Source organism: Streptomyces sp. TRM64462 (genome assembly GCF_013362995.1).
Taxonomy (GTDB): domain Bacteria; phylum Actinomycetota; class Actinomycetes; order Streptomycetales; family Streptomycetaceae; genus Streptomyces.
This window is the reverse complement of record NZ_JABWDV010000347.1, coordinates 1-53,482: the sequence shown is the minus strand read 5'-3', so window position 1 is coordinate 53,482 and position 53,482 is coordinate 1. Positions and strand designations below refer to the sequence as shown.

The following is a 53,482-nucleotide window of genomic DNA, read 5'->3' as shown; positions in this document are numbered from 1 at the left end:
CCGGCGAGCGCCGGGTCCTCGTAGCCGAGGCGGTCGAGCAGCCCGGGCAGCCCGTCGCCCTCCTGGGCGGCCTCCAGGGACGTCGCGTGGTACGAGCGGCCCGCCTCGATGCAGGACAGCACCTCGTCCTCGGAGATCTTCAGCCGCTCGGCGATCTCGGCGGTGGTGGGCGAGCGGCCGTGAAGGGTCGTCAGGTCCTCGGTCGCGCCGTTCACCTGGACCCACAGCTCGTGCAGCCGGCGCGGCACGTGGACCGTACGGACGTTGTCGCGGAAGTACCGCTTGATCTCGCCGACGACGGTCGGCATCGCGAAGGTCGGGAACTGTACGCCGCGGTCCGGGTCGAACCGGTCGATGGCGTTGATCAGCCCGATGGTGCCGACCTGGACGACGTCCTCCATCGGCTCGTTACGGGACCGGAAGCGGGCCGCCGCGTACCGCACGAGGGGCAGGTTCGCCTCGATGAGCGCGGCGCGGACGCGGGTGTGCTCGGGGGTGCCGCGCTCCAGCTTCTTCAGCTCGCCGAACAGCACCTGGGTGAGCGCCCGGGTGTCGGCGGCCCTGCGGGTGCGGGACTCGCGGGCCTCGGGGGTGCGGGACTCAGGGGCGCGGGAGTCAGGGGTGCTGGACTCGGGGGCGCGGGCCTCGGGAGTGCGGGGTTCCGACTCGTTGGACTCGTTCTGGGGCGGTACCTGTTGAGGCGTGGTACTGGCCGGCACGTTCACGCCACCCCTTCACGGTCAACTTCGGTCAACTCATCCGTCAAAAGCGGTCATAGCATCACAAGACATGTCCACTGTGTGCAAGCACCTGATAACGCCGTGTTGGGGTATGCGGAAGGGCCCCGCACCACGTGGTGCAGGGCCCTTGCGTCGGTCCCGTGGCGGCCGGGCCTCAGAACTCGTAGTCGGCGATCACCCAGGTGGCGAACTCGCGCCACTGCGCTGCGGCCGCCTGGTGCGCCGGGTGCTCGATGTACCGCTTGAGCGCGTCCAGGTCTTCGACGGCCGAGTTGATGGCGAAGTCGTACGCGATCGGACGGTCCGTGATGTTCCAGGCGCACTCCCAGTGCGTCAGCTCCGGGATGACCCCGCCGAGCTCCTGGAACGCCTTCACGCCGGCCTCGACGCGCGGCTCGTCCCGGCGTACACCCTCGTTGAGCTTGAAGAGGACCAGGTGGCGAATCACGCGGGGCTCCTAGTTGACGAGCGCGGTCATGAACTGGCCGACCGCTTGAGCGGCACTCGAAATGCCTTCGAACCCTACCCCGACCAGTTCGGCGGCGCGGTTCGGGGAGGCGATGATCGTGTACAGCACGAAGACGGTGAGGACGTACAGCGTGATCTTCTTCGCGTGCGCCATCGGCCCTTGCTCCCCTGTCTCTCCCCTGCGACCCCCGGGCGGTCGGGTGAGTCTAACCGAGCTGTCCGAGGTCAAGGGCCTGTGAATGTGGGGGCTTTATGGCGAAGGGCCCCGGTGCGTTTCCGCGCCGGGGCCCTTCGTGAGAGCGGTAGCGGAGGGATTTGAACCCTCGGTGACTTGCGCCACACTCGCTTTCGAGGCGAGCTCCTTCGGCCGCTCGGACACGCTACCGAGAGAGAGCTTAGCCCAAAGGTGCCGCTTCGCCGAAATCCATATCGCCGTGCTGCTCAGCGGTCGCGGAAGAAGCGGGTGAGCTGCGCCGAGCACTCGTCCGCCAGCACGCCGTGGATGACCTCGGGCCGGTGGTTGAGCCGCCGGTCCCGTACGAGGTCCCACAGCGAGCCCGCCGCGCCCGCCTTCTCGTCCAGCGCCCCGAAGACCAGGCGGTCCACGCGAGACTGCACGAGCGCGCCCGCGCACATCACGCACGGCTCCAGCGTGACGACGAGCGTGCAGCCCGTGAGCCGCCACGCGCCGAGCCGCGCGGCCGCACGGCGCAGCGCCAGCACCTCGGCGTGCGCCGTGGGATCGCCCGTGGCCTCGCGCTCGTTGAACCCGGTCGCGAGGAGTTCGCCGTCCGGGGCGAGCACGACCGCGCCGACCGGCACGTCGCCGGCCCGCGCGGCCCGCCCGGCCTCGGCCAGCGCCCGCCGCATCGGCTCCCGCCAGGGGTCCCGTACGGGATCACGTACGGGATCGGGCACCGGGTCGGGCACCGGGTCGCGTACGGGATCGGTATCGGGACCAGGGTCGGGCTCGGGGACGGGGTTCGGCGCATGATCCCGTACGTGATCCCGGGCGGGATCCGGGGCGGGACCCGGGGCGGATTCCGGCACGGGGCGGGCTTCGGGGTGGTGCACTAGCGGACGGTCTCCAGTACTTCGGAGGCGCCCAGGGCGTCGGCGATCTCGGCCAGCGCGTCGGTGTCGAGCGCCAGCAGCTCCTTCTCCGACAGGCCCAGGTCGCTCAGGATCAGCCGGTCGCCGAGCGGGGCGGCGGGCACCGCCTCGGCAGCCGTCTCCGTCTCCGTATCCGCGTCCTCCTCCGTGTCGTCCGGCTCCCCGTCCTCGGTGCCGTCGAGGTCGAGCGCGTCCAGGTCGGCGTCGTCGTCGGCCAGGTCGTCGCCCAGCAGTTCCCTGGTGAGGATCTCCCCGTACGAGGAGCGGGCGGCGGCGGCTCCGTCCGACACGTAGATGCGAGGGTCGTCCTCGCCCTCCACGCGGACGATGCCGAACCATGCGTCTTCCTGCTCGATGAAGACGAGCACCGTGTCGTCGTCCGGCGAGGCTTCGCGGGCCAGGTCGGTCAGATCCGCCAGGGTCTCCACATCGTCGAGCTCTGTGTCGCTCGCTACCCACCCGTCTTCGGTGAGCGTGAGCAGTGCGGCGAAGTACACCGTGACTCTCCCACTGATCAGAGGTGTGACGATCGGGCGGCCGCTCCTGAATGCCCCGCCCACTCGGCATCGTGGCAGATCCGGGGCCTGAAGGAGAGGTGTTCCGCTCTTGCGTCGTGCACCAGTCTGAGCCCGGGCCCCGGTCGGCGTCACGCCCCCGCCGCCGTACGGCCCTCGGCTCCGGGCCCGACCGGGCACTGGAACCGGCACGGGTACGGCCCGCGTGGTGGCGGCGCTACCAGCGGAACGAACGCATCCGCATGGCCTGGCGCATCCGGGCCGCTCTGGCGCGGCGCGGCTGGACGCGTTCGCGCAGGGCCTTGGCCTCGTTCAGCTCCCGGAGGAACTGGGCGCGGCGGCGCCGGCGCTCGGCGTCGTCCTGCGGGGACGGGCTGTCCCGGGCGTCGGGTGCGTCGGGTGCGGCGGGTGTGCCCCGTACGTCGGGGGCATCGGAGCCGTCGGGGGCGTCGGGGGCGTCAGGGGCGTCCTTGCCGGTCGGTGCGCCCTTCGGGGCGTCCCTGCCGTCCGGGCCGGCGCGGCGGGCGGCCGCTTCCCTCTGCCGTACGGGTACGGGTTCTTCCTGGTCCGGCATCGCCACACCACCACCCCGGGGCCGTGTTCTTCCGACTCCACCTTCCCTCGGCTGCGTGGGTTGATGCCACCGCGGCTACTGTTGTGGGCATGCGGATCCATGTCGTCGACCACCCGCTGGTGGCGCACAAACTCACCACGCTGCGCGACAAGCGCACCGACTCCCCGACCTTCCGGCGGCTCGCCGACGAGCTGGTCACCCTGCTCGCGTACGAGGCCACGCGGGACGTGCGCACCGAGCGGGCCGACATCGAGACCCCCGTGACGCGGACGGCCGGTGTGAAGCTGTCGCACCCGCGCCCCCTGGTGGTGCCGATCCTCCGGGCCGGGCTCGGGATGCTGGACGGCATGGTGCGGCTGCTGCCGACCGCCGAGGTGGGCTTCCTCGGCATGATCCGCAACGAGGAGACCCTGGAGGCGTCGACGTACGCCACGCGGATGCCCGAGGACCTGTCGGGGCGCCAGGTGTACGTGCTCGACCCGATGCTCGCCACGGGCGGGACGCTGGTCGCGGCCATCCAGGAGCTGATCAAGCGCGGTGCCGACGACGTGACCGCCGTGGTGCTGCTGGCGGCGCCTGAGGGTGTCGCGGTCATGGAGCGCGAGCTGGCGGGGACGCCGGTCACGGTCGTCACGGCCGCGGTGGACGAGCGGCTCAACGAGAACGGGTACATCGTGCCGGGCCTCGGCGACGCGGGTGACCGCATGTACGGCGCGGCGGAGTAGCCGCAGCAGTAGCCGCAGCGGCAGGCGCACCAGTACAGGGGCACCAGTAGACGCACCCACCCGGACGACCGGTGGCGACCGGCGGCCCGTACCGTTCTCACGGTACGGGCCGCCGGCCGTCAGCTCTTGGCGTCGGGGGCGCAGCCCGTGGGCTTGGGCTTGGGCTTCGGGTTGATGAGGGCGGTCATCGCCGCCGTCGCGTCCTGCGGTGCGGCCAGGGTTGTGAAGGCCGTACCGATGATCAGGTCCACGTCGGCCGTCGTCCGCGTGTCCGTCTTGGTCGCCGCGCCCTTCACCTGCGTGCCGAGGACGGGGAAGACGCCCTGCGTGGCGGCCGGGGCGCCGAGCAGTATCGCTGAGCCGGGGACCTTCTTGTCGTACGCCACCGGGGCGTTGCCGATCTTGCCGATGGCGAAGCCGCGCTTCTTGAGCTCGTCGGCGGTGGACTTGGCGAGGCCACTGCGCGGGGTCGCGTTGTAGACGTTCACCGTGATGTCGCCGGGCTTCGGGAAGGCGACGGGGGTGGGGCGGGCGGACGGGGCCGCGGCGGTCGACGCGTTCTTGCAGGCGGAGCCCGCTGTGGTGCGCTTCGCGGCGTCCGTACTGCTGCTGCCGCCGCCGAACACGTCGATGAGCTGGAGCGTTCCCCAGCCGGCCCCGCCCAGGGCGGCTGCGGCGACGACGGTCGCCAGCACGATCCGGCCGCGGCGGCGGGGGCGGCGCATACGGGGGTACGCGGTGCCCGTGACGCGGTACTTACCGCCCATACCGGGGGGAGTGAGCATGCTCATGGGCGCAGCGTAATGCGACCCGGTGACTATGCCTACTAAACGATCAGCGGCAGAGGGCCGGACGGGTGGGAAACCTGCCGGAAAGGCGCAGTCGCGCCGTGGGAACCGGGCCCGTCAGTCGAGCTCGAGCACGCGGGCGTGCAGCACCTGCCGCTGCTGGAGGGCCGCGCGTACGGCGCGGTGCAGTCCGTCCTCGAGGTAGAGATCGCCCTGCCACTTCACGACGTGCGCGAAGAGGTCGCCGTAGAACGTCGAGTCCTCGGCGAGGAGCGTCTCCAGATCCAGCTGGCCCTTGGTGGTCACGAGCTGATCGAGGCGGACCGGGCGCGGCGCGACATCCGCCCACTGCCGGGTGCTTTCCCGGCCGTGGTCGGGATACGGCCGCCCGTTACCGATGCGCTTGAAGATCACACGGAAAGCCTACCGGGCGACCGCCTCCCGGCGCAGCCGCGCGGCACCGGCGCACTGCCGGGCGTCACCTCGCAAATCGGCATAAGCGTCTTCATAACGTACGTGCCGCCGGACGGGAAATCCGTCCGGCGGCACGCCCTCCCCAAGAGTTCGGCTCGCGAGCCTTGCTCCTTACTGTCCCTTACTCGGTTCCTTACTGGGTTCCTTACTCGGTGACCTCGTGGTCGTGGTCGTCGTGGAGGCCGCCGCCGCTGCCCGCGTCGCCGTCCGTCGGGACGAACTCGACCGGCTCGCGCAGCGAGCTCAGGTCGTGCGCGTACGTGCCGACCGCGTTGGCTATGACATCGATGTTGGCGTCGAACGCCGTCATGTTGATGTTGTTGATGTCGTCGCACTCGGCGTGGTAGCAGGGGTCGTACGCCTCGCCCGCCGTACCGCCGAACAGCTTCGCCTGCGCCTCGGTCTTGATGCCCTCGGCGCCGGTGAAGGTGCCGCCGGACGGGATGCCGACCTCGATGAACGGGCCGTAGTCGGAGCGGCCGGTGAAGTCGGTGCCCGCGTGCGGCAGGCCCTTCTTGTCCATGAACGCGATGATGTCGCGCTCCAGCTGGGCGGAGCCCTCCGGCCCGGCCGGCGCGCCGACACCGTCGGAGTCGTTGCCGTCGTACACGAACAGGCCGTAGTTCGGCGACGCGATCATGTCGAAGTTGAGGTAGAGCTTGATCTCCTTGCGGCCCAGGTCGTCGAGCGCGCCGACGTAGTGCTCGGAGCCGAGCAGGCCGTTCTCCTCGGCGCCCCACCAGGCGAACCGCACCTTGTTGGTGGTCTTGTGCTTGTGCTTGGCGAACTTGAGGGCCACGTCGAGCAGGCCGGCCGAGCCGGAGCCGTTGTCGTTGATGCCGGGGCCGGCGATCACCGAGTCGAGGTGGGAACCGAGCATCACCGTGTTGGCGGCGTTGCCGCGCTGGGTCTCGGCGATGACGTTGCGCGTGGTGCGCATCTCCTGGATCTGGCGGATCTCCAGGTTCACCTCGACCGGGCCGTTGGCCAGCTCGGCGGCGAGCGCCTCGCCTTCGGCCTTGGTGATGCCACCGGTGGGGATCTTGCCGGCCTCGGGTGAGCCGAGGGTGCCGGCGAGACTGCCCTCCAGGTGGTTGTAGATGATGGCGCCGACGGCGCCCGCGGCGGCGGCGTTGGCCTGCTTCGCCGCGAACGTGCAGCCGCCGCGCTTGATGAGCGCGATCTTGCCGCTGAACGTGTCGGTCGCGAAGTCGGTCGGCTCGCAGCCGTTCGACCCGTCGTCGTCCACCGGGGCGGCGGCCAGGGCGGCCGTGGTGCCGCCGACCGGGGTCGACTTGGTGTAGGTCATCGCGGCGATGTCGATGTCGCGGGGCGACGGCGAGACGACGGACAGCTTCTGCGCCTGGGTCTCCGTGTACATGAACTCGAATTCCTGGTACGAGACGTCGTACCCGGCCTTCTTGAGCTGCTGGTACACGTATGCCGCCGACGCGTCGTAGCCCAGCGTGCCTGCGGCGCGGTTGCCGCCGGCCGTGTCGGCTATCTGCTGGAACTTCTGCAGGTGCTTGTACGCGCTGTCGGCGGACGCCGCGTGGACCAGCCGTGAGGCCAGTTTCCGGGCGTCCTTCGCCGGGTCGTGCTTTCCGGCGGAGGCGGGGGAGGCAGAGGCCAGCAGGAGCGGGGTGGCAAGTGCGGCTGCGGCCAGGGTGGCCACGGCTCTGCGATGGGATGCGTTCACAGAGGTCCTTCCCGTACGGACGAGGTTGAAGGGAAGCTAGCGATCTCCCAGGCTCCTGTGAACAGATGTGCCACAACTCACGTCATTCTTCGTATGATTCGCGGTGCCTGTGGATGATTGCGAGCAGAACTGCGGTCTGTCGGGCGAGTCTTGGCGGCATGAAACCCCAACGATTCGCTCGACTTGTCCCCCAGATCCCCCAGGTCCCTCTAATCCCCCTGGTCCCCCTGGTCCCCCTGATCCCCTTTGTCGGCCTTATCTGCCTCGCCTGCCTTCGGTCAGCTCCCCGTGCTTCCCTTCGCTTCCTTCGCGGCCTTCGCCGCTCGCTTCGCCTCCTGCTTGTACGCGCGGACCTTCGCGAGCGACTCCGGACCCGTGATGTCCGCGGCCGACCGGTACGAACCGGCCTCCCCGTACGGGCCGGCGGCCTCCCGCCACCCCTCGGGCCGCACGCCGTACTGCTTGCCGAGCAGCGCCAGGAAGATCTGGGCCTTCTGCTTGCCGAACCCGGGCAGCGCCTGGAGCCGTGCGAGGAGCTCCTTGCCGGTCGTCGCGTCCGACCAGACGGCGGCGGCGTCCCCGCCGTATTCGTCCACCAGGAACTGGCACAGCTGCTGGATGCGCTGCGCCATCGAGCCGGGATAGCGGTGCACGGCCGGCTTCGCGGAGAGCAGCGCCGCGAACGCCTCCGGGTCGTGTGCGGCGATGGCCTGCGCGTCCAGGTCGTCGGTGCCCATGCGCTGGGCGATCGTGTACGGGCCGGAGAACGCCCACTCCATGGGGACCTGCTGGTCTAGGAGCATGCCGGTGAGCGCGGCCAGCGGGCTGCGTGCGAGGAGGGCGTCCGCTTCCGGCTGCTGGGCCAGACGGATGGTGGGGCTGGGGGTGCTCATGGGTTGATGATCGTGCCCGGGCGCGCCGGGTGCACGGTGGCTTGCGCCTGTGGGGTCACGAGCGGGTCATCCGGTGGAGAACCGGTCGAGTGCCGCCCGCACATGAGTGCGTGTCGCCTCCGTGCCGAAAGGCCGGAGTCGTTCACGACGATCCGGGAGACCGGGACCGCGTGGGCCTCGGCGTACGCGAGGAGGAGTGTCGGGGCTCAGCGTGGGGCGCTGCGGCCCACGATCGTGCCCGCGCGGTCGATGCACACCACGTCCACCACGACCGGTGCGCCCCGCAGCACGTCCAGCGCCTGGTCCCGCGCCACCTCTGCCACGCGGTCGCCCAGGGGGACGCCCTGGGCGGCGCACAGGTGGAGGGCGGCCAGGCCGGTGTTGGCGGTGGCCACCTCGGCGGCGAGGTCCTCACCGGCGCCCGCGGCCCGGGCCAGCTCCGCCAGGAAGGCCTTGTCCACCTGGGAGCGCGCCGAGTGCAGGTCCAGGTGGCCGGCCGCCAGCTTGGACAGCTTCGCGAAGCCGCCGCAGATCGTGAGCCGGTCCACCGGGTGGCGTCGCACGTACTTGAGGACGGCGCCGGCGAAGTCGCCCATGTCGAGGAGGGCGTCCTCGGGCAGGCCGTACAGCGACACGACGGTCTTCTCGGACGTGGAGCCCGTGCACCCGGCGACATGGGTGCGGCCCGCCGCGCGGGCCACGTCGACACCGCGCCGGATGGAGTCGATCCACGCCGAGCACGAGTACGGGACGACGATGCCCGTCGTGCCGAGGATGGACAGCCCGCCGAGGATGCCCAGACGGGGGTTCCACGTGGACCGGGCGATCTCCTCGCCGTGGTCGACCGACACGGTCACCTCGACGTCGCCGGTGCCGCCGTGGGCCGCGGCGACCCGGGCCACATGGTCGCGGATGAGCTGCCGGGGCACCGGGTTGATGGCGGGCTCGCCGACGTCGAGGGGCAGTCCGGGCCGTGTGACGGTGCCGACGCCGGGACCGGCGCGGAAGACGACGCCGGAGCCGGGCGGAAGGAGGCGGACGGTCGAACGGACCAGCGCGCCGTGGGTCACGTCCGGGTCGTCGCCGGCGTCCTTGACGATCCCCGCCATGGCGTACCCGTCGGCCCGCTCCTCCGCGGCCAGGGCGAACGCCGGGGTCTGGCCCCGGGGCAGGGTGATCGTCACCGGGTCGGGGAAGTCGCCGGTCAGCAGCGCCGTGTACGCGGCGGTGGTCGCCGCGGTCGCGCAGGCGCCGGTCGTCCAGCCGGGCCGGAGGCCGGTGTGCTTGAGTTGGGCGCTGCGCCCTCCGCTCGCACTCATGGACGGTTCCCGATGCACTCACGGCACGTACTCATCCTCGGCGGCACCACCGAGGGGCGCCGGCTCGCGGAGGCGCTGCACGCGGTCGGTGTACGGGTCACCAGCTCGCTCGCGGGCCGGGTGGCCAGCCCGAGGCTGCCGCCGGGCGAGGTGCGGACGGGCGGGTTCGGCGGGGCCGAGGGCCTGGCCCGCTGGGTGCGCGAGCACCAGGTGGACGCGGTCATCGACGCCACTCACCCTTTCGCCGGGACGATCAGTTTCAACGCGGCGCGGGCCGCCGCCACGTCCCATGTTCCCCTGCTCGCGCTGCGGCGCCCCGGGTGGTCCCCCGTGGAGGGCGACGAGTGGCACGAGGTGGCGTCCCTGGAGGCGGCGGCGGACGCGGTGCGGGGACTGGGGCGGCGCGTCTTCCTCACCACGGGACGGATGGGGCTCGCCGCGTTCGCTGACGTCCGTGACGTGTGGTTCCTGGTGCGGTCCGTGGACCCTCCGGAGGCGCCGCACCCGGACCGGATGGAGGTGCTGCTCGACCGGGGGCCGTTCACGCTGGACGGGGAGCGGGAGATCCTCCGTGCGTACGGGATCGATGTGCTGGTCACCAAGGACAGCGGAGGCGCGGCCACCGCCCCGAAGCTGACGGCGGCGCGCGAGGCCGGCGTCCCGGTGGTGATCGTCCGCCGCCCACCGGTCCCGGACGGCGTGCCGGTGGCGGCGACGGTGGAGGAGGCGACGGCCTGGGTTCGCGGTGCTCTCCGGTCCGCCGGCCCGTCCGTCAGGAGCTCAGTTCCGTGACCGAGTGGCGGGTGGCGGGGAAGAGGGCGCTGCCCAGCAGGTCGCCCAGCACGGGCGTGGTCGACGACGAGGGACTGAAGCTCTCATGGGTGCACGATCGGGTAGCGGGCACCAATCCGCTGTCGGCGCGGTCGGCTTGGGGCGTAGCTTCGGAGGCATGGCTACCGAGCATCTGGGCGACAGCGTCGCGAAGTTGCGACGTCTCGCCGACCTCACGCAGGAGGGTCTTGCCGAACGGTCCGCCGTGTCCGTGGACGTGATCCGGAAACTCGAGCAGCGCCGGAAGCACAGTGCGCGGCTGCCGACACTGCACGCGCTCGCCAAGGGGCTGGGCGTGGAGCTGACCGCGCTCCTGGGTGATCCGCCGGGGGTGGCGTCCAGTGGTGACGCCGATCCGCCGCAGCTCGTCGCCGTACGGCGGGCGATCATGCCTCCGTTGTTCGCGCCCCCTGCGGAGCCCGCAGGCGTGGAGCGGCTGTCCCTGCCCCTGCTGCGGGCCGAGTTGGCGGAAGGCTGGACGCTGTACCACGCGGCGGACTTCGGCCGGCTCATGGAGGTACTGCCGGGCATCATCGCCGACGCGCGCCTCCTGGCCGCCGTGGGGACAGCGGACCAGCGGGCGGCGGGGCAGGCCGCCCTGGGCAAGGCGCTCCAGTTGGGCGGGCACCTGGCCATCCGGCTCGGCAAGACCGACCTTGCCCTTTCGGCCCTGGAACGCGCGCACGCCACCGCCGGGCAGTCGTCTGACCCGCTGCTCACCGCGATGGTCTCGAACTCGGTCGCGTGGGCGTACCAGCGGCAGGCCCGTCTGGACGACGCGCGCGCCCTGGCGGTCCACGCGGCGGACGGCGTGGAGCGGGAACACACCGGGACGGCGGAGGGCGTGCGGGTGTGGGGCGGCCTGCTCATGTCCGCCGCCACGTCGTACGCCCGGAGCGACGACTACGAGACGGCCAACGACATGATGGTGGCGGCCGAGCGGGCCGCTGGGCGCCTGGCCAAGCTGCCGCCTCCCGCTGACAGCAGGCTGGTGTCGGTGTTCAGCCGGTCGTCGGTACGGATCGAACGGGTGCGCCTCGCCGTCCAGCACCAGCGTCCGGAGGAGGCCTTGGCGCTGGCCAAGGGCATGAGACTGAGCCGGGACACCCCACCCTCGTGGCGTACCTGGCTCCTACTGGACGTGGCCCGCGCCCACACCGACATGGGCGACGCGACTGGAGCCGTACGAGCCCTCCAGAGCCTCCGCCGCGCGGCCCCAGGCTGGATGCGCCACCACACGCTGGCGGTGGCGATCGTGACCGACCTGTGGAACAGCTCCCCCCGGCCGCCCGGGCTCCGCCAGCTCGCCGAGTTTCTGGGCGTGGCCGACTAGAGCGCCAGAGTGGGACGTTCCGTCCCTGGGGCCTCACGTGCGCCGACAGCACGATCGGTGCATGACCGAACCCACGCGATACAGCACCGCGCCCGTTGAGCTCCCGCTGCCCCACGAGCTGGAACCGAGCCCCGTCGAGGGGTGTGCGGCGTGCTCATGGCTCGTCGATGTGCGGACCCTGGCGCGGGCCCAAGGGGACATGAGCAAGGTGTCCGACTACAACGTGCTCCTGCGGCGGCACCCGTACGGGCACTGACCGAAATGTGTCCCTCTCGTGCGAGGGGGCGGCACAATGCCGCGCAACAGGTGGTGGTCGAACTGGTTGTCGAATGCTCAACTTCCTTGACAAGACCAGGAGTTCGTCCACCTACCCCCCAACCGCGCACGAAAGGCACCAACCCAGCATGATGATGAACCGTGTCGGGCGGCAGCGTGTCGCCCGCGTGGCGGTCCTGGCCGCGACCGCCTGCGGCGTACTGGCTGTCTCCGCCTCCCCCGCTGCCGCCGCCGACGGGCCGACCCGTAAGGAGCTGACGGCCGACTGCGCGTCCGGGCTCGGCAAGTGCACGTTCAACGAGCCGGTGCTCGGCCAGGCGTTCCTGGGCAAGTTCCGGCAGGTGTCGGACTCGCTCTACAACTGCAGCTCCTCCGACGCCACTCAGACCATGAGTTGGTCGGACGCGGTGGGTTCGACCGACTCCGTGGGGGTTTCCGTCACGGCGGGCGGCAACATCGCGGGGATCGTGGACCTGAGTGTGACGGCGTCCTACGGGCACACCTGGTCCAGCACGCACACCGAGAGCAGCTCGCTCAACATGACCGTCAAGCCGGGTGAGGTGGGGTGGATTTCGCGGGCCCAGGTCATGCAGACCGTCTCCGGGACATGGCAGACCCACTACGACAGCCCCAAGTGGGGCCACTACTACTGGTTCTGGAAGGACACCATCACCGGGCCCGCCAAGAACGGGACTGACGGCAAGAACAACGTGGTGGTCGTCAAGTCCCGCAAGATGACCGCCGAGGAGCGACGTTCCTGTGGGGCCGAGGACCACCAGGGGCGGGCCTTCGTCGAGTCCCGCTGACCGGTGCTCAGCAGGCGGTGACCAGGCGTCGGCGGCCGTCGTACGGGCGTGAGGTCCGTACGACGGCCGGGCCGACGGCTTCCGGAGCCGGGGCCGGGGCGCTCAGCCGCCGGGCTGTGGCGCCGCCTCCGGCTCCGGGTACCGGCGGGGCGTCCACGCCACCGTCGTGCCGTCGCCGCGGCGTACCGCCCGGGTCTGGGACGAGCCGATGAGCAGGAGCGTCCGCATGTCGACCTCGGAGGGGTCCAGATCCTTCAGGGACAGCACCCGTACCGACTCCTCCGGGCCGCCCACGTCGCGGGCCACCACCACCGGTGTGTCCGGGGCGCGGAGTTCCAGGAGCAGTTCGCGGGCCTGCGCGACCTGCCAGGTACGGCTGCGGGAGCCCGGGTTGTACAGGGCCAGCACCAGGTCGGCGCTCGCCGCCGCGCGAAGGCGCTCCGCGATGACGTCCCACGGCTTGAGGCGGTCCGAAAGCGAGATCGTCGCGTAGTCGTGGCCCAGCGGGGCGCCCGCCTTCGCCGCCGCCGCGTTCGCCGCCGTCACGCCCGGCAGGACCCGCACCGGGATGTCGGTGTACGGAGCCTCCGACGCCACCTCCAGGACCGCCGTCGCCATGGCGAACACGCCCGGGTCACCGCCCGACACCACCGCCACGCGCCGCCCGCGCCGCGCGAGGTCCAGGGCGAACTCGGCGCGCTCCGCCTCCACCTTGTTGTCGGAGCCGTGCCGCCGCTGACCCGGCCGCTCCGGCACCCGGTCCAGGTACGTCGTGTAGCCCACCAGGTCCGTCGCCGACGCCAGCGCGCCGCGCGTCTCGGGCGTGAGCCACGGCGCGCCCGCCGGGCCCGTGCCGACCACCACGACCTCACCGCACGAGGGCGCTGCCGGGCCCGTGTCCACGCGGGACGGCAGCACCGCCACCGAGAAGTACGGCACAGAGTCCGGGTCCACGTCCGCGAGGGGCGCCGTCCGACGGCCCTCCATCGTGGCCCGCTCCACGTAGTGGGCGTCCGCCAGCCGGTCCGTACGCTCCAGGGCGCGGCGCACCGCCGGGAACGTACGCCCCAGCTTCATCACGACCGCCGAGTCCGCGGCCGCCAGCCGGGCCGTCAGCTCGTCCTCCGGGAGCGTGCCCGGGATGATCGTCAGCGTCTCCTCGGCCTCCACGAGCGGTTTGCCGATCGTGGCCGCCGCCGCGCTGACGGACGTGATGCCGGGGATGACCTCCGTGTCGTAACGGTCGGCCAGCCGCTTGTGCATGTGCTGGTACGAGCCGTAGAACAGCGGGTCGCCCTCCGCGAGCACCGCGACCGTCCGGCCGGCGTCCAGGTGCGCGGCCAGGCGCGCCGACGCCTCCTCGTAGAAGTCGTTCAGCGCGCCCCGGTAGCCGCCCGGGTGGTCCGTGGTCTCCACGGTCAGCGGGTACATCAGGCGCTCTTCGACGTGATCGGAGCGGATGTGCTTCGCCGCGATGGAACGTGCGATCGAACGGCCGTGGCGGGCGCAGTGGTACGCCACGACGTCCGCCTCCGCGATGACCTCCACCGCGCGGAGCGTCATCAGGGACGGGTCGCCGGGGCCGAGCCCGACCCCGTACAGCTTCCCGGCCCTGGAGACCTGGGCCTCGCCGGGCGCCGTTGTTTCACGTGAAACGTGCGCGCTCATTCCGCCTCGCTCGCGATCGCGTTGATCGCCGCGGCCGCCATGGCGCTGCCGCCGCGCCGGCCCCGTACGACGATGTGGTCCAGGCCCAGCTCCGAATCGGCCAGCGCGTCCTTGGACTCGGCCGCGCCGATGAAGCCCACCGGGATGCCGAGGACGGCCGCCGGGCGGGGCGCGCCCTTGGCGATCATCTCCAGGAGGTGGAAGAGCGCGGTCGGCGCGTTGCCGATGGCCACGACCGAGCCCTCCAGACGGTCGCGCCACAGCTCCAGCGCGGCCGCGCTGCGGGTCGTGCCCAGCTCGGCGGCCAGGTCCGGCACGGACGGGTCGGACAGCGTGCAGATCACGTCGTTGTCGGCGGGCAGCCGCTTGCGTGTGACGCCGCTCGCCACCATCTGCGCGTCGCACAGGATCGGCGCACCGGAGCGCAGGGCCGCGCGGGCGCGCGACACCACCTGCGGCGTGTACGCGAGGTCGCGGACCAGGTCGACCATGCCGCAGGCGTGGATCATCCGCACGGCGACCTGGCTGACGTCGGCGGGCAGACCCGCGAGATCCGCCTCGGCGCGGATCGTGGCAAAGGAGCGGCGGTAGATCTCCGCGCCGTCCTTCTCGTAGTCGAACACTGTGCTCCCGCTCATCTCTTCTGTACGTCGTCTCGGACGGTGATGTCGTAGGTGGCGTCGCCCGTCGCCAGGACGTCCACCCACGCGCCCCGTGGGTGGCCGCAGCGGCGCTCGCAGCCCGACCAGTGGACGGGCAGCCCGCCGTGGTCCAGCGGCCGTGCGTCCGTCCGTACGTCGGCCAGGGATTTGGCGCAGCCCGGGCGGCCTGTGCAGGCGGTGACGCCGAGCCAGGGCGTATCGGGGCGGGTCAGGTAGCCGGCCTCTTCCAGTGCCGCCAGCCGCGCCTCGGCCGCCCCGTGGTCCGCGAGGCCGGTCACGACAAAGCCGCGCCACGGTGTGACGCGCACCTCCGCGCGGGGCACCGCCGCGGCGCGCACCTCCGCGGCGGGCGCCAGCGCGCGGAACTGGCCGCTCGTGACCCGCCCGAGGGGCGCGACCACGGACACGGCCCGGCCGTCCCCGACGACGCCCGGCTCCGGCGGCCCGGCCACGGGGTACGCCTCCGGGGCGGCGGGCTCCGCCGCGACCCCCGCACGCGCCAGGTGCCCCGCCACGTCCACCCTCCGCCCCTCCGGGAGCTCGGCCACCCGCCACGCACCCGTGCCCGCCTCCCGCGCGGCCGCCAGGAACGCCTCGGCCGCCGCCAGCGCGGCACGCGGGGCGTCGGCCGCCGCGACGCGCAGCGCGCGGCCCCCGATCCGTACCAGAGCGTGCCCGCCCGGCTCTGCGAGCAACGTCACATCGCCGCCCAGGCCCGCCACGTCACCGCGCCCGTCGTCCACGGCGAACAGGAAGCGCCCCGACAGGGCCGCCGTCCACGCCTCGGCGCACAGCAGCCCGTCCAGCTCGCGCGCCCACAACTGGACGTCCGCGCAGCCCTGTCCGTCCAGTCCGGCCAGCGGCGACACCACCATGTTCCGTACGCGCTCATGCGCCGCCGACGGCAGCAGTCCGGCGTCGGACAGCACCTCCGCCAGCTCCGCGCCGCAGCCGTCCCCGAGCCCCCGCAGGTCGATGTTGCCGCGTGAGGTGACGCCGACGCGGCCGTCGCCCAGCCGGTCGGCGGCGTCGGCCAGGACAAAGAGCTGCCGGGGTGTCAGAACGCCTGTGGGCAGCCGCAGCCGGGCCAGCCCGCCGTCGTCGGCGCGATGCAGCCGCAGGGCACCGGGGCAGGCGTCATCACGGTCCCGGACAGGGCGGGCGGGGCCGTCGGGACGGCCCCGAACAGGGGCGTCCCGTATATGACTTTCGCCCCCGTTCCGGGGCTTTGATGAGCTGGGCGGCATGGCGGCGAGCATACGCGCAGCCTCTACTATGCAGACGGCACAGGGTCCCAGGACCCTAGGGAGGAAGCCCGGTGAGAATCCGGCGCGGTCCCGCCACTGTGAACCGGCCCCGCACGGGGCAGGTGAGTCAGGAACTCCCGCCACCCCACGACCACCCGGGGCGAGGACACCCCGAGGAAGGCCCGGCACCGCTGTGATCCTGCTGCTGTCGCACTCCGACACCGACCTGCTGAGCGCCCGCGCGGCCGCCGGCCCGGTGGAGTACCGGTTCGCCAACCCCTCACGCCTCCCGCTCGACGACCTGCCCGGGCTGCTCGACGGCGCCGACCTCGTCGTCGTACGGCTCCTCGGCGGGCTGCGCGCCTGGGAGGACGGCATCGCCCTGCTCCGCGCCCAGGACCGGCCCGTCGTCTTCCTCACCGGCGAACAGGCCCCCGACGCCCAGCTCATGGAGGCGTCCACCGTCCCCGTCGGCGTCGCCACCGAGGCGCACGCCTACCTCGCGCACGGCGGCCCGGACAACCTGGAACAGCTCGCCCGGTTCCTCTCCGACACGGTCCTGCTCACCGGCCACGGCTTCGATCCTCCGGCGCCCGCCCCCACCTGGGGCCCCCTGGAGCGCACCCCGCGCCGCACCGACGGCCCGACCGTCGCCGTGCTCTACTACCGCGCCCACCACATGAGCGGCAACACCGCCTTCGTCGGCGCCCTCTGCGACGCCGTCGAGGACGCCGGAGGGCAGGCCCTCCCGCTGTACGTGGCGTCGCTCCGCGCCCCCGAACCCGAGCTGCTCGACCGGCTGCGCGGCGCCGACGCCGTCGTCACCACCGTCCTCGCCGCCGGCGGCACCAAGCCCGCCGACGCCCAGGCAGCAGACATGGGGGTGGCGCAGGGCGCCTCGTTTGAGGGCGGTGGTGGGAGACGGGCGGGCGACGAGGACGCGTGGGACGCGGGCGCGCTCGCCCAGCTCGACGTGCCCGTCCTCCAGGCCTTGTGCCTGACCGGGCCGCGCAGCGCCTGGGAGGAGAACGACGAGGGGCTCTCCCCGCTCGACGCCGCCAGCCAGGTCGCCGTCCCCGAGTTCGACGGGCGGCTCATCACCGTCCCGTTCTCCTTCAAGGAGATCGACGAGGACGGGCTCCCCGCGTACGTCGCCGACGCCGAGCGTGCCGCGCGCGTCGCCGGGATCGCCGTACGGCACGCCCGCCTCCGCCACATCCCGAACAGCGAGAAGCGGCTGGCGCTGGTCCTCTCCGCGTACCCGACCAAGCACTCCCGCATCGGCAACGCCGTCGGCCTCGACACCCCGGCCTCCGCCGTCGCGCTGCTGCGCCGGCTGCGCGCCGAGGGCTACGACTTCGGGCCCGAGGAGGACATCCCGGGCCTGGTGTCCGGCGACGGCGACGAACTGATCTACGCCCTCATCGAGGCGGGCGGCCACGACCAGGACTGGCTCACCGAGGAGCAGCTCGCCCGCAACCCGGTCCGCATCCCCGCCGCCGACTACAAGCGCTGGTACGCCACGCTGCCGCAGGAGCTGCGGGAGCAGGTGGAGGAGCACTGGGGCCCGGCGCCGGGCGAGATGTTCCTCGACCGGTCCCGCAATCCCGAGGGTGACATCGTGCTGGCCGCGCTGCGCCGCGGGAACCTGCTGGTCGTGATCCAGCCGCCGCGTGGTTTCGGCGAGAACCCCATCGCGATCTACCACGACCCGGACCTGCCGCCGTCCCACCACTACCTGGCCGCCTACCGCTGGATCGCCTCCTCGCGCGCGGACGGCGGCTTCGGCGCGGACGCCATGGTCCACCTCGGCAAGCACGGCAACCTGGAGTGGCTGCCCGGCAAGAACGCGGGCCTGTCCGCCGCGTGCGGCCCCGACGCGGCACTCGGCGACCTGCCGCTCGTCTACCCGTTCCTGGTCAACGACCCCGGCGAGGGCACGCAGGCCAAGCGGCGCGTCCACGCCACGCTCGTCGACCACCTCGTGCCGCCGATGGCGCGCGCCGACTCGTACGGCGACATCGCCCGCCTGGAGCAGCTGCTCGACGAGTACGCGCAGATCTCCTCGATGGACCCGTCGAAGCTGCCGGCGATCCGCGCCCAGATCTGGACCCTCATCCAGGCCGCCAAGCTCGACCACGACCTCGGCCTGGAGGACCGCCCCGACGACGACGGCTTCGACGACTTCCTCCTCCACGTCGACGGCTGGCTGTGCGAGGTGAAGGACGCCCAGATCCGCGACGGCCTCCACGTGCTCGGTACGGCTCCGAAGGGCCCCGAGCGCGTCAACCTGGTCCTGTCGATCCTGCGCGCCCGCCAGATCTGGGGCGGCACGCAGTCCCTGCCCGGGCTGCGCGAGGCGCTCGGCCTGGACGAGTCCGCCGCGACCCGTACGACCGCCGACGAGGCGGAGGCGAAGGCGCGGGCCCTGGTCGAGGCCATGGAGGCGGCCGGCTGGGACCCGGCGGCCGTGGCGTCCGTCGCGGAGGGGTACGGCGAACCGGTCGCGGCGGTGCTGGACTTCGCGGCCCGGCAGGTCGTCCCGCGCCTGGACGCGACGACGGCCGAACTGGACCACGCGGTCCACGCGCTGAACGGCGGCTTCGTGCCGGCCGGTCCTTCGGGCTCACCGCTGCGCGGCCTGGTGAACGTGCTGCCGACGGGCCGCAACTTCTACTCGGTCGACCCCAAGGCCGTACCGTCCAAGCTGGCCTGGGAGACGGGCCAGGCGCTGGCCGACTCGCTCCTTGAGCGGTACCGCGCCGACAACGGCGCGTGGCCTACGTCCGTAGGCCTGTCCCTGTGGGGGACGAGCGCGATGCGCACCAGCGGCGACGACGTGGCCGAGGCGCTCGCCCTGCTGGGCGTCCGCCCGGTCTGGGACGACGCGTCGCGCCGCGTGACCGGCCTGGAGCCGATCCCCCTGGAGGAGCTGGGCCGGCCGCGCGTGGACGTGACCCTCCGCATCTCCGGCTTCTTCCGGGACGCGTTCCCGCACACGGTGGCGCTGCTGGACGACGCGGTACGCCTCGCGGCCGGCCTCGACGAACCGGCCGGGGAGAACTACGTCCGCGCCCACACCCAGGCGGACCTGGCGGCGCACGGCGACGAACGCCGCGCCACCACCCGCATCTTCGGCTCCCGCCCCGGCACGTACGGCGCCGGGCTGCTCCAGCTCATCGACTCGCGTGACTGGCGCACGGACGCCGACCTGGCCGAGGTGTACACGGTGTGGGGCGGCTACGCGTACGGGCGCGGGCTCGACGGCCGCCCGGCGCGGGACGAGATGGAGACGGCGTACAAGCGCATCGCGGTCGCCGCGAAGAACACGGACACGCGCGAGCACGACATCGCGGACTCCGACGACTACTTCCAGTACCACGGCGGCATGGTCGCGACGGTGCGGGCGCTGCGGGGCACGGCCCCCGAGGCGTACATCGGCGACTCGACGCGCCCCGAGACGGTCCGGACGCGCACGCTCGTCGAGGAGACGTCCCGCGTCTTCCGCGCCCGCGTCGTCAACCCGCGCTGGATCGAGGCGATGCGGCGGCACGGCTACAAGGGCGCGTTCGAGCTGGCCGCGACGGTGGACTATCTGTTCGGCTACGACGCGACGACGGGCGTGGTGGCGGACTGGATGTACGACAAGCTGACGGAGGCGTACGTCCTGGACCCGGAGAACCGGGCGTTCCTCCAGGAGGCCAACCCGTGGGCGCTGCACGGCATCGCGGAGCGGCTACTGGAAGCCGAGTCGCGGGGCATGTGGGCCAAGCCGGACCCGGCGGTGCTGGAGGAGCTGCGGCGGGTGTTCCTGGAGACGGAGGGCGACCTCGAAGGGGAGGGCGACGAGGCGTGAGGCTGACGACGGGCGGCGAAGCGTGAAGCTGACGACGGGCGGCGAGGACAAGGAGCTGGAGTCCGTACTCGACGCCGGACTGACCGACTTCAACCGGCGGGCGACCGGCGCCGGCGACGAGGCCGGGCTGTCCGTGCGCGCCACGGACGACGAAGGCGCGGTCGCCGGCGGCCTCACCGGCTGGACCTGGGGCGGCTGCTGCGGCGTCAGCATGCTGTGGGTCCGCGAGGACCAGCGCGGTACGGGGCTCGGTACGCGGCTGATGCGGGCCGCCGAGGAGGAGGCGCGGCGGCGCGGGTGCCGCGACATGGTCGTGTCGTCCTTCTCGTTCCAGGCGCCCGGCTTCTACCGCAAGCTGGGGTACGTCGAGACGGGCCGCACCGAGGGCATCCCGGGCGGCAACGTCGACGTCCACTTCCACAAGCGGCTCGACGCGGACGGCGCCGGGGCGCCGCCGCGCTTCCAGGTCGCCGCCGTCCTGGACCTCCCGCCGGACGACGTACCGGGCGCGCGGGCGCACGAGGACCGGCTCCTCGCGCTCCTGCCCCGCCACGGCGGCCGCCTGGAACGACGCCTGCGCACGGACGACGGGCACGCGGAGGTCCACCTCCTCAGCTTCCCGTCGGAGCCCGCCTACCGCGCGTTCCTGGCCGACCCGTCCCGCCCGGCCACCCGTACGAGGGCCTCACGGCCCGGATCCTGCAGGTGACAGAGGCGTACACCTGACACCCGACCGCCACGCGGCGGGAGCCGGTGGTGCCACTGTTGGCCCGGTGCGGGTGCCCCGGAGCCGGGCGTGGCCGAGACTGCGGGCATGGGTGGAGCCACAGGAGTCATCGCCGTCACCGGAGCTAGCGGGCACATCGGGCGGCGGGTCGCGGACCGGCTGGCCATGGCCGGGGTGCCGGTCCGGCTCGTCGGGCGGGACCCGGCGCGGCTGCCCGAGCTGCCGGGCGCCGTGCACGCGCCGCCCGCGAGCTACGGGGACGGCGAGGCCATGCGCCGGGCCCTGGACGGGGCCGACACGCTGTTCCTGGTGTCCGCCCACGAGAACCCGGGGCGCGTCACGGAGCATCGCACCGCCGTCGACGCCGCCGTGTCGGCCGGCGTCGGCCGGATCGTCTATCTGTCGTTCCAGGGCGCCGCCCCCGACGCCACCTTCACCTTCGCCCGGGACCACTGGCACACCGAGCAGTACATCCGCGCCCATGACGGCCTGGCGTACACGTTCCTCCGCGACAGCTGGTACCTCGCCGGCATCCCCGCCATGACCGGGCGCGACGGCGTCATCCGCGGCCCCGCCGGGAACGGGCGGGTCGCCGCCGTCGCCCACGCGGACATCGCCGACGTCGCGGCCGTCGCGCTGCTCAGGCCCGCCGCGCACGACGGCGCCACCTACGACGTGACCGGCCCCGAGGCGTTCACCCTCGCGGAGGCCGCCGAGGAGATGTCCCGGGCCACCGGCCGTACCATCCGCTACCTCCCCGAGACCCGCGACGAGGCGTACGCCTCACGCTCCGGCTACGGCGCGCCCGAATGGCAGGTCACCGGCTGGGTCACCTCGTACGAGGCCATCGCACGCGGCGAGATGGGCGCGGTCTCCGACACCGTTCACCGGTTGACGGGACACGCGCCCATGACCCTGCGGGACTTCCTCGCCCGGCATCCGAGGAGTTACGCCCACCTGACGGCGTAGACGCTCGGTCCGCGCTCGGTCCGCGTTCAGTCCTCCCCTCGGACGATGTTCCATTCCAGTGCCGCCGGATCCTCCGGCTCCCGGTCCGTCCGCGCGGGCCGGCAGGTGCGGACGCGGCCCTGGATCTCCCGGGCCAGCGAGATCGGCTGCGTGGCGGCGGCGGTCGACTTCGCGTCGCCGCCGGGACTGCTGGTCGCTGTCTGTGTACTCATGGCCATCGAGTACCCACACAGAGCGAGCCAAACAAGACAGATGGAGCAAAAAATCAGATGCTGATCCCCATGACGTTCCGTACGGTCCCGGTACGTGGAACCTCTCTCCGACAAACAGATCCGCGCGTCCTTCATCAACTGCTCGAAGGGCGACGCGGCCCGCCTCAAGCTTCCCGCCGACTTCGCCGAAACCCCCTGGGACGACCTCGACTTCCTCGGCTGGCGTGATCCCGGCGCACCCCTCCGCGCCTACGTCGTCCTGCCGCCCGACGAGGACCACGGACCCGTGGGCATCGCCCTGCGCGTGCCCGAGCGGGGGCGGACCAGCGCCGTGAAGTCCAGCCTGTGCCGGATCTGCCTCACCGGGCACGCCTCGTCGGGCGTCTCGCTGCTCGTCGCGCCGCGCGCCGGTGCCTCCGGGCGGGACGGCAACACCGTGGGCGTCTACGTCTGCGCCGACCTCGCCTGCCCGCTGTACGTACGCGGCAAGCGGGAGCCGTCGCTGCGCACGGCCCGGTACGAGGAGTCGCTCACGGTCGAGGAGCGGGTCGACCGGATGCGGGCCAACCTGCTCGCGTTCGTCGCGAACGTCCGGCTACCGTCGGGCACATGACGGCCTCGGGGGTGGTCCTGGCGGCGCGCGGCGCGCACGCCGTACGGCGCCGTCTCCGCGCGGCCTCCGCCTTCGCCGCCCGCCCCTACCGCGACCCCTCCGACCCGCGCCGCGTCGTACGCCGCTGGCCCGACCTCACCGCGCTCTGCACCGCCACCGTCTTCTTCTGGCTGTCCCTCACCCCGTCCCTGGTCCCGCGCCCCTGGATCCTCCAGGGCGTCATCGGCGGCATCACCGCCGCCATCGGGTACGCACTCGGGGCCACGGCCTCCGGTCTCGCCCGGGCCCTCGTGCCCTGGCAGCCCCGCGCGGCGTTACGGCGGGCCGTACGGGTGCGGGGCTGGCAGGCGTACTGGGTGCTGGCCCCCGCCCTCGCCGGGCTCCTCATATCCGAGGGCGCCGACATGCAGCGCAGGCTGCGCCGACTGCAGGGCCTGCCGCCCGCGCTCACCTGGCACAGCGTGATGATCGGCCTCATCGCGGTCGCCCTGTGCGCGCTGCTCGTCGTCACCGCCCGGCTCGTACGGCTCGGCGCGCGCCGCCTCATCCGCGCCCTGGACGGCTGGCTGCCCCGCCCCGTCGCCGTCGGCACCGGGCTGCTGCTCACCGCGCTGGCCGTGACCGTCGGCGTCCGGGACGTCGTCTTCGACCGCGGCGTCATCGACGTCGCCGACCGTATCGCCGCGGCCACCGACCGCGGCACCAAGGACGGCATCACGCGCCCCGTGTCGCCGTACGTGTCCGGCGGCCCCGGCTCCCTGACGCGCTGGCAGGACCTGGGCTACCAGGGCCGCAACTTCACCGGCACCGTGCCGTCCCGCGCCGACCTCAGCGCCTTCACCGGACGCCCCGCCAAGGACCCCGTACGGGTCTACATCAGCTCCGGGATCCCCCGCGCGTTCCACCGCGCCGACGACGCCGACGCCCCGTTCCGCGCCCAGGCCGGGCTCGCCGTGCGGGAGCTGGAGCGCACGGGCGCGTTCAGCCGCAGGGTGCTGGCCGTCGCGGGCACCACCGGCAGCGGCTGGATCGACCCGAACGTCGCCCTGGCCCTGGAGTACCTGCACGGCGGCGACACCGCGATCGTCGCCGTCCAGTACTCGTACCTCCCGTCCTGGGTGTCCTTCGTCGTCGACGAGGAGAAGGCGGGCAAGGCCACGCGCGCACTCGTCGACGCCGTACGGGCGAAGGTCGCCGCCCTGCCGGCGGCGGCCCGTCCGAAGCTGGTCGTCACGGGCGAGAGCCTCGGCGCGTACGCCGTGGAGGCCGCCTTCGACGGCGTCGAGGACCTGCTCGCGTCCACGGACGGCGCGCTGCTCCTCGGAGCCCCCCACTTCTCGCCGATCTCCCGGGAGTTGAGGGAGGAGCGCGACCCGGGCAGCCCGGTGTGGCGGCCGCAGTACCGGGAGGGCCGCAACGTACGCTTCGCCCAGTTCCCGGCCGTTGACCTGCGGCGCCCCGCCGGTGTCCCCTGGGGGTCGCCGCGCGTCGTGTACCTGCAGAACGCGTCCGACCCGATCGTCTGGTGGTCGCCGGACCTGCTGTTCCAGCGGCCCGAGTGGATGAACGAACCGCTCGGCCCGGACATCACGTCCGAGATCAACTGGTTCCCGTTCGTGGCGTTCTGGCAGACCACCGTCGACATGGCGGTCAGCTACGGCGTGAAGGCGCCGCACGGCCACCGCTACGGCGCGGGCGCCGCCGACGGCTGGGCGGCCGTGGTCCCGCCGGACGGCTGGACCGAGCAGAACACCCGGCGCCTCCACTCCTACCTGGCGGGCCGGGACACCCCGTACTAGAGAGGGCCATGCCACTACATCCTTTGATGCAGCGGCAGTTCGTCCCCCGTCACGACGCATGCGGGCCCGGGCGCGCCGACGATGAGGTGCATGACGACGACAACGGGGGCCACGGGGGCCACGGGGGCTACGGCGGCCACGGCGGCTACGGGTGGGCCGGGCCGTGGTGGTGAGCGGCTGGGGCTGTTGGACGTGCTGCGCGGGGCCGCGATCCTCGGCACGCTGATGACCAACGTATGGATCTTCACGGGGCCGGGCGCCGAGTGGGGCGTGCTGAGCGGCGCCGCGGGCATGTCCGGCTTCGGGTCGGGCTCCGTGGGGGACGCCGCGGAGACCCTGTTCCGGCTGGTCGCGGACGGCAAGTTCCTGGCGCTGCTGACGATCCTGTTCGGCGCCGGGCTCGCCATCCAGTACGGCGCGGCGGAGCGGCGCGGCGAGCCGTGGCCGGGGCGGTACCGGTGGCGGGCTCTGTTCCTCCTCGCCGAGGGCACGGTGCACTTCCTGCTGGTCTTCGCGTGGGACGTGCTCATGGGGTACGCGGTGACGGCGCTGTTCGTCGCCCGGCTGCTCACCCGCTCGGAGCGGGCGAGGCGGCGCGTGATGTGGTGGGCGGCCGGTCTGCACCTGACGCTCATGGGCCTGCTGACGGCGGCCCTCGCCCTGGGCGGGACCGGCTCCGGTGACTCCGACGGGGTCTCGCAGCGGGTCGTCGACCTGTACGCGCACGGCAGCTGGCCGGACCAGATCGCGTTCCGGCTGGAGAACGCCGTGGCGCTGCGCCTGGAGCCGGTGCTGTCGTTCGCGCTGCTGGTGTTCCTGTTCCTGCTGGGCGTGCGGCTGCTGCGGGCGGGCGCGTTCGGCTCCGACGACACGGGGCGTCGGATCCGGGCGCGGATGCTGCGGTGGGGGCTCGGCCTGGGCGTCCCGCTGAACGTGGCGTGCGCGCTGGGCGGCGGCGACTTCTTCCTGCTGGCCCGGTACGCGGCGGCGCCCTTGGTGGCGGTCGGGTACATCGGGCTGATCGGCGCGCTCGTGGACCGCGTGCGGCGGCGGCCGGGCCCGGTGCTGCGCGGGCTCACGTCGGTGGGGCGGACGGCCCTGTCCGGTTACGTCCTCCAGAACGTGCTGTGCGTCCTCGTCTCGTACGGCTTCGGGCTCGGCCTCGCGGCCAGGCTCGGCGACACATGGCGGCCATGGTGGGTGATGGGGCTGTGGGCCGCCGTGAGCCTGGTGCTGCTCGTCGGGTCGACGCTGTGGCTGCGCCGGTTCCGGGCGGGGCCGCTGGAGTCGGTGCAGCGGTGGGCGCTGCGGCGGTGATCCGTAGTTGGCCGGAAACCACTCGACGGTCCCCGGCCGATCTTCTTACGCTCGAAGTACGGCATCGCGTGTCGGTCACCGACCGGGTGAGGCATGGAGGTGCCCGTGAGATTGCCCGATGGAGGCATTCCACCGTGTCTGTAGAGCTCAACCACACCATCGTCGCCGCGCGCGACCGGCAGGAGTCCGCCGAGTTCCTCGCTCACATCCTCGGCCTTGAGGTCGGCCCGGAGATGGGCCCGTTCCTCCCGGTCCAGACCGCGAACGGCGTCACCCTGGACTTCGCGACGGTCCCCGAGGACCACATCACCACCCAGCACTACGCGTTCCTGATATCGGAGGCCGAGTTCGACGCCGCCTTCGAACGGATCAAGGAGCTCGGCATCACGTACTGGGCCGATCCGCACCAGAAGCGGCCCGGCGAGATCAACCGGAACGACGGCGGGCGCGGTCTGTACTTCATGGACCCGTCACGGCAGGCCATGGAGATCATCACGCGCCCGTACGGCAGCGGGCCCGCCGAGTCGGCGTCGTAACGCCCTCGTGCTCTAGGAGCGGGAACGGGAGCAGATCGGTCAGCGCGCGGTCCGCCGCCGCACCATCCACAGGGTGGCGGCGGCCACGCACGCCGAACCGACCAGGACGACGGGCAGGACCGGACTGGCCTGCCCGTCGGCCCGTACGGCCCCCGCCTCGACCGGCGCGGGTCCGGGTGCCGCTGCTCCCGGCGACGCAGGCCTCGACGGCGGGGCGGCCGCCGCCGGGCGCGACGCCACTGCGGCCGACGCGCCCCGGGCAGACGCGCTCGTGGCCGACGCGCTCGTGGCCGACGCGCCCCGGGCAGAGGCGCTCGTGGCCGACGCGCTCGGGGCCGACGTCGAGGGTGAAGGCGCCGCTGACGCCGACGTCGAAGGCACCGCCTTGCGCGCCCGCCCGCCCGCGGGCCCGGCCGCCGCCGCCGCCGACAGCGGCACCGGCCGCGGCGGCAGCAGCGACCCCACGGGCTGCACCTTCGCCCCGGGCCCGAAGCCCCAGTCCAGCAGCGCCCGCGCCTCCTCGTACACGGCCCGGAATCCGCCGTCCCGCGGGTTCAGCACCGACACCACCAGCGTCCGCCCGCCCCGCCGCGCCGCGGCGATCAGGGTGTGGCCCGCGTTGCTGGTGTAGCCGTTCTTCACACCGATGACGCCCGGGTAGCGGGCGACCCCGTCGTCGCCGGTGATCAGCCGGTTGGTGTTGCGGATCCCGTACGCCCAGCCGCCCGCAGGGAACGACGCGTACGGCAGGGCGCAGTAGCGCGCGAAGTCGGGGTTCCGCAGCCCCTCGCGGCCGAAGACCGCCAGGTCGTACGCGGACGAGACCTGGCCCTTCGCGTCGTACCCGTCCGGCGACACGACCTTCGTGTCGAGGGCGCCCAGCGACCTGGCCTTCGCCTCCATCTGGCGCGCGGTGGCCTTCCAGCCGCCGTTGAGCCCGGCCAGCACCCGTACGGCGTCGTTGCCCGAGTGCAGGAACACGCCGTGCCACAGGTCGGACAGCCGGTACGTGACGTCCTCCTTCACGCCGACGAGGCTGCTGCCGGCGCCGATCCCTTCGAGCTCCTCCTCGGTGACCGTGTGCCGGGTGTCGTCGCCGAGGCGCGGCAGCACCGTGAGGGCGAACAGCGCCTTGATCGTGGAGGCGGGCGGCAGCCGCTTGTGGGCGTTGTGCGCGGCCAGCACGTCACCCGTACCGGCGTCCGCGACCAGCCAGGCCCGCGCGGACAGCTCCGGCGGCGCGGTACCGCCCGGGGGCAGCCGCACCTGGGTGCCCGGCCGGCGCAGGACGGCCGGGTCGACGCGGGCGCTGGGCCGCGGCGGCATCGGCTCACCCGCCCGGGTGCCGCCGGCGGACGCGGCGGCGGCCGCGGCCGACGACAGGACCAGCAGCGGCAGCAGCAGGACGAGCAGCAGAAGAGCGGTCGCACCGGCCGCGACCCGGACCGAAGAACTGACGATCATTCAGCCACGGTAGGAAGAACGGGGACGGTTCGCAGCGCCGTGTCCGCCGACCGGCCTACGCGCATGCGCGCGTACGTGACGCGTACGGACCGCGCCAAGAGGGCGTCGCCGCTCGTTATGGGGGTGTCAACGCGGCGCCCGGCGCGCGGCCTGGGCGGGTTTCCTCGAACCCGGAACGGCTGCCGGACGGGCGCCGTCTTCCACTGTGTCCACTGTCCGTACACCGGGAGTCCCCTCATGACCGAGTACGTCGTCGGCGTCATCGTGGCCGTCGCGCTCGTCGGCTACCTCGCGCTCGCCGTCACCTATCCGGAGCGCTTCTGACGCACAGCACGCACGGCACGTACGGCACGCCCGGCACGTACGGCACGCCCGTACGCATGGTCATCCGTATGGCGTCCATATGCCGCCCGTCGGCGCGTCAGGGACGGGAGGGCCCACGGCACGGCTGATATCCACGGAGGGTCATGAGCCTCTGCGGGAGGCTTGCCGAGTGAAGGACCCCTCATGCCCCAGCACGTCACGACCGTCACCACCCTCGCGGTGGACTTCCAGCAGGGCCTCACCGACGCCTGGTCGAGGGTCGCCCAGTTCGTTCCGAAACTCGTAGCCTTCCTCGTCATCCTGGCCATCGGCTGGTTCGTGTCGAAGGTGATCGCCAAGGTCGTCGACCGAGTCCTGCGGCGGGTCGGCTTCGAACGGCTCAGTGAACGGGCGGGCGCCTCCCGCATGCTGGAGAACTCGCAGTACGACGCGACGGGCATCCTCAGCAGGGTCGTGTACTACCTGCTGCTGCTCGTGACGCTCCAGCTCGCGTTCGGGGTGTTCGGCCCCAACCCGATCAGCGGCATGATCGACGGCATCGTGAGCTGGCTGCCGAAGGCGCTGGTGGCGCTGGTCCTGGTGGTCGTCGCCATGGCCATCGCGAACGCGGTGCGGAACATCGTCCGGGGCGTGCTCTCGGGCGTCTCGTACGGGAACACGGTCGCGACCGCGGTGTGGGCCGTCATCGTGGCCCTCGGTGTGATCGCCGCGCTGGGGCAGGCGCAGATCGCCACGGCGGTCACGCAGCCGGTGCTGTACGCGGTGCTCGCGACGGCGGCCGGCATCCTGATCGTCGGGGTCGGCGGCGGGGCCATCATGCCGATGCGGCAGCGGATGGAGCGCTGGATGGCGACGGCCGAGCAGGAGACCGCGAAGGCCCGCGGGGGCACCGGCGCCTACATGGCGGGGCGTGAGGACGCGCTGGCGCAGCAGCAGGAGAGGGAGCGGGAGCGCCGGGGCGGCGCGGGCGGCGTGGGCGGCGCGGGTGAAGGGACCGGCAGGGACCCGATGTGACCGCTCAGTCCAGGTCCAGGCCATCCAGGTCCAGGTCCTGATCCGGGTCCGGGCCCGGGTCCCGCTTCTCGGCGTCCGACGCGTCGAACGGGTCCCGGGCCCGGCCCGTGCCGGGGCGGTCGCCGAGCAGGTCGTACCGGCGTATCAGCCAGCAGACGGCGGTCAGCCGGCACACGGCGTAGTCGTGGCCGGGCGGCTCGTCCCAGCCGGTCTCGGCGAGCGCGTCGAGGAACCCGAGCGCGTAGTCGGACAGCGCCTCCTCGTCCGGGGCCGGCGGCACCAGCCCGGGCCCGTCGGCGCCGATGCGCTCGCGCAGTTCCGCGACATGCTGGTCCACGGCGGCGACGAACCCGGGCTCGAAGGCGAACTCGGCGAGGCGCGGCGTGTACGTCGTGGCGACGGCGGCGAGCGGCGACAGGCAAGGCATCCGCACACGTTAGGCCGGGGACGGGCGGCTCGAAGAGCCCCAAACGTCCACATGCGACCCATCTCACGCACCGCTCAGCACCGCTCAGCACCGCTCAGGCCCGGGGGCGAGCCGGGCGGGATTCGTGCGAGCAGGATAGGCGTCGCTTCTGAGGGGCACTGGGGGAGGCGTACGTCTTCGCATCCGGCTTCGCATCCGGAGCTCGCCACTCTCTGGCTCGGGAGGAACCCATGAACGCCGTCCTGCACGACAAGCTTTTCATGCGCCTTCACGAACTGCCGGTCCTTGCGCACCTCACGTACGACGAGGCCGACCCGTACGCGGTGCGCGTCGCCTTCACGGACGGTGAACACGTGTACGCGGAGTGGCGGCTGGACCGGGGGATGCTGCGGGAGGGCCTGCGCCACGAGGTCGGGGAGGGTGACGTACGGGTGTGGCCGGGGTGGCCGGGCGTGCACATCGAACTGTGCGGTGAGGCGGACTTCACGGTGGGCGAGCAGTCGCTCGGCCGGTTCCTGGACCGTACGTACGAGGTGGTGCCGGAGGGCGAGGAGCGGGTGGACGTGGACGCCCTGGTGTCCCGGCTCCTCGCCACGGGGTGACCTACCCGAGGGGCCCCGAGCAGGTCGTTGCAGCATGGCGCGCGGGGATGCCGTGGTTAGGCTCCGTCTCATGACCGGTACGACCCGAGGGGCGCACGGAGCACGCGGAGCATGGCGCCCGGCCGCTCGCCGCGTGGCGCCGCGCGCGGAGTGGCCGGTGCTCGGCGCGGTGGCGCTGGGCGGCGGCCTGGGGGCGGTGGCCCGGCACGCCGTGGCGGTGGCGTGGCCCGCCGCGCCGGGCGGGTTCCCCTGGGCGACACTGTGGACGAACGCGGTGGGCTGCGCGGCGATTGGCGTGTTCATGGTGCTGCTGGACGAGGTGTGGCGCCCGCACCGGCTGGTGCGCCCGTTCTTCGGGACGGGAGTGCTGGGCGGGTTCACGACGTTCTCGACGTACGCGCTCGACGTCCACGGCCTGCTGGAGCGCGGCCGACCGCTGACGGCGATGACGTACCTGGTGGCGACGCTCGCGGCCGCGCTGACGGCGGTGACGCTGACGGCGTGGGGGACGCGGCGGACGCTGGAGCGGCGGACGGCGGAACGGAGGGCGGCGGCATGACGAGACTGACGGGTACGGCCCTGCGCCTGACGGTCTTCGTCGGCGAGTCGGACCAGTGGCAGCATCGGCCGCTGTACACGGAGATCGTGCACCGCGCGCACGAGGCGGGGCTGGCGGGCGCGAGCGTGTTCCGCGGCATCGAGGGCTTCGGCGCGTCGTCCCTGATCCATACGTCGAGGCTGCTGTCGCTGAGCGAGGACCTGCCGGTGGCGGTGGTCGTCGTCGACGAGGCGGCGCGCGTACGGGCGTTCCTGCCGCGGCTGGACGAGCTGGTGGCGGAGGGCCTGGTGACGCTGGAGCCCTGCGAGGTGATCCGGTACGTGGGCCGGGGACGCGGAACGGAGTCAGCCGGGCCGGGCGAGGACGGGTCGGGCGAGGGCGGGTCGGGCGAGGACGGGGCAGGAGCGAACGGGGCAGGAGCGAACGGGACCGGGGCGGATGGCGCCGGGGCCGGCGGGGCCGGCGGGACCGGGGTTGACGGGTGATCTGGCTGCTGGTCCTGGCGGGCGGCGCTCTGGGTGCCCCCCTCCGCTACCTCACCGACCGTGCGGTCCAGTCCCGCCACGACACGGTCTTCCCGTGGGGCACCCTCGCCGTCAATCTGCTGGGCTCCCTCATCCTGGGCACGCTCGCGGGCGCGGCGGTGTCGTCCCCGGCGTACGCCCTGCTCGGCACGGGCCTGTGCGGTGCGCTCACGACGTACTCGACGTTCTCGTACGAGACGCTGCGCCTGGCCCGCTCGGGCTCGGCGGCGTACGCGGCGGCGAACATCGCGGCGACGACGGCCCTCGCCCTGGCGGGCGCCTACGCGGGCGTCGCGGCGGGCCGCGCGCTGTGGGGCTGATCGCCCTCGCCTCACTCCAGGGCCAGTCCCGCCCCGCGGAACCGTTCGACGAGTGCGGCGGGTGCCTTGTCGGGGGACCCGGCGTCGTACGGGGGCCGGGGGTCGTACTCCATCATCAGCTGGGCGGCCTGGGCGTGGGTGTCCCCGGCGACGCGACCGACGAGGCTGAGTCCCATGTCGATGCCGGCGGACACCCCGGCGCCGGTCACGTACTTGCCGTCGAACACGACGCGTTCGTCGACGGGTTCCGCGCCGAAGCGCTCCAGTTTGTCCATGGCCAGCCAGTGGGTCGTGGCGCGGCGCCCCTTGAGCAGCCCGGCGGCCCCGAGGATCAGGGAGCCGGTGCAGACCGACGCGGTCCAGGTGGTGTGCGCGTCGACGGCCCGCAGCCAGTCGGACACGGTGTCGTTGCCGAGGTCGGGCTGGCCGCTGCCGACGACGACGAGGATGTCGGGCCGGGTGACCTCGTCGATGGACTTGCGGGCGACGAGGGAGAGCATCCGGTTGTCGTCCAGCACGGGCCCGGAGCGCTCGGCCACGAAGACGGTCTCGTAACCGGGCAGGGAACTCAGGGCCTGGTAGGGCCCGATGGCGTCGAGCGCCGTGAACTTGTCGTAGAGGAAGATGGCGGTCTGCACAGCGGCTTCTCCAAGCAACGGGAAGAAGAGACAGGAACAGGGGCGGGCGAGGCCCCGGCGGCGCGGAACCGCCGCCGGTACTCGGCGGGCGCGGACCCGAGGGCCTTGACGAAGGCGCGGCGCATGGCCTCGGGGGTGCCGTAGCCGCTGGCGCGGGAGACCTCCTCGACGCTGTCGCGGGTGTCCTCCAGGAGCCGGCGGGCGTGTTCGAGCCGTACGCGGTCGACGTACCGCCCCGGCGGCACACCGGTCTCGGCGTGGAAGGCGCGGGCGAAGTGGCGCGGCGACAGCCGGGCGCGCTCGGCGAGCGCGGGCACGGACAGGTCGCCGTCCGGGTGCTCGCTGATCCAGCGCTGCACCTCCCGCAGGGGCTCGCGCCGCGCGGTCTGCGCGGCCAACTGGGCACTGAACTGTGCCTGGTTGCCCGGCCGACGCAGGAAGACGACGAGGTGGCGGGCGACGGTGAGGGCGACGTCGCGGCCCAGGTCCTCCTCGACGAGCGCGAGGGCGAGGTCGATGCCCGCGGTCACGCCCGCGGAGGTGGCGATGTGGCCGTCGCGTACGTAGATGGGGTCGGGGTCGACGTCGATGTCCGGGTGGTCGCGGGCGAGCTTGGCGCTGTACGCCCAGTGCGTGGTGACCCGGCGCCCGCCGAGCAGCCCGGCGTCGGCGAGGAGCAGGGCGCCCGTGCACACGGACACGAGCCGCTCGGGCCGTGCCCCGAACTCGCGCAGCCACGCGACGAGTTCTGGCTGCTCCTCCCGCGTCCCGTGCCCGCCGGGCACGATCAGGGTGTGCGGCACGGGGGCGTCCTCCAGGGCGAGGTCGGGGAGGAGGGTGAGCCCACTGGACGTCCGCACCGCCCGCCCCCCGACGGACGCGGTCCGCACCCGGTAGGCGCCACGGTCCCCGCTTCCGCCCCCGCCCCCGCTCCCGCCCCCGCTTCCGACCCCGGCCACGTACCCGGCTCCGACGAACACCTCGACGGGCCCGGTCACATCAAGACTCTGAACGTCGTCGTACACGACGACCAGCACGTCCCTGCCCGCGCCGGAACGCGGTTCCTCCGTGGTCATGCCTGGAATTCTTCAACCGGGCAGAGGTGTCCGCAATGACGAAGAACCCACCCTTCCTGCCATGCGAAGCCATACCTGTCATACCTGTCATACCTGGGAGCTACGGGGAAGGTTGGCTCCGTGGTGTGACGTCGGGTGGGGTGTGGGGTTCGTACTTTTCGTGTCGGAAGCGCTGGTCCAGCGCTGGTCTTCGGCACGGAAGGACTGTCCTATGGCGACTCGTCGGCGCGGATCTCGTCTGCGGGGAACTCGTGTGCGCGGCAAGGGCCGTGTGCGTCGTGGGCTGCTCGCCGTGCTCGTCGTGCTGTCGGTGGCCGTACCGGTGTCGGGGGCGGCGCGGGCGGCGGGGGTGCCGGCGCCGGTGCCCGTGGTGGGGGACGGGATGCCGGAGGCGAGTGCGGACGGGCTGCGGGAGCGGTACGCGGCGAGCCGGGACGGGATACGGGCGGCGGAGGCGGTGGCGGCCGGGCACGGGGACCGGCGTCGGGCGGCGGCGCTGCGGGCGATGGCCGGTCCGGAGCGGCAGTTCCTCTCCTTCGACGGGCGGGACGGCGGGCGGGCGGTGGAGGTGTTCGGGGACCTGGCCGCGGCGGAGCGGATCGCCGTGCTGGTGCCCGGCTCGGACACCGACCTCGACTCGTACGACCGGTTCAGAGCGGGTGCTGTCGCGCTGCGGGAGGAGACCGGCGGCCGGGTCGCCGTCATCGCCTGGCTCGGCTACGCCACGCCCAGCGCTCTCAGCCTCCGGGCCCTCACGGCGGGACGCGCCGACGAAGGGGCGTCGCGACTGCGCGGATTCGTGGAGCGGTTGGGGGCGACCCTGCCGGCCGGGCGGATCTCGCTGCTGTGCCATTCGTACGGGTCCGTGGTGTGCGCCCGGGCCGTGTCCGGGCTGCGGGTCTCGGACGTGGTGCTGTACGGCAGTCCCGGTACCGGCGCCGACAGCGTGGACGCGCTGCGGACCGGGGCGACCGTGTGGGCGGGGCGCGGCGGCGGCGACTGGATAGCGGACGTGCCGCATGTGCGGCTGCCGCTGGTCCTCACGACCGTCGGGTTCGGGACGGACCCCGTGTCGGACGAGTTCGGCGCCCGCGTCTTCGATGCGGGCGAGGGCGGCCACAGCGACTATCTGAAGCCGGGCTCCGTCGCGCTGCGGAACATCGGCCGGATCGTGTCCGGGCGTGACGTGCCGGGGCACGGTGTGTCGGGGGTGGTGCGCGGTGCTTGAGGCCGTCCGGCGGATCGAGGCCGCCACACCGCCCGGCCGTGACCGGGCCGATGACGCCCTGCGGGCTCTCGCCGTCCTGGGCGTGGTGCTCGGGCACTGGCTGGTGACGGCGCTGGTCGCCGACAGCGGCACGCTGCGCGTCGCCAGCCCGTTGCGGGAGTTGCCCGGACTGGCCCCCGTCTCCTGGGTGTTCCAGACGCTGGCTGTGTTCTTTCTCGTCGGGGGCCGGGTGGGTGCCCGGAGCCATGCCGCGGCCCGGTCGCGCGGGGTGCCCTATCGGCAGTGGCTCGGCGGGCGCATACGCAGGCTGTTCCGGCCGGTGGCCGCCGTCCTGGTGGTGTGGGGCGTGGCCGCCGGGGCGATGCTGGCGTCGGGCGTGGGCTGGGAGACGGTGCACAACCTGCTGAAGCTGGTGTGGTCCCCGCTGTGGTTCCTGCTGGTGTACGTGGCGTTGACCGCCGCGACACCGGTGGTCGCCAGGCTCCACCCGGCGTGGCCGCTGGCCCTCGTCGCGGGTGTGGACGTGTGGCGGTTCTGGGGCGGCGGTCCTGCGTGGGCCGGGTGGGTCAATGTGGCGGGCGGGTGGCTGGTGCCGTACTGCCTGGGGGCCGCGTGGGCCCAGGGCCGGCTGCGGGGCCGGACGGCCGGCTGGGCGCTGCTCGGCGGGGGCGCGGCCGCCGCGACGCTGCTGGTGGTGTGCGCGGGGTATCCGGCCGCCATGGTCGGAGTCCCGGGGGCGGAGGTCTCGAACCTCAGCCCGCCGACCCTCGCCGCCGTCACGTTCGGGCTCGCCCAGTGCGGGGCGGCGCTGCTGCTGCGGGGGCCGCTGCGGCGGGTGCTGCGGCGCCCTGCGGCGTGGGCGCCGGTGGCGCTCGTGAACCAGTCGGCGATGACGATCTTCCTCTGGCACCAGACGGCGATGATGGCGGTGACCGCCACGGGCCTGTTCGCCGCCGGGGACCCGCTGCCCGGGTTGCACACCGTGCCCGACGAGGCCGGGTGGCTGGTGGCGCGGCTGCTCTGGCTGCCGGTGTTCGCCGCGGGGCTGCTGGTGTGCTGGGCCGCGTTCCGCACGTACGAGAGCGCAGGGGGCGGCAAGGTCGACAGCAGGAAGGATGACAAGGGGAAGGTGGGCCGTTCGCGCGTGGTGTGCGCGGGGAGGCCCGGACAGAGGGGGGTGGTGCGCGATGCGTGAAGGACATCGTGTGCGGAAGGGCGGGGCGGCTGCGCTCGTACGGCGGGTGCCGACGGCGGTGAAGGGGCTTCCACGGGCGCTGCGCGAGGACTTGTGGAGTGCGGCCGTCGGGCCGCCGCCGCGGCCGGTCAGCGGACGGCCCGGCTGGATGATCTGGCAGCCGGCCGTCGTGACGGCGCTGGTGCTGTGCGCGGTCCTCCTGGTCGTGTTCAGCGTCAGCGAACTGGCCTTCGGCCGCTACGGGCTCGGTATGTCGTACGCGCTGCTGCTGGGCGGACTGCAGGGGGCGGCGCTCGTCGCGGCGCTGTTCCGGCCGGTGGCCGCCTGGTGGATGGTGACGCTCGGCGTGGTCGCTGTCGCCCTGCTCGCGGCGTCCTCCGTGCACCGGGACGCGCTGTTCCCCTGGACGGGGTGGGGGATCGCCGCGCAGGCCGGGGTCCTGCTGCTGCTGGCGCTGCGGGTGCGGCCGCGGGCGGCGGCCGAGGCTCTGACGCTCAGCATCGTGGCGGGCGGGCTGTGCGGTCTGCTCGCGCCGCCGGTGCACAACTCCAGCATCGGCCGTGCGGTCGTCGTGCTGACCACGGCCGTCGTCGTGGGCGCCACGCTGCGCGGCCGGCAGGTCGCCCATGACGAACTGGTCCTTCAGGAAGGGATGACCGCCGAGGAGCGGTCCCGGCGCACGCTGCTGGAGGAGCGGCAGCGGATCGCCCGGGAACTGCACGACGTGGTCGCCCACCACATGTCGGTGATCTCCATACAGGCGCAGGTCGCCCCGCACCTGGTCAAGCGGCCGTCCGACGAGCTGAAGGAGAACCTGGCCGGCATCCGCGACCACGCGGTGGAGGCACTGACCGAACTGCGCCGGGTACTGGGCGTGCTGCGCTCGGAGGACGCCCCGGCGGAGCCGGCGCGGCACGCGCCGCAGCCCACCCTCGACCGGCTGGACGAGCTCATCGGCAAGGTGCGGGACGCCGGCCTCACGGTGCACGCCCGGACGGCGGGCGAGCCGCGGCCGGTGCCGCCGGGCGTGGACCTGTCGGCGTTCCGCATCGTGCAGGAGGCACTCAGCAACGTGCTGCGGCACGCGCCCGGGGCGGACGTGGAGGTGGAGATCGGCTACCACGCGGCCGCGCTCACCGTCCGCGTCACCAACACCGCCCCCGTCGCCGGACAGCGCGGTCCCGGCGGTGGGGTCGGGGAGGGTCACGGGCTGCTCGGTATACGGGAGCGCGCTGCGATGCTGGGGGGCGAGGTGGTCACCGGGGCCACCCCGGACGGCGGCTACGAGGTGACCGCGGCGCTGCCGACTGCGCCGGGCCTCCCGGCTGCCCTGCCCGACACCGCTGGTGAGGACACCGCATGACGACGACAACTGTCCGTGTGCTGATCGCCGACGACCAGATGATGGTGCGGCAGGGGTTCACCGTGCTGCTCGACGCCGAGGCCGGCATCGAGGTGGTCGGCCAGGCGGTCGACGGCCACGACGCCGTCGCCAAGGCCGCCGGACTGGCCCCGGACGTGGTGCTCATGGACATACGGATGCCGGGGCTCGGCGGTATCGAGGCGACGCGGCGCATCACGGAGGCCCGTGGGGCCATGGCCAAGGTGCTCGTGCTCACGACCTTCGACCTCGACGAGTACGTGTACGAGGCGCTGCGCGCGGGGGCGTCCGGGTTCCTGCTGAAGGACGCGTCGGCGGCGGAGCTCGCCCGTGCGGTCCGGGTCGTGGCGGCCGGGGACGCGCTGCTCGCGCCGAACATCACCAAGCGGCTCATCGCCGAGTTCTCCCGCGTGACCGGCGCCCCGCGTGTGGTGCTGAAGGACCGGGTCGGCGACCTGACGGAACGGGAGACGGAGGTGCTGTCCCTGGTGGCGCAGGGCCTGTCGAACGCGGAGATCGCCGGGAGCCTGGTGGTGGCGGAGCAGACGGTGAAGACGCATATGAGCCGGATCCTGGTGAAGCTGGGCCTCCGCGACCGGACGCAGGCGGCGGTCTTCGCGTACGAGACGGGCCTGGTGCGCCCGACCGGGTACTGACCGCGCCCGGGCCGGGCCGGGGAGGGACGCCGTCACCTCGGCCACAGGCCCAAGCATGCCGGGGGGGAGAGAACTCACCCGTACGGCCCAGGGGCGATCCGTGGGTGTGCGGGGCCCCACGGCGGCGGGCCTGCTTGTAAGGTCGCGGCATGACGAAGCCTGATGCCCTGCTCGTTGATGTCGCGGCGACTGTCGAGTCGGAGCAGTCCAGTCAGATGTCCCTCACCGTGGTCGTCGACGGTGCCGTCATCACCGGGCGACTCGCCCCGGAGAGCGTGTGGAGGGAGCGGGTGGCCGAAGTCCTGCGGGACTCGGACCGGCTCGGCGCGTTCGCCTCCTCCTTCGCGGCGCCGGACGCGGGCTCGCGTGAGCACCGGGACGCGGCGCCGACGCATCTGCACTTCCACGTGGCCCGCATCCTCCAGGGCACGCTGGGGATCCCGGAGACGGGCGGGATGTACCGGGTGGCCCTTGAGGACGTGAGCGCCTGGACGGTGGGCGACTTCAGCTACACCGACGGCTGAGCGGCGCCGGCCGCGCCGCCGACCGGGTGCGTGACGCACGTGAAGCCGAGGGCCCGGAGGGCCCGGGTGACCTCGGCCGCCGTGAAGTCGCGCCGGTCCTGCCGGGTGATCACCTCACCGACCTGCTTGACGGGGAACGTCCGGCGGCCGATGACGGCGCAGGGCCCGACGGCCGGCTCCGCTCGTACGCCGGACATCATGGCCTCGACCTCGCTCGCGACGAAGTCGAACGGGAAGCGGGCGATCACACAGCGCATGGTGCCTCACAGGGTCGTGGTGGTCGTGCGGACGGGACGTTCACGCCGTGGTTCCGCCCCGGGCGGGGCGGCGGCGCCGTGAGGACCCGCCCCGCCGCCTCCGGGACGCACCCGAACGAGACGCGGACCCGGACCCGGCACCCGAGCCGGAGCCGGATGCCGGGGCGGACGCGGATGCCCTCTGCTTCTGCCGCTGCGGCTGCGGCTGCGGCGGGGTGACGACGACCGGGACGCCGGACGGGGTGCGGGCCCCGGTGATGCGGTTCAGTTCGGCGCCGCCGGAGCGGACCGCCGTGGTCCGCGGCCTGATCCCGGCGTCCGCCATGAGGCTGTCGACGGTGCGGCGCTGGTGGGGCAGGACCAGGGTGACGACGCGTCCCGACTCGCCGGCGCGGGCGGTGCGGCCGCCGCGGTGCAGATAGTCCTTGTGGTCGCCGGGCGGGTCGACGTTCACGACGAGGTCGAGGTCGTCGACGTGGATGCCGCGCGCCGCCACGTTCGTCGCGACGAGCGCCGTGACGTCGCCGGACTTGAACTGGGCGAGAGTCCGGGTGCGCTGCGCCTGCGACCGGCCGCCGTGCAGCGCGGAGGCCCGTACGCCGTTCTTGAGGAGGAGCCGGGTGAGCCGGTCCACGGCGTGCTTGGTGTCCAGGAACATGATCACGCGCCCGTCGCGGGCGGCGATCTCGGTGGCCGTGGCGTTCTTGTCGGTGTCCTGGATGTGCAGGACGTGGTGCTCCATGGTGGTGACCGCGCCGGCCGTCGGGTCGACCGAGTGGACGGCGGGGTCGTGCAGGTAGCGCCGTACGAGCGTGTCGACGTTGCGGTCCAGGGTGGCCGAGAACAGCAGCCGCTGGGCGTCCGAGCGGGTCTGCTGGAGCAGTCCGGTGATCTGGGGCAGGAACCCCATGTCGGTCATCTGGTCGGCCTCGTCGAGGACGGTGATGCCGACGGCGTCGAGCCGGCAGTCGCCGCGCTCGACCAGGTCGCGCAGCCGGCCGGGCGTCGCGACGACGAGTTCGGCGCCGTCCCGCAGGGCGGCCACCTGGCGCCCGAACGACACACCGCCGACGACCGTGGCGGCGCGCAGGCCGAGGGCGCGGGCGTACGGGGTGAGGGCGTCGGTCACCTGCTGGGCCAGCTCCCGGGTGGGGACGAGGACCAGGGCGAGGGGGCGGCGCGGTTCGGCGCGTATGCCGGCGAGCCGGGCGAGGACGGCCAGTCCGAAGGCGAGGGTCTTGCCGGAGCCCGTACGGCCGCGGCCCAGCACGTCACGGCCGGCCAGCGAGTTCGGGAGGGTCGCCGCCTGGATCGGGAACGGCTCCGTCACCCCTTCGGCGCCGAGCGCGTGGAGGAGCGGAGCGGGCAGGCCGAGTGCGTCGAAGGACGCCACGGGCGGCAGCGGCGGGGTGTGCGTGACCGGCGGGGCGAAATCCCTCGGCGGCGGCGGGTTCTGCGTTTTGGGGCGGCGGGTGCGGCGCGGAGTCGTACGGGCCATAAAGGGTGTTCCTCGGAAATCAGATCGGGGCGATCGAAGAGATCGAGGAATTCACGGCCCTCGATTCGGCCGGAAGCGCGGGACTTCCGGTGGTCGGTGCGGGGTGAACGCGACGGCGCCGGGGCCCGCACCCACGGTGCGGGCCCCGGCGGCGCGGGAACGTCCGGCCTCAGGCGGGAACGATGTTCTCCGCCTGCGGGCCCTTCTGGCCCTGCGTGACGTCGAAGCTGACGCGCTGGCCTTCCTGGAGCTCACGGAAGCCCTGCGTCGCGATGTTGGAGTAGTGGGCGAAGACGTCGGCGCCGCCGCCGTCCTGCTGGATGAAGCCGAAGCCCTTTTCGGCGTTGAACCACTTCACGGTGCCAGTAGCCATGCTGTTTTCTCCTTGACGGGGATTTCGGACCCGCACTGCGCGGGCCCCGCGTCGCCGCGATGATTGCCCCGTCCGGAAAACCCGGCAATACAACACTGAAATGCTCCGCCGCCGGAACGGCGATCAGAACATGTGAAGACATGGGAACCACAACTGCAACTGCCGTCGACAGTAGCACGCAGATTTCCCATCCGGGGGGAATTCTCCGACATTCGGCCGAACGTCTCAGAAAATCTGCAACGGCCGAAATAGACATGCGTTCCGTACGCGGCTACCGTTCCGCACGGGGGCGGGGCCGGCCGCGACGCCCCGAGCCCGGGACGAAAGGTGCGCATGCCTCAGGGAGCGCGACGCAACACCGCCGACAACCTCGACGACGACGACTACCCGGCGTACTCGATGGGCCGCGCCGCCGAGCTGATCGGCACGACACCGGCGTTCCTGCGGGCCCTCGGCGAGGCCGGGCTGATCACCCCGCCGCGCTCGGAGGGCGGCCACCGCCGGTACTCGCGCCACCAGCTGCGGCTCGCCGCGCGGGCCAGGGAGCTCGTCGACCAGGGCACGCCCATCGAGGCGGCGTGCCGCATCATCACGCTGGAGGACCAGCTCGCGGAGGCCCGCCGTGTCATCGACGAGCTGCGGACCCGGCACCCGGGCGGAGCCTGACGCCCCTACGTCCCGGCCCGGCGCCAGCATCAGGCCCAGCGCAGGCCCAGGCCCAGGCCCGGCGCCTCACCCTCAGGCCCAGTCCGGCGCCCGCCGTCAAGGCTGCTGGTCGCTGTGGCCGCAGAGCCACGCCAGGGCGTCATGGACGCCGAGCGCGTAGTCCCGGGCGTCCGCCGGGCACGCCGGGTCGTCGATCAGCACGGCCGCCGCGTCCGCCTCGGCGGTCAGCGTCCACAGGGTGGGTACGGGCCGGTTCCCCCGCGCCCCCGTGATCGGGCCCCGGGCGTCGCGCGCCAGCGCCCACCGGTACGCGTCGGCCGCGCCCTCGGCCAGCGCCGCCGTGCGGCCGTCGCCCGCGCTGAACCCGTCGGCGAGCGCCTGGTCGAGCGCCTGGTACACGACCTCGACCTCCGCCGCGGGCCGGACACCGATCCACGTGACCTCCGTCTGCGTCTGCCCGCGGGGCGACATATGCGTGTGCCTCCCTCTGCGCCTCGACCGCGCGTTCCCGCGCCTCCTCGCTGTGGGCGGATCCCCCTGGTCCGGGTCCCCTGGAAGCCGGAGACCATGCCGCGAGGGCGGCGGTGCCATGGCTTCGGCACCGCCGCCCTCGCTGGTTCATCCCGTACGAGCCGTACGAGCCGTACGAGCCCTACGACGAGTCAGGCGTCCACCTTCTCGGCATCCGAGGCCGCCGCCGGGCCCGCCGCCGCGACCGCCGCCTGCCGTCGGCGCCGGCGCCACGCCCCGTACAGCGGTGCCACCATCGACAGCGCCGCCAGCGCCAGCAGGGCCGCCGAGATCGGCTTGGTGACGAAGGTGCTGAAGTCACCGGAGGAGATCAGCAGCGCCTGCCGCATCGACTTCTCCATCAGCCCGCCCAGGATGAGCCCCAGGATGAGTGGCGCCGCCGGGAAGCCGTTGGCCCGCATCAGGAAGCCGATCACACCGAACCCGACGAGCAGCCACAGGTCGAAGACGCTGAACGACTGGCCGTACACACCCACCACGCAGAACACCACGACCAGCGGAAGCAGCAGCTTCTGCGGGGTCTTCAGGACCTTCGCGAAGAGCGGGATCAGCGGCAGGTTGAGGATCAGCAGCACGATGTTGCCGATGTACATGCTGGCGACGACACCCCAGAACATGTCCGGGTTGTCGGTCATCATCAGCGGACCGGGCTGCACGCCCAGCACCAGCAGCGCGCCCAGCAGCACCGCCGTCGTACCGGACCCGGGCACGCCCAGCGTCAGCAGCGGTACGAACGACCCGACGGCGGCCGCGTTGTTGGCCGACTCGGGCGCCGCGACGCCCTTGGGCGCGCCCTTGCCGAAGCTGTCGCCGTCCTTGGCGAGCCGCTTCTCGAAGGAGTACGACAGGAACGACGCGACCGTGGCGCCCGCGCCCGGCAGCACGCCGATGAAGAAGCCGAGGAGGGAGCCGCGCCCGGTGGGGCCGCTGATCTCCTTCAGCTCACGGCGGTTCAGCCGCAGCGTGGTGATGGTGCCTTCCTTGCCGCTGCCCTTGCCGCCGTTCATCAGCATCACGAAGACCTCGGCGAGCGCGAACACGCCCAGGGCCACGATCAGGAACTCCACGCCCTCGAACAGCTCGATGGTGCCGAAGGTGAAGCGCTGCGTGGAGGTCTGCGAGTCGATGCCGATGAGGGCGATCATCACGCCGACGGTGCCGGAGATGAGGCCCTTGGTGAGGTTGTTCCCGGAGAGGGAGACGACGGCCGTGAGGCCGAGGACCATGAGCGCGAAGTACTCGGCGGGGCCGAAGCTGACGGCGACCGCCGACAGGGACGGCGCGACGAGCATCAGTCCGACCACGCCGATCGTGCCGCCCGTGAACGAGGCGATCGCGGCGATGGCCAGCGCCTTGCCCGCCTTGCCCTGCTTGGCCATGGGGTAGCCGTCGAAGGAGGTGGCGACCGTTCCGGCCACGCCGGGTGCGTTGAGCAGGATCGACGACGTCGAGCCGCCGAAGATCGCGCCGTAGTAGACCCCCGCGAGCATGATGATCGCCGAGACGGGGTCCATGGTGAAGGCGATCGGGATCATGAGCGAGATCGCGCTGATCGGGCCGAGGCCCGGCAGCATGCCGATCACGGTGCCCATGAGCACGCCGAGGAACACGTAGAGGAGATTGGCCGGGGTGAGGGCCACCCCGAAGCCGTCGATGAGTCCGTTGAGAGCGTCCATGCCAGGTGGTCCGTCCGTCTCCAGGTCAGAAGGGCAGCGGCCCGGTCGGCAGGGCCACGTCGAGGCCCTCGGACATGGCGAGGTAGAGCGACAGGGACACGCCCAGGCCCACCAGCGTGCTCACCCAGTGCTTGGCGAAGCCCAGGTACCAGGCGGTGCCGACGACGAAGAGGGTCGTCGAGATCACGAAGCCGAGCGGTACGAAGAGCGCCACGTAGCCGCAGATGGCGAGGAGCAGGACGGCGGGGTCGGTCCGGGCGTCCCGGAACCGGCCGCTCGCGCTGCGAGGAGCGGCTGCGGGCGCGTCCTGCGCGTCCTTCGCGTTCTGCTCCTCCTTCGGCTTCTGGAAGAACAGCGCCACCGACAGCACGATCAGGACCACCCCGAGCCCGCGGGGCAGGGTGCCGGGCTGGACGGGCACCTCCACGGCGGTGAAATCGGGAATGCGGTACGCCAGCACGGTGTACGCCACCGCGAACGCGCCCAGGACGAGCGCGAGCGTGCGCTGCGAGAAACGGAAGTGATGCATCGTCCGCTACTTCTTCTACTTCTTCAGGCCGACGTCGGAGAGGATGCTGCTCAGCTCCTTGTTCTGCTGGTGCAGGAAGGAGTCGAACTCCTCACTGCCGAGGTAGGAGTTGGTCCAGCCGAGCTTCTTGCTCTCCGCCTTCCAGGCGTCGGACTCGATCATCTTCTTGTACGCGTTCTCGTAGTACGCGATCTGCGGCTCGGTGAGGTCCTTGGGGCCCATCACGCCGCGCCAGATGTCGAAGACGTACTTCACGCCGGACTCGGTGAGGGTCGGGGCGTCCGGCAGGATCTCGGACCGCTCCTTCGTGGAGACGGCCAGCACCCGCAGGTCGCCGGACTTGACCAGGCCGGTCACCTCGGACGCGCCGGCCACCGCGGCCTCGGCGTGACCGCCGAGCAGGGCGGTCAGGGCCTCGCCGCCGCCGTCGAAGGGCACGTACTTGACCTTGGACGCGTCGGCGCCCGCCGCCTTCACGGCGCCCGCGAGGCCGACGTGGTCGAGGCTGCCGGGCCCGGAGCCCCCGGCGATGCTGACGCTCTTCGGGTCGGCCTTGAGCTTGGCCGCCAGGTCGCCGAAGGTCTTGAACGGCGACGACGCCTTCACGACGTACGCGAGGGGCTCGGTGTTGAGGCGGGCGATCGGCGTGAAGTCGTCGTACGACTGCTGCGACTCGCCGGCGAGCGGCACGAGCAGGATGGGCGGGCTGGTCACGAACAGCTTGTGCGGGTCGCCGGGGTGCTGGGAGATGTACGACCAGCCGATGGCGCCGCCGCCGCCCGGCTTGTTCACGACCCGCAGGGGCTTGTCGATCAGGTTCGCCTCGTCGAGGACGCGGGCGCTGGTACGGGCCAGGGTGTCCCAGCCGCCGCCGGTGCCGGCGGGGGCGACGTACTCGATGGGCTTGGACGGCTTCCAGTCGCCGCTGTCGCTGCCGCTGCCTGCGCCGGTGGCCTGCTGTCCGCCGCAAGCGGCGAGCAGCAGAGTGGCCGAACCGGCGGCGACGGCCGCCATGACTGCTCGGGGGGCTGAGCGGGACATGCTTCCTCCGGCTGTGCTCTCGGGGGTGCTGCGTCGATGGGGCGTTATGCAAACAGCGCGGGAGCCGGGCCGGAAAGGCATCCGAGCGTTGTGCAGCTATTGGTCGCGACGAATCTTTTGGTCCTTGTGTTCACCGCCAGGCATCGGTGCGGCAACGCTTCCGCCGGAGCGGGTGACGGGCCGGGGTCCCTGTTGCAGACTGCGCGAACGGAACCGAGGGGGCCCCGCGCGGGCTCGGACGGGCGCGGAAGGGAACCCCACCATGATCAAAGTCCTGGTCGTCGACGACGACTTCATGGTCGCCCGACTGCACCGCAGGCTCGTGGAGCGGGTCCCGGGCTTCACCGTCGTCGGGGAGGCCCGCAGCGGCGCGGAGGCCCTGCGCGCGGTGCGCGACCTACGTCCCGACCTGGTCCTCCTGGACATGTACCTGCCGGACATCGGCGGCCTGGACGTGCTGCGCGAGCTGCGCGCCGGTACGGCGGGCGCGTCCGAGGCCGACGTCCTGGTGGTGACGGCGGCCCGGGACGCCGCGACCGTGCGGGGCGCGCTGCGGGGCGGGGCGGTGCACTACATCATCAAGCCGTTCGACGGTTCTGTCCTCCAGGAGCGTCTCCAGCAGTACGCCCGCCGGCATCACGAACTGGCGTCGATAGCGACCCCGGCCCAGGCCGACGTCGACCGCGTCTTCGCCGCCCCGACCGCGCCCCCGGCACCCCCCGCCGAGGCGCCCCACCTCCCCAAGGGCGTCACGGAGCAGACCGCCGACCTGGTCGGCACCACCCTGCGCACCCGCCCCGACGGCCTCTCCGCATCGGAGTGCGCCGAGGCGACGGGCCTCTCCCGCGTCAGCGCCCGCCGCTACCTGGAGTTCTTCGTCTCGACGGGCCAGGCGGAGGTAACCCTCCGCTACGGCACAGCGGGCCGCCCGGAACGCCGCTACCACTGGCTACCCGCCACGCCCGCCACGGCCGCGACGCCCGCGTCGGCGCCTGCAGAGGCCCGAAACGGCTGAAGGCCGTACGAAGGCCCCGATGGTGCGGTGTGAGAGGGCGGGGCCGGGGTACCGGGGCGGGGTGGCTGTGGTGGATGTGGTGGAGGAGCGGCGGTATCGGTTTCGGATCGCGCCGCGGGGGGCGATGCGGGTGCCGGGTGTGGTGTTCGCGTCGCGGGAGTTGTTGCGGGACGCGGAGCAGTCGCTCCAGCAGGTCGTCAACGTCGCCACGCTGCCGGGCATCGTCGGCGCCTCGTACGCCATGCCCGACATCCACTGGGGGTACGGGTTCCCGATCGGCGGGGTCGCCGCCACCGATGTCGCGCGCGGCGGGGTCGTGTCGCCTGGTGGCGTCGGGTTCGACATCTCCTGCGGCGTCCGGCTGCTCGCCGCCGACTGCGACCGGGCGGCGCTGCGGTCCGCGCTGCCGTCCGTCATGGACGGGCTGGGGCGGGCGGTCCCGCGCGGTGCCGGGCCCGGCGGGGTGTGGCGGCTGCCCGGGCCCGGGCAGCTGGAGCGCATCCTGCGCGGCGGGTCGCGGTACGCCGTCGAGGAGGGGCAGGGCGAGGAGTGGGACCTGGTGCGGTGCGAGGACCGGGGCGCCGTCGCCGACGCCGACGTCGAGCAGGTCAGCGCGCGCGCCCGTGAGCGCGGGCTCGGCCAGGTCGGCAGCCTCGGCTCCGCCAACCACTTCCTGGAGGTCCAGGAGGTCGTCGAGGTGTACGACGAGGCTGTGGCCGGGGCCTTCGGGATCGCGCGCGGACAGGTGTGCGTCATGATCCACTGCGGGTCCCGGGGCCTCGGGCACCAGATCTGCTCCGACCACGTACGGCTCATGGACCGCGCCATGGACCGGTACGGGATCGACGTTCCCGACCGGCAGCTCGCCTGCACCCCCGTGGACTCGCCTGAAGGCCGCGCCTACCTCGGCGCCATGGCCGCCGCCGCCAACTACGGCCGCGCCAACCGCCAGTTGCTCTCGCAGGCCGCCCGCCGCGTCTTCCGGCAGGCCGCCGGGGTCCGCCTCACGCTCGTGTACGACGTGTCCCACAACCTCGCCAAGATCGAGACCCACACGGTCGACGGCGAGCCGCGCCGCCTGTGCGTCCACCGCAAGGGCGCCACCCGCGCCTTCCCGCCCGGCCACCCGGACCTCCCCGACGACCTGCGCGCCGCCGGGCAGCCCGTCCTCATCCCCGGCACCATGGGCACCGCCTCGTACGTCCTGACCGGCGTCCCGGGCGGCGACGCCTTCCACTCCACCTGCCACGGCGCCGGCCGCGTGATGAGCCGCCACCAGGCCGCCCGCACCATCGGCGGCAAGGAGCTGCGGGCCCGCCTGGAGACCGAGGGCGTCGCCGTACGGCCGCTGTCCATGCGCGGGCTCGCGGAGGAGACCCCCGAGGCGTACAAGGACGTCGGCGCCGTCGTCGACGCGAGCGAGGGCGCCGGGCTCTGCCGGAAGGTGGCCCGGCTGGTGCCGCTGGGGGTGGTGAAGGGGTAGGCCCACAGGACCGCCCGGACGCCCAGGACCGCCCGGACGTCTCCGTGCCTCATCTCATGCGTCTCATACGTCCACCGTCGCCTCGCACGACCAGCCGTACGCGTCCCTCGCCATGTGCAGTTCGTTCCACGACACCGCCTTCGGTACGGAGCCGGTGACCGGGACCGCCGACACGGAGACGACCGCGAGCCGTACGTCCAGGTCGCCGTCCGCCGTCTCCACCTCGACGTCCACCGGCACCTCGCCGTGCACGTCGAGCCGGTACACGACCTCCTCCAGGAGCGCGGCGAGCAGATCGTCGTCGCTCTCCTCCGGCACGCGCACACGCCGGACCGCCGTCGCGCGGGCGTCCGACACGTCGGCGAAGCACTCCACGAGCCCGAGCACGGCTTCCCCGAGGCACTGCTCGCGGCTCGTGCCCCAGGCCTCGATCCGTACGTCGGCGGTGTGCGGCAGGGCCCGGTGCCCCGCCTCGCCGCGTGGCCGTACCGGCGGCTCGCTCACCGCTGGTAGACACCCACCAGTGTGCCGCTGGCCACCTCCCGCTGCTCGACGGTCTCGTGCACCTGCTGCGCCGTCGGGGCGTCGGGCAGCACGCACGGCTCGTCGACCGCGTACAGACGGAAGAAGTAGCGGTGCGGACCGTCGCCCGGCGGCGGGTGCGGGCCGTCCCAGCCGCGCCGCCCGAACCCGTTGACGAGTTCGGTGGCGCCCTGCGGCAGCGTGCCCGCCTCGGTGCCGTCGGTGTGCGGGTCGATGCCCACGACGACCCAGTGGACGAAGGTGCCCGACGGGGCGTCGGGGTCCTCGCAGAGGAGGACCAGCTCGGACGCGTCGTCCGGCACACCGGACCAGCGCAGCGGAGGCGAGACGTCCTCGCCCTCCAGGGCGTACCGGCGCGCGATCGGCGCGTGGTCGTTGAACGCGGAACTCTTGAGGTCTATCCCGGTCATGACGCCCGCAGTACCCCCATGGCGCCGGTGCATGCACCCGCGGACGCGGGGGCACCCGTCCGCCGAGCCCCCATGGCTCGCCTCATCTCAGGGGAGCCGCGATGATCACTCATGAACGCCTGGCCGAGGCCGTCGCCTCCCAGGCCCGTCTGAAGAGCACCGATGAAGCGCTCCGCGCCGTCAGGGTCACCGTGGCGGCCGTCGCGCACCGGCTCGACATGCCACGGCGCCGGCGGCTGCGGGAGGCCCTGCCCGGGCCCGAGCAGGACGCCGCGTACGCGATCGTGCCGCCGGCGGGCGACGCGTACGCCGAGCTGCTGCCCGAGATCGCCCGCAACCTCAGCACGACCCCCGAACGGGCCGGGCTGCTCGCCCGGACCGTGCTGTCGGAGCTCGCGGAGGAGGACCAGGAGCTGGGCCGCGAGCTGCGGACCTGGCTGCCGGCCGAGTACGGGGAACTTCTCAGAAAATCATGAGACGAGGGGTTTCGTCCCTCTTGTGCCGAGTTATCCTATAAGTAGACCTACGGGACGAGCGAGGGAGTTCGACCGGAGTAGCCGACTCGGCAGTAAGCAGCAGTTGGGCTTGTGCCGTTGCCGACGTCGACGGTCGGGCTGAGAGGCTCGAAGGTCGGGTCACACCGACTGGAGGGCGACCCCCACTACCTGATCCGGACAATGCCGGCGCAGGGAGCCCGCCTCGTAGGTCGTTTTCGTGCGCCGTGCCCCGGCGGTGGGGTACGGCGTTGTCGTTGTCGGATCAACCCCGCTCGACGACGACGTCCTCTGGAGGCCCCATGCCCCCCATGCCCCGTATCGCCGCCACCGCCCTGACCGCCGCCGCGGCCGCGGCTCTCGCCCTGGGCACCGCCCACGCCGCCCACGCCGCTCAAGCGGCGGACGACGCCTCCCCGCTGCCGCTCGGCGACGCCGGCGGCGCCGCGCTCGGTGGAGCCTCCGGGCTCGGCAGCGCCATGGGCGGTACGGCCGTGTCGGGCGCCACGACCTACGCGGGCGGGCTGGCGAGCCTCGCGGGCGCCGTGGGCTCCCTCCAGTAGGCACCGTCCGCGGCCGCACCGTCCGCTGCCGCGCCGTCCGCGGCCGCACCGTCCGCCGCCGCGCCGTCCGCGGCCGCACCGTCCGCCGCCGCGCTGACCGCCGCGCCGGCCCCGAGGACGCCGAGCAGCCGGGTGACCTCGTGGGCCATCGCCGTACGGCCCGCGCCCAGGTAGCGGCGCGGGTCCGACAGCGCCGGGTCGCTGTCCAGGACGGCGCGGGCCGCGCCCGTGAAGACCCGGTTGAGCTGCGTGGCGATGTTGACCTTCGTGATGCCGTGCGCGACGGCCCGGGTCAGGTCCGGGTCCGGCACCCCCGACGAGCCGTGCAGCACCAGCGGCACCGGGACCGCCGTACGCAGCGCGCCGATCAGCGCGAAGTCGAGCCGGGCGTCCCGGGTCGCCATGGCGTGCGAGGTGCCGACGGCCACCGCGAGCGCGTCCACGCCCGTCGCGGCGACGAACGCGGCGGCCTCGTCCGGATCCGTACGGGCGCCCGGGGCGTGCACCCCGTCCTTGCCGCCGATCTCGCCCAGCTCCGCCTCCACCCACACCCCCGCCGCGTGGCAGCGGGCGCCGACGGCCGCCGTCGCGGCGACGTTCTCCTCGTACGGCAGCGCCGACCCGTCGAACATCACGGACGTGAAGCCCAGGTCCAGGGCCTCCTGGACCAGTTCCGGGCAGGTCGCGTGGTCCAGGTGCACGGCGACCGGCACGCGCGCCGCCCGTGCGACGGCGAGGGTCGCGGCGGCGACGGGGCCGAGCGTGCCGTGGTAGCGGGCGGTGTTCTCGCTGATCTGGAGCACCACCGGCGCGCCCGCCGCCTCCGCGCCGGTCACGATGGCCTCGGCGTGCTCAAGCTGGACGACGTTGAACGCCCCGACCCCGACCCCGACGGCGGGGAGACGCCCGGCCGCCCCGGCTTCGGCCCCGTGCCCGGGCCGCGCCGCCGGGCGCACGATCTCGCCCGTGCCGACGAGCGTCACGACTCGACCAGCACGATCGAACGGGTCAGGTGGCGCGGCCGGTCCGGATCGAGCCCCCGCCGCTCGGCCAGTGCGACGGCCAGCCGCTGCGCCCGCACCAGACCGGCCAGCGGATCGACCGGCTCCCGCACGCCCGCCCCGACCGACGCGTCCGTCACCGCCAGGGCGCCCGTCGCGCGGATCTCGTCGAGGAGGCCGGGCGGCGGGGCGCCGAAGAACCAGACGGCGCTGTCCGGGCCGGTCACGCTGATGGGCCCGTGCCGGTACTCCATGGCGGGGTACGACTCGGCCCACGCGCCGGACGTCTCACGGAGCTTGAGGGCCGCCTCGTGGGCCAGGCCGACGGTCCAGCCGGTGCCGAGGAACGTGAACTGGCCCGCGTCGAAGGCCCCTTCGGGCAGCGGCTCGCTCAGGGCGCGCTCCGCCTGCGCGGGCAGGTCGGCCGGTGCCAGGCCCAGTGCGGCGCGCAGCAGGACGAGGGCGGTGGTGGCGAACCGGGTCTGGACGACGGACCGTTCGTCCGCGAAGGACAGGTCGACGAGCGTGCCGGCCGCCCGCCGTACCGGGGTGTCGGGCGCGCCCGTCACGGCGACGGTCGGGATGCCGCCGGTGCGCTCCAGCGCCGCCAGCACCTCCGTCGTCGTACCGGACCGGGTGATGGCCAGGACCCGGTCGTAGCGGCGGGCCGCCGGGTACTCGGACGCGGCGAACGCGTCGGTCTCGCCGAGCCCCGCCGCCTCGCGCAGCGCCGCGTACGCCTGCGCGATGTAGTACGACGTGCCGCAGCCGACGACGGCGACGCGTTCCCCTTCCTCCGGCAGTCCCGCCGGGCGCAGCTCCAGCGCCCGGCGCCAGCAGGCGGGCTGGTCGGCGATCTCCCTGTCGACATGGCTCACGGCGACTCGACTCCCCTGCTGCTGACCTGCTGCTGACCTGTGCTGCCTGACGCTGCCCCGGTGACCGAAGGTGATTCGTTTATAGAACTACCACGCATGTGTGAGCAAGTATGCGCACGTACGATCACGGGGTGCGCGTCCGGCGCGACGGGTCGGCTACCGCACCCGCTCCAGCCATCCGCCCGGGTGGCAGGTCAGGCCGTACCGTTCGAGGTCGCGGCGGCCGCGGAACGCGGACCCCGCGGGTGACGCGAGCCAGTCCCGTACGGCGGGCTGGACGCCGCCCGGCATGCCCGGCGGCCGCAGCTCGGGTACGTCCACGATGCCGTCCTCGACCAGGAAGAACCCGCCGACCGGCACCATCGGCGCGTAGTGCCGCAGGGCCGCCGTCGTCGTCGCGTATGTGTGCAGCGTGTCCTCGACGACGAGGCAGCGCGCACCCGGCGGCAGCGCGTCCCGGACCCGCTCGGCGGTGGCGGGGTCCGTGATGTCGCCCTCCACGAGCGCGATGTCCCGTTCGTACGCCGGGTCCGCCCCGGACAGCGACGCCCGCGCCTTGTCCTGCACCAGGTCGACGGTGACGACCCGTACGTCGCCGGGCACCCTCCCGTACGCGGCGAGCGCCCGCAGCCGGTCGCGGAACCAGAGGGCGGACCCGCCGAAGTGCGTACCGAGCTCCACGACGGCCTGGCAGCGCGAGAGCCACATCAGGTGCTCCATGAGGCGCAGGTCCTCGGGGAACTTCTTGATCCGCACGCCCGCGTACACATCGCGCAGGTGCTGGCGCTCGCGCGCCTTCCAGTACGCGCCGAGGCTCTGGTCGAGGGCCACCTCCACGCGCGGTGGCAGCGCTTCCGTCCCGTTCAGGTCATCCGCGTCATCCACGTCATCCACGTCATCGAGCGAACCACGCGCCGGATGACTACGCGACCGGCTGGAGCGCCCACGACGGGGGATTGGCGGGATCCGGCTGCTGGAGCTGCACCGGCGCCCCGGCGTCCGGGCCCGCCGGGGCCAGGACCAGGCCGGTGCCCTTGAGCGCGAGCACCTGGGTGCCGGGCGCGGCCGGATGGGGGAGCGGCTGCCAGCTCTGCGTCGCGGCGCCGTCGGCGCAGGCGCGCTGCACGACGGCGGCGCCCGGGGCGACCGGGTCGGCGCCCTGGAGGCAGAGGCCGGAGTGCGCCGCCTGGATCCGGACGTGGCCGTCGCCGAGGTCGGTGAGCTGCCACCGCTGGTTGGGCTGGCCGTTGGCCTGCCAGGCGATGACGGGGGCGCCGTCGTCCAGGGACACGCCCTGGACGTCTGCGGCCCGGCCGGTCGCGGGGTCGACGAGGACGAAGGCGCCGGTGGGGACGGGAGGCGGGGCGGGCGTGGGCGTGGGCGTGGTGCTCGGCGTGGGCGCGGAGGACGGCGTCGGGGCGGCCTCGGAGGCGGCGGCGGTCGTGGCCGTGGTGGCGGCGGTGGGCCGCGCCTGTGCGACGGGACCGGCCGTACCGCCGTCGCCGGCGCCGAGCAGGGCGCCGATGCCGAGCCCGACGGCGGCGCACACCACGATGCCCGCCGCCACGAGCGCCGCGCGCGGCGGCCCGCCCCGCGCTCTGCGGCGCTCCGCCCGCGCCCCGGGCGGCGGCGCTTCGGCTTCGACGTGCGGGAGTGCGCGCGTGGCCTCCAGCGGCGCGATCACCTCCGTCGCGTCCGGGTCCCACATCTGCTGCTCGGGCCTCGGGGGTCGGTTCACCGGCGCGCTCCTCCTCGGGATGTCCAGGACGTAGAGTGCGACGATCGTACGAATCGCAGCAATGGGGGGCTCTCATGGCACTGTTCGGCAACGCGCACACCGTCGACCCGGCGAGCGCGCAGCAGGACTACGCGCGGCTGCTGGGCCAGGGCGAGCGGGTGCAGGCCGCGTTCCTGCTGATCCGCGACACGATCCTGTTCACCGACCGCCGGCTGATCCTGGTCGACAAGCAGGGGATCACGGGCAAGAAGGTCGAGTACCACTCGATCCCGTACCGCAGCATCACGCACTTCGCGGTCGAGACGGCGGGCACGTTCGACCTGGACGCGGAGCTGAAGATCTGGATATCCGGCAACCCGGCCCCGGTCCAGAAGACCTTCACGAAGGGCGTCGACATCTACGAAGTGCAGGCGATCCTCACGCAGTTCGTGGCGCGTTGACCGCTCGCGGGAGAAGGCCCTGCGCGCTCGGCGCGAGCAGGGCCTTCTTGCCGCCGCTCCATTGACCTTCCGTCAGCCGACTCCTAGCGTCTGACCGGACACTCGAACTTCGTTCGAAATGACGAACGAGCGAACCCTGTGCGGAAGAGAGGCACCCCCATGGCACCGCCCCTCAACAGACGCGAACTGTTCCACACCGCATCGGTCCTGGCCGCCGGAGCGGCCGTCCCCCTGACCGCCGCCGGCACGGCGAG

60 protein-coding genes, 1 tRNA gene, 1 pseudogene and 1 riboswitch (1 of these 63 cut by a window edge) are annotated in these 53,482 nt (G+C 73.1%); of the genes and pseudogenes, 29 read left to right on the top strand and 33 right to left on the bottom strand.

The features are described 5' to 3' along the window. The 7 genes from HTZ82_RS18680 to HTZ82_RS18650 form a co-directional block, all read right to left on the bottom strand. Positions 1–725, bottom strand: partial view of an RNA polymerase sigma factor SigF gene (locus HTZ82_RS18680; RefSeq protein ID WP_175410553.1) — the 5' portion only. Its footprint begins 199 nt before the window's first position; 725 of the gene's 924 nt are visible here — the first part of the coding sequence; the start codon lies at positions 723–725; the stop codon falls past the left edge of the window. Between the two features lie 169 nt (positions 726–894). Further along, positions 895–1,188 (bottom strand): Dabb family protein, encoded by a 294-nt coding sequence (locus HTZ82_RS18675; protein ID WP_175410552.1) that lies wholly within the window; start codon positions 1,186–1,188, stop codon positions 895–897. A gap of 9 nt (positions 1,189–1,197) precedes the next feature. Then, positions 1,198–1,362 (bottom strand): hypothetical protein, encoded by a 165-nt coding sequence (locus tag HTZ82_RS18670; RefSeq protein WP_175410551.1) that lies wholly within the window; start codon positions 1,360–1,362, stop codon positions 1,198–1,200. Positions 1,363–1,508: 146 nt separating this feature from the next. Next, a tRNA-Ser gene (locus HTZ82_RS18665) sits at positions 1,509–1,593 on the bottom strand. Positions 1,594–1,649: 56 nt separating this feature from the next. Then, positions 1,650–2,078, bottom strand: a complete 429-nt coding sequence (gene tadA / locus HTZ82_RS18660) for a tRNA adenosine(34) deaminase TadA (RefSeq protein ID WP_175410567.1) — start codon at positions 2,076–2,078, stop codon at positions 1,650–1,652. A 203-nt stretch (positions 2,079–2,281) separates the two neighbouring features. Then, a complete protein-coding gene (locus tag HTZ82_RS18655; RefSeq protein ID WP_175410550.1) occupies positions 2,282–2,818 on the bottom strand; it encodes a hypothetical protein in 537 nt (178 codons plus the stop codon). A gap of 235 nt (positions 2,819–3,053) precedes the next feature. Beyond that, entirely contained in the window at positions 3,054–3,410 is a 357-nt protein-coding gene (locus HTZ82_RS18650) for a hypothetical protein (protein ID WP_175410549.1), read from the bottom strand. A gap of 89 nt (positions 3,411–3,499) precedes the next feature. On the opposite strand from HTZ82_RS18650, the gene upp reads away from it, so the two are divergent. After that, entirely contained in the window at positions 3,500–4,135 is a 636-nt protein-coding gene (upp, locus tag HTZ82_RS18645) for a uracil phosphoribosyltransferase (RefSeq protein WP_175410548.1), read from the top strand. Between the two features lie 119 nt (positions 4,136–4,254). Here the strand turns inward: upp and HTZ82_RS18640 are convergent, their stop codons facing one another. The 5 genes from HTZ82_RS18640 to HTZ82_RS18620 all read right to left on the bottom strand — a co-directional run bounded on the left by HTZ82_RS18640 (position 4,255) and on the right by HTZ82_RS18620 (position 9,308). Then, positions 4,255–4,926 carry a LytR C-terminal domain-containing protein gene (locus HTZ82_RS18640; RefSeq protein ID WP_254711945.1) on the bottom strand — a complete coding sequence of 224 codons (672 nt, stop codon included), beginning with the start codon at positions 4,924–4,926 and terminating at the stop codon, positions 4,255–4,257. A 114-nt stretch (positions 4,927–5,040) separates the two neighbouring features. After that, positions 5,041–5,337: a type II toxin-antitoxin system VapB family antitoxin gene (locus HTZ82_RS18635; RefSeq protein ID WP_003999914.1), complete on the bottom strand. Its 297-nt coding sequence runs from the start codon at positions 5,335–5,337 to the stop codon at positions 5,041–5,043. Between the two features lie 205 nt (positions 5,338–5,542). Then, positions 5,543–7,072, bottom strand: coding sequence for a M28 family metallopeptidase (locus HTZ82_RS18630; RefSeq protein ID WP_175410565.1), 1,530 nt, complete (start codon positions 7,070–7,072; stop codon positions 5,543–5,545). Between the two features lie 302 nt (positions 7,073–7,374). Beyond that, complete coding sequence (locus HTZ82_RS18625) at positions 7,375–7,989, bottom strand: HhH-GPD-type base excision DNA repair protein (protein ID WP_175410547.1); 615 nt, start codon at positions 7,987–7,989, stop codon at positions 7,375–7,377. A 206-nt stretch (positions 7,990–8,195) separates the two neighbouring features. After that, a complete protein-coding gene (locus tag HTZ82_RS18620) occupies positions 8,196–9,308 on the bottom strand; it encodes a cobalt-precorrin-5B (C(1))-methyltransferase (RefSeq protein WP_175410546.1) in 1,113 nt (370 codons plus the stop codon). Between the two features lie 12 nt (positions 9,309–9,320). On the opposite strand from HTZ82_RS18620, the gene HTZ82_RS18615 reads away from it, so the two are divergent. The 4 genes from HTZ82_RS18615 to HTZ82_RS18600 all read left to right on the top strand — a co-directional run bounded on the left by HTZ82_RS18615 (position 9,321) and on the right by HTZ82_RS18600 (position 12,554). Then, positions 9,321–10,100, top strand: coding sequence for a cobalt-precorrin-6A reductase (locus tag HTZ82_RS18615; RefSeq protein ID WP_175410545.1), 780 nt, complete (start codon positions 9,321–9,323; stop codon positions 10,098–10,100). A 157-nt stretch (positions 10,101–10,257) separates the two neighbouring features. After that, positions 10,258–11,472: a helix-turn-helix transcriptional regulator gene (locus HTZ82_RS18610; protein WP_175410544.1), complete on the top strand. Its 1,215-nt coding sequence runs from the start codon at positions 10,258–10,260 to the stop codon at positions 11,470–11,472. Between the two features lie 61 nt (positions 11,473–11,533). Next, positions 11,534–11,728, top strand: a complete 195-nt coding sequence (locus HTZ82_RS18605) for a hypothetical protein (RefSeq protein ID WP_175410543.1) — start codon at positions 11,534–11,536, stop codon at positions 11,726–11,728. Positions 11,729–11,876: 148 nt separating this feature from the next. Beyond that, complete coding sequence (locus HTZ82_RS18600) at positions 11,877–12,554, top strand: hypothetical protein (RefSeq protein ID WP_175410542.1); 678 nt, start codon at positions 11,877–11,879, stop codon at positions 12,552–12,554. A gap of 102 nt (positions 12,555–12,656) precedes the next feature. On the opposite strand, the gene HTZ82_RS18595 is transcribed toward HTZ82_RS18600, so the two are convergent. Genes HTZ82_RS18595 through cobG form a run of 3 tightly spaced genes read right to left on the bottom strand, consistent with a single transcriptional unit; the run spans position 12,657 to position 16,143 of the window. Continuing rightward, positions 12,657–14,222: a precorrin-2 C(20)-methyltransferase gene (locus HTZ82_RS18595; RefSeq protein WP_175410541.1), complete on the bottom strand. Its 1,566-nt coding sequence runs from the start codon at positions 14,220–14,222 to the stop codon at positions 12,657–12,659. Then, positions 14,219–14,860: a precorrin-8X methylmutase gene (locus tag HTZ82_RS18590; RefSeq protein WP_175410540.1), complete on the bottom strand. Its 642-nt coding sequence runs from the start codon at positions 14,858–14,860 to the stop codon at positions 14,219–14,221. The genes HTZ82_RS18595 and HTZ82_RS18590 overlap by 4 nt, the downstream gene beginning before the upstream one ends. Continuing rightward, complete coding sequence (cobG, locus tag HTZ82_RS18585) at positions 14,857–16,143, bottom strand: precorrin-3B synthase (protein ID WP_175410539.1); 1,287 nt, start codon at positions 16,141–16,143, stop codon at positions 14,857–14,859. The genes HTZ82_RS18590 and cobG overlap by 4 nt, the downstream gene beginning before the upstream one ends. Before the next feature lie 12 nt (positions 16,144–16,155). Continuing rightward, a riboswitch (cobalamin riboswitch) is annotated at positions 16,156–16,287 on the top strand. A gap of 37 nt (positions 16,288–16,324) precedes the next feature. Here cobG and cobN point away from each other — a divergent pair. The 3 genes from cobN to HTZ82_RS18570 all read left to right on the top strand — a co-directional run bounded on the left by cobN (position 16,325) and on the right by HTZ82_RS18570 (position 21,683). Continuing rightward, positions 16,325–19,987: a cobaltochelatase subunit CobN gene (gene cobN, locus HTZ82_RS18580; protein ID WP_175410538.1), complete on the top strand. Its 3,663-nt coding sequence runs from the start codon at positions 16,325–16,327 to the stop codon at positions 19,985–19,987. Between the two features lie 22 nt (positions 19,988–20,009). Then, positions 20,010–20,696, top strand: coding sequence for an N-acetyltransferase (locus HTZ82_RS18575; RefSeq protein WP_175410537.1), 687 nt, complete (start codon positions 20,010–20,012; stop codon positions 20,694–20,696). Positions 20,697–20,801: 105 nt separating this feature from the next. Further along, positions 20,802–21,683 carry an SDR family oxidoreductase gene (locus tag HTZ82_RS18570; RefSeq protein WP_175410536.1) on the top strand — a complete coding sequence of 294 codons (882 nt, stop codon included), beginning with the start codon at positions 20,802–20,804 and terminating at the stop codon, positions 21,681–21,683. A gap of 26 nt (positions 21,684–21,709) precedes the next feature. On the opposite strand, the gene HTZ82_RS18565 is transcribed toward HTZ82_RS18570, so the two are convergent. After that, a complete protein-coding gene (locus HTZ82_RS18565) occupies positions 21,710–21,895 on the bottom strand; it encodes a hypothetical protein (RefSeq protein ID WP_175410535.1) in 186 nt (61 codons plus the stop codon). Positions 21,896–21,989: 94 nt separating this feature from the next. On the opposite strand from HTZ82_RS18565, the gene HTZ82_RS18560 reads away from it, so the two are divergent. The 4 genes from HTZ82_RS18560 to HTZ82_RS18545 all read left to right on the top strand — a co-directional run bounded on the left by HTZ82_RS18560 (position 21,990) and on the right by HTZ82_RS18545 (position 26,160). Continuing rightward, positions 21,990–22,508, top strand: coding sequence for an FBP domain-containing protein (locus HTZ82_RS18560; protein WP_175410534.1), 519 nt, complete (start codon positions 21,990–21,992; stop codon positions 22,506–22,508). Continuing rightward, complete coding sequence (locus HTZ82_RS18555) at positions 22,505–24,307, top strand: alpha/beta-hydrolase family protein (protein WP_175410533.1); 1,803 nt, start codon at positions 22,505–22,507, stop codon at positions 24,305–24,307. Before HTZ82_RS18560 ends, HTZ82_RS18555 begins: the two co-directional genes overlap by 4 nt. Before the next feature lie 90 nt (positions 24,308–24,397). Further along, positions 24,398–25,624, top strand: a complete 1,227-nt coding sequence (locus tag HTZ82_RS18550; protein WP_175410532.1) for a DUF418 domain-containing protein — start codon at positions 24,398–24,400, stop codon at positions 25,622–25,624. 134 nt (positions 25,625–25,758) lie between these two features. After that, a complete protein-coding gene (locus HTZ82_RS18545; protein WP_175410531.1) occupies positions 25,759–26,160 on the top strand; it encodes a VOC family protein in 402 nt (133 codons plus the stop codon). A gap of 39 nt (positions 26,161–26,199) precedes the next feature. Here the strand turns inward: HTZ82_RS18545 and HTZ82_RS18540 are convergent, their stop codons facing one another. Next, positions 26,200–27,624 carry a D-alanyl-D-alanine carboxypeptidase family protein gene (locus HTZ82_RS18540; RefSeq protein WP_175410530.1) on the bottom strand — a complete coding sequence of 475 codons (1,425 nt, stop codon included), beginning with the start codon at positions 27,622–27,624 and terminating at the stop codon, positions 26,200–26,202. Between the two features lie 63 nt (positions 27,625–27,687). Between HTZ82_RS18540 and HTZ82_RS31855 the strand changes: the two genes are divergently transcribed. Together HTZ82_RS31855 and HTZ82_RS18530 are read left to right on the top strand one after the other, a co-directional pair. Further along, positions 27,688–27,948, top strand: a complete 261-nt coding sequence (locus HTZ82_RS31855; RefSeq protein ID WP_217624294.1) for a potassium-transporting ATPase subunit F — start codon at positions 27,688–27,690, stop codon at positions 27,946–27,948. A 183-nt stretch (positions 27,949–28,131) separates the two neighbouring features. After that, complete coding sequence (locus HTZ82_RS18530) at positions 28,132–28,962, top strand: hypothetical protein (protein WP_175410529.1); 831 nt, start codon at positions 28,132–28,134, stop codon at positions 28,960–28,962. A 4-nt stretch (positions 28,963–28,966) separates the two neighbouring features. Here the strand turns inward: HTZ82_RS18530 and HTZ82_RS18525 are convergent, their stop codons facing one another. Beyond that, positions 28,967–29,389: a DUF6401 family natural product biosynthesis protein gene (locus HTZ82_RS18525; RefSeq protein ID WP_309235553.1), complete on the bottom strand. Its 423-nt coding sequence runs from the start codon at positions 29,387–29,389 to the stop codon at positions 28,967–28,969. Between the two features lie 230 nt (positions 29,390–29,619). On the opposite strand from HTZ82_RS18525, the gene HTZ82_RS18520 reads away from it, so the two are divergent. From HTZ82_RS18520 to HTZ82_RS18505, 4 genes and pseudogenes are all read left to right on the top strand, one after another. Continuing rightward, positions 29,620–29,991: an SsgA family sporulation/cell division regulator gene (locus HTZ82_RS18520; protein WP_175410528.1), complete on the top strand. Its 372-nt coding sequence runs from the start codon at positions 29,620–29,622 to the stop codon at positions 29,989–29,991. Positions 29,992–30,061: 70 nt separating this feature from the next. Further along, entirely contained in the window at positions 30,062–30,550 is a 489-nt protein-coding gene (locus HTZ82_RS18515) for a CrcB family protein (protein ID WP_175410527.1), read from the top strand. Then, positions 30,547–30,879 (top strand): annotated as a pseudogene (locus HTZ82_RS18510) (DUF190 domain-containing protein); the annotation flags it as partial. The gene HTZ82_RS18515 and the pseudogene HTZ82_RS18510, both read left to right, overlap by 4 nt. 152 nt (positions 30,880–31,031) lie before the next feature. Continuing rightward, positions 31,032–31,394: a CrcB family protein gene (locus HTZ82_RS18505; RefSeq protein WP_175410525.1), complete on the top strand. Its 363-nt coding sequence runs from the start codon at positions 31,032–31,034 to the stop codon at positions 31,392–31,394. An 11-nt stretch (positions 31,395–31,405) separates the two neighbouring features. Here HTZ82_RS18505 and HTZ82_RS18500 read toward each other — a convergent pair whose 3' ends face one another. Together HTZ82_RS18500 and HTZ82_RS18495 are read right to left on the bottom strand one after the other, a co-directional pair. Continuing rightward, complete coding sequence (locus HTZ82_RS18500; protein ID WP_175410524.1) at positions 31,406–32,032, bottom strand: DJ-1/PfpI family protein; 627 nt, start codon at positions 32,030–32,032, stop codon at positions 31,406–31,408. Further along, on the bottom strand, positions 31,963–33,108 hold the full coding sequence (locus HTZ82_RS18495) for a GlxA family transcriptional regulator (RefSeq protein WP_175410523.1): 1,146 nt from the start codon (positions 33,106–33,108) through the stop codon (positions 31,963–31,965). The genes HTZ82_RS18500 and HTZ82_RS18495 overlap by 70 nt, the downstream gene beginning before the upstream one ends. Before the next feature lie 211 nt (positions 33,109–33,319). Between HTZ82_RS18495 and HTZ82_RS18490 the strand changes: the two genes are divergently transcribed. From HTZ82_RS18490 to HTZ82_RS18470, 5 genes are all read left to right on the top strand, one after another. After that, on the top strand, positions 33,320–34,336 hold the full coding sequence (locus tag HTZ82_RS18490) for an alpha/beta hydrolase (RefSeq protein ID WP_175410522.1): 1,017 nt from the start codon (positions 33,320–33,322) through the stop codon (positions 34,334–34,336). Beyond that, positions 34,329–35,531: an acyltransferase gene (locus HTZ82_RS18485; RefSeq protein WP_175410521.1), complete on the top strand. Its 1,203-nt coding sequence runs from the start codon at positions 34,329–34,331 to the stop codon at positions 35,529–35,531. The genes HTZ82_RS18490 and HTZ82_RS18485 overlap by 8 nt, the downstream gene beginning before the upstream one ends. Further along, positions 35,524–36,894 carry a histidine kinase gene (locus HTZ82_RS18480; RefSeq protein ID WP_175410520.1) on the top strand — a complete coding sequence of 457 codons (1,371 nt, stop codon included), beginning with the start codon at positions 35,524–35,526 and terminating at the stop codon, positions 36,892–36,894. The genes HTZ82_RS18485 and HTZ82_RS18480 overlap by 8 nt, the downstream gene beginning before the upstream one ends. Then, positions 36,891–37,568: a response regulator transcription factor gene (locus HTZ82_RS18475; RefSeq protein ID WP_175410519.1), complete on the top strand. Its 678-nt coding sequence runs from the start codon at positions 36,891–36,893 to the stop codon at positions 37,566–37,568. Before HTZ82_RS18480 ends, HTZ82_RS18475 begins: the two co-directional genes overlap by 4 nt. Positions 37,569–37,717: 149 nt before the next feature. Further along, positions 37,718–38,092, top strand: a complete 375-nt coding sequence (locus HTZ82_RS18470) for a hypothetical protein (RefSeq protein ID WP_175410518.1) — start codon at positions 37,718–37,720, stop codon at positions 38,090–38,092. Here HTZ82_RS18470 and HTZ82_RS18465 read toward each other — a convergent pair. The 3 genes from HTZ82_RS18465 to HTZ82_RS18455 all read right to left on the bottom strand — a co-directional run bounded on the left by HTZ82_RS18465 (position 38,077) and on the right by HTZ82_RS18455 (position 40,220). After that, positions 38,077–38,349, bottom strand: a complete 273-nt coding sequence (locus HTZ82_RS18465) for an SCO5918 family protein (protein ID WP_175410517.1) — start codon at positions 38,347–38,349, stop codon at positions 38,077–38,079. The genes HTZ82_RS18470 and HTZ82_RS18465 overlap by 16 nt on opposite strands. Positions 38,350–38,389: 40 nt before the next feature. Further along, entirely contained in the window at positions 38,390–39,847 is a 1,458-nt protein-coding gene (locus HTZ82_RS18460; RefSeq protein WP_175410516.1) for a DEAD/DEAH box helicase, read from the bottom strand. Between the two features lie 169 nt (positions 39,848–40,016). After that, positions 40,017–40,220 carry a cold-shock protein gene (locus HTZ82_RS18455; RefSeq protein ID WP_175410515.1) on the bottom strand — a complete coding sequence of 68 codons (204 nt, stop codon included), beginning with the start codon at positions 40,218–40,220 and terminating at the stop codon, positions 40,017–40,019. A gap of 333 nt (positions 40,221–40,553) precedes the next feature. Here HTZ82_RS18455 and HTZ82_RS18450 point away from each other — a divergent pair, with 333 nt between their 5' ends. Beyond that, positions 40,554–40,886, top strand: coding sequence for a MerR family transcriptional regulator (locus HTZ82_RS18450; protein WP_175410514.1), 333 nt, complete (start codon positions 40,554–40,556; stop codon positions 40,884–40,886). Positions 40,887–40,982: 96 nt separating this feature from the next. On the opposite strand, the gene HTZ82_RS18445 is transcribed toward HTZ82_RS18450, so the two are convergent. The 4 genes from HTZ82_RS18445 to HTZ82_RS18430 all read right to left on the bottom strand — a co-directional run bounded on the left by HTZ82_RS18445 (position 40,983) and on the right by HTZ82_RS18430 (position 44,663). After that, positions 40,983–41,357 carry a hypothetical protein gene (locus HTZ82_RS18445; protein ID WP_175410513.1) on the bottom strand — a complete coding sequence of 125 codons (375 nt, stop codon included), beginning with the start codon at positions 41,355–41,357 and terminating at the stop codon, positions 40,983–40,985. Between the two features lie 191 nt (positions 41,358–41,548). Further along, positions 41,549–43,093, bottom strand: a complete 1,545-nt coding sequence (locus HTZ82_RS18440; protein WP_175410512.1) for a tripartite tricarboxylate transporter permease — start codon at positions 43,091–43,093, stop codon at positions 41,549–41,551. 25 nt (positions 43,094–43,118) lie between these two features. Beyond that, positions 43,119–43,622 carry a tripartite tricarboxylate transporter TctB family protein gene (locus HTZ82_RS18435; RefSeq protein WP_175410511.1) on the bottom strand — a complete coding sequence of 168 codons (504 nt, stop codon included), beginning with the start codon at positions 43,620–43,622 and terminating at the stop codon, positions 43,119–43,121. Between the two features lie 15 nt (positions 43,623–43,637). Continuing rightward, positions 43,638–44,663, bottom strand: coding sequence for a tripartite tricarboxylate transporter substrate binding protein (locus tag HTZ82_RS18430; RefSeq protein WP_175410510.1), 1,026 nt, complete (start codon positions 44,661–44,663; stop codon positions 43,638–43,640). A 262-nt stretch (positions 44,664–44,925) separates the two neighbouring features. Here HTZ82_RS18430 and HTZ82_RS18425 point away from each other — a divergent pair, with 262 nt between their 5' ends. Both HTZ82_RS18425 and HTZ82_RS18420 read left to right on the top strand, forming a co-directional pair. Next, complete coding sequence (locus HTZ82_RS18425) at positions 44,926–45,678, top strand: response regulator (protein ID WP_175410509.1); 753 nt, start codon at positions 44,926–44,928, stop codon at positions 45,676–45,678. 124 nt (positions 45,679–45,802) lie between these two features. Continuing rightward, positions 45,803–47,161 carry an RtcB family protein gene (locus HTZ82_RS18420; protein ID WP_254711948.1) on the top strand — a complete coding sequence of 453 codons (1,359 nt, stop codon included), beginning with the start codon at positions 45,803–45,805 and terminating at the stop codon, positions 47,159–47,161. Between the two features lie 63 nt (positions 47,162–47,224). On the opposite strand, the gene HTZ82_RS18415 is transcribed toward HTZ82_RS18420, so the two are convergent. Beyond that, positions 47,225–47,665, bottom strand: coding sequence for an archease (locus tag HTZ82_RS18415; RefSeq protein ID WP_175410507.1), 441 nt, complete (start codon positions 47,663–47,665; stop codon positions 47,225–47,227). Further along, complete coding sequence (locus HTZ82_RS18410; protein ID WP_175410506.1) at positions 47,662–48,114, bottom strand: YbhB/YbcL family Raf kinase inhibitor-like protein; 453 nt, start codon at positions 48,112–48,114, stop codon at positions 47,662–47,664. Before HTZ82_RS18410 ends, HTZ82_RS18415 begins: the two co-directional genes overlap by 4 nt. 101 nt (positions 48,115–48,215) lie before the next feature. Here HTZ82_RS18410 and HTZ82_RS18405 point away from each other — a divergent pair, with 101 nt between their 5' ends. After that, entirely contained in the window at positions 48,216–48,590 is a 375-nt protein-coding gene (locus tag HTZ82_RS18405; protein WP_175410505.1) for a DUF2267 domain-containing protein, read from the top strand. A gap of 320 nt (positions 48,591–48,910) precedes the next feature. Further along, entirely contained in the window at positions 48,911–49,171 is a 261-nt protein-coding gene (locus tag HTZ82_RS18400; protein ID WP_175410504.1) for a hypothetical protein, read from the top strand. Here the strand turns inward: HTZ82_RS18400 and HTZ82_RS18395 are convergent. The 4 genes from HTZ82_RS18395 to HTZ82_RS18380 all read right to left on the bottom strand — a co-directional run bounded on the left by HTZ82_RS18395 (position 49,120) and on the right by HTZ82_RS18380 (position 52,788). Next, complete coding sequence (locus HTZ82_RS18395) at positions 49,120–50,154, bottom strand: class II fructose-bisphosphate aldolase (RefSeq protein WP_175410503.1); 1,035 nt, start codon at positions 50,152–50,154, stop codon at positions 49,120–49,122. The two genes, HTZ82_RS18400 and HTZ82_RS18395, sit on opposite strands and share 52 nt — an antisense overlap. Continuing rightward, entirely contained in the window at positions 50,151–51,050 is a 900-nt protein-coding gene (locus HTZ82_RS18390; RefSeq protein ID WP_175410502.1) for an SIS domain-containing protein, read from the bottom strand. Before HTZ82_RS18390 ends, HTZ82_RS18395 begins: the two co-directional genes overlap by 4 nt. Before the next feature lie 156 nt (positions 51,051–51,206). Beyond that, positions 51,207–51,944, bottom strand: a complete 738-nt coding sequence (locus HTZ82_RS18385) for a CmcI family methyltransferase (RefSeq protein ID WP_175410501.1) — start codon at positions 51,942–51,944, stop codon at positions 51,207–51,209. Positions 51,945–51,972: 28 nt separating this feature from the next. Continuing rightward, positions 51,973–52,788: an RICIN domain-containing protein gene (locus HTZ82_RS18380; protein ID WP_175410500.1), complete on the bottom strand. Its 816-nt coding sequence runs from the start codon at positions 52,786–52,788 to the stop codon at positions 51,973–51,975. 74 nt (positions 52,789–52,862) lie between these two features. On the opposite strand from HTZ82_RS18380, the gene HTZ82_RS18375 reads away from it, so the two are divergent. Then, positions 52,863–53,228 carry a PH domain-containing protein gene (locus tag HTZ82_RS18375; protein WP_175410499.1) on the top strand — a complete coding sequence of 122 codons (366 nt, stop codon included), beginning with the start codon at positions 52,863–52,865 and terminating at the stop codon, positions 53,226–53,228. Positions 53,229–53,482: the final 254 nt, after the last annotated feature.

Bases quoted from the DNA above. Each gene is read 5' to 3' on its own strand.
- HTZ82_RS18670 (WP_175410551.1), bottom strand. From the start codon at position 1,362: ATGGCGCACGCGAAGAAGATCACGCTGTACGTCCTCACCGTCTTCGTG.
- tadA (WP_175410567.1), bottom strand. From the start codon at position 2,078: ATGCGGCGGGCGCTGGCCGAGGCCGGGCGGGCCGCGCGGGCCGGCGAC.
- HTZ82_RS18650 (WP_175410549.1), bottom strand. From the start codon at position 3,410: ATGCCGGACCAGGAAGAACCCGTACCCGTACGGCAGAGGGAAGCGGCC.
- upp (WP_175410548.1), top strand. From the start codon at position 3,500: ATGCGGATCCATGTCGTCGACCACCCGCTGGTGGCGCACAAACTCACC.
- HTZ82_RS18640 (WP_254711945.1), bottom strand. From the start codon at position 4,926: ATGAGCATGCTCACTCCCCCCGGTATGGGCGGTAAGTACCGCGTCACG.
- HTZ82_RS18625 (WP_175410547.1), bottom strand. From the start codon at position 7,989: ATGAGCACCCCCAGCCCCACCATCCGTCTGGCCCAGCAGCCGGAAGCG.
- HTZ82_RS18620 (WP_175410546.1), bottom strand. From the start codon at position 9,308: ATGAGTGCGAGCGGAGGGCGCAGCGCCCAACTCAAGCACACCGGCCTC.
- HTZ82_RS18615 (WP_175410545.1), top strand. From the start codon at position 9,321: ATGCACTCACGGCACGTACTCATCCTCGGCGGCACCACCGAGGGGCGC.
- HTZ82_RS18610 (WP_175410544.1), top strand. From the start codon at position 10,258: ATGGCTACCGAGCATCTGGGCGACAGCGTCGCGAAGTTGCGACGTCTC.
- HTZ82_RS18605 (WP_175410543.1), top strand. From the start codon at position 11,534: ATGACCGAACCCACGCGATACAGCACCGCGCCCGTTGAGCTCCCGCTG.
- HTZ82_RS18600 (WP_175410542.1), top strand. From the start codon at position 11,877: ATGATGATGAACCGTGTCGGGCGGCAGCGTGTCGCCCGCGTGGCGGTC.
- HTZ82_RS18595 (WP_175410541.1), bottom strand. From the start codon at position 14,222: ATGAGCGCGCACGTTTCACGTGAAACAACGGCGCCCGGCGAGGCCCAG.
- HTZ82_RS18590 (WP_175410540.1), bottom strand. From the start codon at position 14,860: ATGAGCGGGAGCACAGTGTTCGACTACGAGAAGGACGGCGCGGAGATC.
- cobG (WP_175410539.1), bottom strand. From the start codon at position 16,143: ATGCTCGCCGCCATGCCGCCCAGCTCATCAAAGCCCCGGAACGGGGGC.
- HTZ82_RS18570 (WP_175410536.1), top strand. From the start codon at position 20,802: ATGGGTGGAGCCACAGGAGTCATCGCCGTCACCGGAGCTAGCGGGCAC.
- HTZ82_RS18565 (WP_175410535.1), bottom strand. From the start codon at position 21,895: ATGAGTACACAGACAGCGACCAGCAGTCCCGGCGGCGACGCGAAGTCG.
- HTZ82_RS18555 (WP_175410533.1), top strand. From the start codon at position 22,505: ATGACGGCCTCGGGGGTGGTCCTGGCGGCGCGCGGCGCGCACGCCGTA.
- HTZ82_RS18550 (WP_175410532.1), top strand. From the start codon at position 24,398: ATGACGACGACAACGGGGGCCACGGGGGCCACGGGGGCTACGGCGGCC.
- HTZ82_RS18540 (WP_175410530.1), bottom strand. From the start codon at position 27,624: ATGATCGTCAGTTCTTCGGTCCGGGTCGCGGCCGGTGCGACCGCTCTT.
- HTZ82_RS31855 (WP_217624294.1), top strand. From the start codon at position 27,688: ATGCGCGCGTACGTGACGCGTACGGACCGCGCCAAGAGGGCGTCGCCG.
- HTZ82_RS18530 (WP_175410529.1), top strand. From the start codon at position 28,132: ATGCCCCAGCACGTCACGACCGTCACCACCCTCGCGGTGGACTTCCAG.
- HTZ82_RS18525 (WP_309235553.1), bottom strand. From the start codon at position 29,389: ATGCCTTGCCTGTCGCCGCTCGCCGCCGTCGCCACGACGTACACGCCG.
- HTZ82_RS18520 (WP_175410528.1), top strand. From the start codon at position 29,620: ATGAACGCCGTCCTGCACGACAAGCTTTTCATGCGCCTTCACGAACTG.
- HTZ82_RS18515 (WP_175410527.1), top strand. From the start codon at position 30,062: ATGACCGGTACGACCCGAGGGGCGCACGGAGCACGCGGAGCATGGCGC.
- HTZ82_RS18495 (WP_175410523.1), bottom strand. From the start codon at position 33,108: ATGACCACGGAGGAACCGCGTTCCGGCGCGGGCAGGGACGTGCTGGTC.
- HTZ82_RS18490 (WP_175410522.1), top strand. From the start codon at position 33,320: ATGGCGACTCGTCGGCGCGGATCTCGTCTGCGGGGAACTCGTGTGCGC.
- HTZ82_RS18480 (WP_175410520.1), top strand. From the start codon at position 35,524: ATGCGTGAAGGACATCGTGTGCGGAAGGGCGGGGCGGCTGCGCTCGTA.
- HTZ82_RS18475 (WP_175410519.1), top strand. From the start codon at position 36,891: ATGACGACGACAACTGTCCGTGTGCTGATCGCCGACGACCAGATGATG.
- HTZ82_RS18470 (WP_175410518.1), top strand. From the start codon at position 37,718: ATGACGAAGCCTGATGCCCTGCTCGTTGATGTCGCGGCGACTGTCGAG.
- HTZ82_RS18465 (WP_175410517.1), bottom strand. From the start codon at position 38,349: ATGCGCTGTGTGATCGCCCGCTTCCCGTTCGACTTCGTCGCGAGCGAG.
- HTZ82_RS18460 (WP_175410516.1), bottom strand. From the start codon at position 39,847: ATGGCCCGTACGACTCCGCGCCGCACCCGCCGCCCCAAAACGCAGAAC.
- HTZ82_RS18455 (WP_175410515.1), bottom strand. From the start codon at position 40,220: ATGGCTACTGGCACCGTGAAGTGGTTCAACGCCGAAAAGGGCTTCGGC.
- HTZ82_RS18450 (WP_175410514.1), top strand. From the start codon at position 40,554: ATGCCTCAGGGAGCGCGACGCAACACCGCCGACAACCTCGACGACGAC.
- HTZ82_RS18445 (WP_175410513.1), bottom strand. From the start codon at position 41,357: ATGTCGCCCCGCGGGCAGACGCAGACGGAGGTCACGTGGATCGGTGTC.
- HTZ82_RS18440 (WP_175410512.1), bottom strand. From the start codon at position 43,093: ATGGACGCTCTCAACGGACTCATCGACGGCTTCGGGGTGGCCCTCACC.
- HTZ82_RS18435 (WP_175410511.1), bottom strand. From the start codon at position 43,622: ATGCATCACTTCCGTTTCTCGCAGCGCACGCTCGCGCTCGTCCTGGGC.
- HTZ82_RS18430 (WP_175410510.1), bottom strand. From the start codon at position 44,663: ATGTCCCGCTCAGCCCCCCGAGCAGTCATGGCGGCCGTCGCCGCCGGT.
- HTZ82_RS18425 (WP_175410509.1), top strand. From the start codon at position 44,926: ATGATCAAAGTCCTGGTCGTCGACGACGACTTCATGGTCGCCCGACTG.
- HTZ82_RS18420 (WP_254711948.1), top strand. From the start codon at position 45,803: ATGCGGGTGCCGGGTGTGGTGTTCGCGTCGCGGGAGTTGTTGCGGGAC.
- HTZ82_RS18410 (WP_175410506.1), bottom strand. From the start codon at position 48,114: ATGACCGGGATAGACCTCAAGAGTTCCGCGTTCAACGACCACGCGCCG.
- HTZ82_RS18405 (WP_175410505.1), top strand. From the start codon at position 48,216: ATGATCACTCATGAACGCCTGGCCGAGGCCGTCGCCTCCCAGGCCCGT.
- HTZ82_RS18400 (WP_175410504.1), top strand. From the start codon at position 48,911: ATGCCCCCCATGCCCCGTATCGCCGCCACCGCCCTGACCGCCGCCGCG.
- HTZ82_RS18375 (WP_175410499.1), top strand. From the start codon at position 52,863: ATGGCACTGTTCGGCAACGCGCACACCGTCGACCCGGCGAGCGCGCAG.